The sequence below is a fragment of the Pseudomonas sp. R15(2017) genome (assembly GCF_002112685.1).
Classification (GTDB): domain Bacteria; phylum Pseudomonadota; class Gammaproteobacteria; order Pseudomonadales; family Pseudomonadaceae; genus Aquipseudomonas; species Aquipseudomonas glycinae.
The window spans coordinates 166,614-220,095 of the sequence record NZ_NEII01000003.1; the positions used below are offsets into that span (position 1 = coordinate 166,614).

Here is a 53,482-nt window from a genome sequence, read left to right on the forward strand (position 1 = left end):
GACAAACGCGACGTGCGATTGATGCTGGTGGTTTTTGCGCTCGGTGCCGCACTGTGCGTGGCCGGGTTTATCGGGAATCTGTACGGCAATCTGATCAAGGCCGCAGTCAGTCGTCAGCGTGAGTTCCTCGCTGATGCCAGCGCGGTGCAGTACACGCGCAATCCGCAAAGCATTGTCGGTGCCCTGAAAAAAATCGGCGCCCATAAACAAGGTTCCGTCATCAACTCCCCCCGTGCCGCCGAATTCAGTCATTTGTTCTTCAGCACAGGCGGCTCAGGTTGGCTGAGCCGGATGTTTGCGACCCACCCTGATCTGAGCGTGCGGATTCGTCGGATCGATCCGCAGTGGGACGGGAGTTTTACGACGGCTGCCGCAGCGGGCAAACCGGTGCCTGATCAGATGGCGGCAACGGCGGATTGATTCAGACTCCACGTCCACGGATGGCTAGATGAATTTCTTTGAACAACAGTGCCGGGCCAAACGTCGCTCGGTGCAGCTCGTGATCCTGATGTTTCTCGCCGGACTCGGCTTGATTCTTGTGTCCTTCATGCTACTGATTCTGCCGATCTCGTACGGCAAAACGCTCGAGGATCTGGCGGAAAACTGGCAGTTTTTCGCGATCATTGCAGCGCTGGTAACGGGTGTTGTGTTGCTCGGCGGGCTGGTCAAATACATCGAACTGAAAGGGGGCGGCAAAGTGGTCGCGCGCCGTTTGGGTGGTCGTCTGATCAACCATGACGCGCGGACTCTGGAAGAGCGCCGTTTGGTCAACGTGGTGGAGGAAATGGCCTTGGCGTCCGGCACCGCAGTCCCTCCCGTGTATCTGCTGCCGGATACGGGCATCAATGCATTTGCCGCCGGTTTCACCCCTCAGGATGCAGTGATCGGCGTCACTCAAGGTGCGATAAGCCTGTTGTCACGCGATGAACTGCAAGGCGTGATCGCCCACGAATTCAGCCACATCTATAACGGCGACATGCGCCTGAACACCCAACTGGTCGCGATCGTTCACGGGATCATGGTGATCGGGTTGGCGGGAAACCATCTCTTGCGCGGTCTTGAGGACACACCACACTCATCTGCCAATCGTAAGCAGCCGACCATTCTGGTCAGCATGTTTGGCACTGCGCTGTGCATTGTCGGATTCTCCGGGACGTTCTTCGGCAACCTGATCAAGGCTGCAGTCAGCCGGCAACGCGAATTCCTGGCCGATGCGACCGCCGTGCAATACACCCGCAACCCCGACAGTATTGCCGGGGCACTGAAGAAAATCGGCGGATACAAAATGGGCTCGACCCTCAAGGCCGCCCGTGCCGCCGAGTTCAGCCACCTGTTTTTCGGCCCTGGCACTTCCAGCTCTCTTCTGCTCTCGGGCCATCCGGATCTGCGTGAACGCATTCGCAGGATAGACCCTGACTGGGACGGGACTTTTGTGAACATCGCCGCACCAGCGCAAGACTCGATGGTAGCCAGAACCGTGCAGGCAGCGACGCCAAAACAGCTGCCATAGCACGCCATTGATCTGCATAGCACATCAATCCATGCCAACAATGCAATTAACAAATCGATCCCTGCGCGCCACTATCCGCCCCAATAAGAACCGTGCGCCGCCTCCCCGTCGCGCACGTCATAAAAGCGGTGGAGTACTTTTCTATGACAGCCTCAATCCCACACGGCGGCTCGCGGGCCGGCGCCATTTTCCGGGTGACCTCGGGTAACTTCCTCGAACAGTTCGACTTCTTTCTGTTCGGTTTCTACGCCACGCAGATCGCGGCGGTGTTCTTTCCGGCGAGCAGTGAGTTCGCGTCCCTGATGATGACTTTCGCAGTGTTCGGCGCAGGCTTTTTGATGCGTCCGCTGGGGGCCATCGTGCTCGGCGCGTACATCGATGACGTCGGTCGGCGCAAAGGTTTGATCGTGACGCTGTCGATCATGGCCAGCGGCACGATATTGATTGTGCTGGTGCCCGGATACGAAACCATCGGCCTGTTTGCCCCGGCGCTGGTGTTGATCGGAAGGCTGTTGCAAGGTTTCTCCGCCGGTGCGGAACTGGGCGGAGTTTCGGTGTATCTCTCCGAAATCGCCACGCCCGGTCGCAAAGGCTTTTTCACCGCCTGGCAGTCGGCCAGTCAGCAGGTGGCCATCGTCGTCGCCGCTGCGCTGGGTTATGGCTTGAACCAATGGATGGCGCCGGAAGCGGTCGCCGATTGGGGCTGGCGGATTCCGTTTTTCGTCGGCTGCATGATCGTTCCGTTCATCTTCTTTCTGCGACGCAATCTGGCGGAAACCGAAGAGTTCGCCGCTCGCAAACATCGTCCAAGCATGAAGGAAGTGTTCCGCACCCTCGGTCAGAACTGGGGCGTGGTGCTGGGCGGGATGCTGATGGTTGCCCTGACTACCACTGCGTTCTACCTGATCACCGTGTACGCACCGACCTTCGGCAAAACCGTGCTGCACCTGAGCACATCCGATGCGTTGCTGGTGACGTTGCTGGTGGGCGTTTCCAACTTCTTCTGGCTGCCGATTGGCGGTGCATTGTCCGATCGCGTCGGCCGCCGTCCGGTGCTGATCGCCATGGCGCTGCTGGCGCTGGCCACCACGTATCCAGCGCTGTCGTACCTGGTGCAGGCGCCGAGCTTCAGTCACATGCTGCTGTCGCTGTTGTGGCTGTCGTTTATCTACGGCCTGTACAACGGCGCGATGATTCCCGCGCTGACCGAGATCATGCCGGTGGAAGTGCGAGTGGCCGGTTTCTCCCTGGCCTATAGCCTCGCCACTGCCGTGTTCGGCGGATTCACTCCAGCGATGTCGACCTTCCTGATCCAGTACACCGGCGACAAAGCCGCACCGGGTTACTGGATGAGCATTGGCGCGCTCTGCGCATTGGGCGCGACGCTTTATCTGTATCGCCGGGCCGGCGGTCGTCTGCAACCTGTTACTGCCTGAGAACATCACCATGAAAAAATTGTTTACCGTTTCCGCCCTGCTCGCCGGTCTTGCGTTCAACGTTGCGGCGCAGGCCGAAGAACTGCGGGTCATGACTTCCGGCGGTTTCACCGCCGCCTACAAGATCCTCGGACCAAAATTCGCCGCCGCCACCGGCAACACGCTGGACACCCAACTCGGCCCGTCGATGGGCAAGGCGCCGGAGGCAATCCCCAATCGCCTCGCCCGTGGTGAAAAGGCCGACGTGGTGATCATGGTCGGTTACGCCCTCGATGACTTGATCAAACAAGGCAAGGTCGACCCGGCGTCGCGGGTGGAGCTGGCGGATTCGCGGATCGGCCTGGTGGTGCGCGAGGGCGCGCCGAAACCGGACATCAGCAACGTCGACGCCCTGAAGAAAACCCTGTTGGATGCAAAATCGGTGGCCTACTCCGACAGCGCCAGCGGCGTGTACATCGAGCAGCAATTGTTCAAGAAACTGGGTATCGAAGATCAACTGAAACCGAAGGCGAAGATGATCCCGAAAATCCCGGTGGGTTCGGTGGTCGCGACCGGCGACTATCAACTGGGCTTCCAGCAGGTCAGCGAATTGCTGCCGGTGCCGGGGGTGAGTTTTGTGGCGAAGATTCCGGAGTCGGTGCAGTCGGTGACCCGATTTGCAGCGGGCATTCCAGTGGGTGCGCAGCATCCGCAGGAAGCCAAGGCGTTGCTCGCTTATCTCGCCGCACCCGCCGCCCAGCCTGACGTGCAGGCCACCGGTCTGGATTCGGTCAAGCGCTGACCGTCGGCGGCTGGACTTTCATTTCCACCACCAGCCGCTCCAGTTCCAATGCCGCCGGGGTCAGCGTACGACCCCGGCGTTTGATGATGCCGACGCTGCGCATCACTTGCGGATCGGTCAGCGGCACCCGCGTCAGGATCGGATGATCCGCCGCCGGCATCGCCATCAATGGCACCGCTGCCACCCCCAATCCCGCTTCCACCAGACCGATCATGGTCGTCACATGCCGCGTCTCGCAGATGCTCGGGCGCTGCGGCACCACTTTCGCCAGCGCTTGATCGAGCAAAAAGCGATTGCCCGATGTCTTGTCGAGCGAGATGTAATCCTGCCGGTAGAACTCGTCCCAGGTGACGCTGCTGCGCCCGGCCAGCGGATGATCGCGGCGACAGGCGACTACGTAGCTCTCCTGCACCAGCGGCTCGAAATCCACGCCCGCCTCCTGGGTACCCATGAAACTCAGACCGAAATCCGCCTCGCCGTTGACCACCGCGCTCAGCACATCGTGGGCGCTGGAGTCGAGGACTTTGACTTTGATTCGCGGAAACTGCCGGTGATAACGGGCGACGACGCTCGGCATGAAGTAGTACGCCGCCGACGGCACGCAAGCGACGGTCACGTGGCCCTGCCGATTCGAGGCGACCTCACTGATGCCGAGCAACGCGACGTCCAGATCGTCGAGCAAGCGTTCGACGCTGGGCATGAAACCGCGTCCGGCCTGGGTCAGGCTGACCTTGCGCGTGGTGCGCTCGAACAGCTTCACGCCGAGAGCGTCTTCGAGCTTTTCGATGCGCCGGCTCAGGGCCGGTTGCGACAGGCGCACGGTGTCGGCGGCCTTGCGGAAACTGCCCTGCTCGACCACGGCGCGAAAGGCTTGCAGGTCATTGAGGTCGAAGTTGATGGCCATGAAAGACTCGAAGGAATTGATTCGTTGAGGTTATAAATGTAACCAATTGATGCAAATTATTACAGAAGCACATCTGCTCAAGCGGGGCCGGCGGTAGATCTGCCATCGTTGCAACCTTTATCCTTGTCGCCCCCCCGCCGTACCGCGTTACTGGAGTTCCGCTCATGCCCCATGAAGGCAATCTGTTACAAGCCGCCGTCGTCTTTCTCTTCGCCGCCGTGCTCACCGTTCCCCTGGCCAAGCGCCTGCAACTGGGCGCGGTGCTCGGTTATCTGTTTGCCGGGGTGATCATCGGCCCGTCGGTGCTCGGCCTGATCGGCAATCCGCAAAGTGTCAGCCATATTTCGGAACTGGGCGTGGTGCTGCTGTTGTTCATCATCGGTCTGGAGCTGTCGCCGCGACGTTTGTGGGTGATGCGCAAATCGGTGTTCGGCGTGGGTCTGGCGCAGGTGCTGCTGACCGGTTCGGTGATCGGTGTGCTGGCGTTGTCGGTGTTTGGCCAGCCATTGAACAGCGCGATTGTTCTGGGCCTCGGTCTGGCGCTGTCGTCTACCGCGTTTGGCCTGCAAAGCCTTGCCGAGCGCAAGGAATTGACCAGCCCCCACGGGCGGCTGGCGTTTGCGATTCTGCTGTTCCAGGACATCGCCGCGATCCCGTTGATCGCGCTGGTACCGATGCTCGCGGGGGTCGATCACCACACCAGCACCGCCGACGACGTTCGCCACAGTTTGCAGGTGCTCGGCGGCATCGCGGTGGTGGTGATCGGTGGACGTTATCTGCTGCGTCCGGTGTTCCGCATCGTGGCGAAAACCGGTCTGCCGGAAGTCTCCACCGCCACCGCGTTGCTGGTGGTGATCGGCACCGCATGGCTGATGGACATGGTCGGTGTGTCGATGGCGCTGGGCGCATTTCTCGCCGGGTTGCTGCTGGCGGATTCGGAATATCGCCATGAGCTGGAAGCGCAGATCGAGCCATTCAAGGGCCTGCTGCTGGGGCTGTTTTTCATCAGCGTCGGCATGGGCGCCAACCTCAGTCTGCTGCTCAGCGCGCCGATCACGGTGCTGGGGCTGACGCTGCTGCTGATCGCCCTGAAGTTGCCGTTGCTGTTTGTGGTCGGGCGCCTGGCCGGTGGGTTGAACAAGGTCAGCGCGATTCGCCTCGGCATCGTGCTGGCAGCGGGCGGTGAATTTGCGTTTGTGGTGTTCAAGATCGGCCGCGATCAGGGCCTGTTTGAACCACGTCTGTACGACCTGCTGGTACTGACCATCACCCTGTCGATGGCGGTGACGCCGCTGTTGCTGCTGGTCTGCGCACGACTGGTCAGCCCGAAGGTGCAGCCGGTGGAAGTGCCGGAGAAATTCCGCCAGATCGAGACCGAATCGCCACGGGTGGTGATTGCCGGTATGGGTCGGATGGGTCAGATCGTGGCGCGGATTCTGCGGGCGCAGAACATCAAGTTCGTCGCGCTGGACACCTCGGTGGAAACCATCGAACTGTCGCGCAGTTTTGGTGGCGTACCGGTGTTCTACGGTGACCCGATGCGTCCGGAAATCCTCAGTGCTGCCAAGGTCGGTGAAGCGGAGTACTTCGTGATTGCCACGGATGATCCGGAAACCAACATCAAGACCGCCGAGATCATGCGCAAGCTCTACCCAGACATGAAGATCATCGCCCGGGCGCGTAACCGGCAGCATGTTCATCGGTTGGTGGATGTGGGGGCCGATCCGATTCGGGAAACCTATTACTCCAGTCTGGAAATGAGCCGCCGTACGCTGGTTGGCCTCGGCTTGACCCAGGCCCAGGCCGATGCGCGGATCAAGCGCTTCAAGCACCATGACGAACAGGTACTCGAGGCTCAACACGCGGTGTACGACGACGCGGCCAAAGTGCTGCAGACCGCCCAGGAAGCGCGGGCGGAACTGGCCCGGTTGTTCGAGTCGGATCAACTGGAAGAACAATCGGGCAAGTCCTGAGCCCCCGCACACTGCGCGCGCCGACCGCCTGACCCTGATCGTTCCCACGCTCTGCGTGGGAATGCAGCCCGGGACGCTCCGCGTCCCTTCCAGAGCTGGAACGCGGAGCGTCCCTTGAGGCATTCCCACGCGGAGCGTGGGAACGATCACAAGTCAGGCCATCTCCAGCGCCCGTTTTTCCTGCACAGGCGCCACTTCAAACCGGTCCGCAAGAAACGGCGTGATGTCCAGCGGCAACGGTTCATCGTTGATCAGCTTGTCCAGCAACACACCGGTGATCGCCGACGTCAGTACCCCGGTGCGGAAATGCCCGCAGGCGTTGAGGTAACCGTCGACCCCGGCCATCGGCCCGAGAATCGGCAACTCGTCCGGCGAGCCCGGCCGCAATCCGGCCCAGGTACGCTTGAGGTTGATGTCCGCCAGTTCCGGCAAACAACGCACCGCGCCCTGCACCAGCCCGGCGATTTCCGGCCAGGTGGTGGTGACGTCGAAGCCCTTGTCCTCGGTGGTACTGCCGATCAGGATTTCGCCGTTGTCCTTCTGCGCCATGTAGCAATCGCTGGTGGTCAGGCAACCGTTGAGGATTTTCGGCAGACGTTCGGTCAGCAGGATCTGGCCTTTCACCGGTTTCACCGGAATACGGATGCCCGTGGCCCACTCGCTCAAGTCCGCTGCCCAGGCGCCGGCGGCGTTGATCAGGGTCTTGCAGTGGAACACCCCGGCTTCAGTCGTCTGCACCCCGGTCACCCGCGTGCCGTGATGCAGCACGCCGGTGATGTTGGTGTTGACGTACATGTCCACGCCATTCTGTCGGGCGCCTTCGGTGTAGGCGTCGGCCAGGCGGAACGGGCTGACCTGATGATCGCAGAGGAATTCCAGCGCCCCGCGTGCCTCGTGGCTGACGCTCGGCTCGGACTCGCGCAACGCCGCCTGATCCAGCCAGCGCACTTGATCGGCCAGGTGCGGAATGCAGCCGACGATGTGCTCGGCGTACAACCGGTCCTCATCGTCATAGATCACGAATTTGAGCCCGGTCTTTTCGAACTTGAAATCCATCCCGTGGTTGTCCTTCAGCTCGCGATGCAACGCCGGGTACAGCGCGTTGGACTGCAAGGCGAAATCGAAGAACGACGGCGGCAGAATGTGAGGCGTGCTGGCGTCCACCGCCACCGCCGCGCCTTGGGTTTCGCACTTGCGGTTGGCCGACATCATGCGGAAGAAAATCACCCCGCAGCCCAGCCCCACCGACTCGCCAATCGCCCACAAGCCACCGGCCGAGGCGCGGGTCGCGTTGCCCGGACGCTTGGCGTCGATCAGCGCAACCTTGAGGCCTTTGCGTTTGGACAACTGATAGGCGATGGAGGCGCCGATCACACCGCCGCCAGCGATGACCACGTCATAGAACTTACTCATGGGAAACGGCCTCCGTGCCGAGGGACTGGAACGCGGAAAAAGGGATCGGATCGATCGGGAAACGCGGGCGCAGCCAGCCGACATCCTTGCGTCCGGTGGCCTGACGCAAGCGGTCGCTGCAATAGCCGACGCACATCCGCCCCTGACAGTCGCCCATACTTACGCGGGTGCGCATTTTCAGGCTGGCGATGTCTTGCACGCCCTGCTCCAGCGCCCGGTCGATGTCGGCGCGGGTCGCGTGTTCGCAGCGGCAGATCACCGTGTCGGCGGCTGGCAATGCGGTTTGCCCGACGCCGCGTTCGGTGTAGCGATCCACCGCAGCGCGGAAACGTACGATAGCTTTGAGTTTGCCCAGATAACGGTCGCGACGGACGCGCGCCAGTTCCTCTTCGAGCACACCGCGTTGTAGCAGGATCGAAGTTGCCGCGATCTTGCCGGCGAGCATCGCCGCTTCGCCGCCGCGAATCCCGCCCATGTCACCGGCCAGGTGCACGTGGGGCTCGCTGCTTTGCTGCCAGATGTTGGCGTTGGCACGCAGGTAACCGTCGTCACTGAAGCCGTGATCCAGACCCATTTGCTGACTCAGTTGCGTGCGCGGGATAAAGCCGTAACCGACCGCGAGCGTCTTCGCTTCGAAGCGTTCGACGCGGCTCATGTCCGGCTCCCACGTTGCCGAGTACGGCGCCACGCTGACGCTTTTCAGTTCGCCGTCGCCGTGCGCTTCGACCACGCCCCAGCCGTAGTTCATCGGGATGCCATGCAATTTCAGATAGGCGAGCATGCTCAAGCCATCGAGGAACAGCTGCGGCTTGTTCAGCAGCGCCAGGCTCTCCTTGGCGATCTTGCCGAATGCGCAAGCCTCGTAGACCCCCGCCACACTCACGCCCGACGCGTGCAACTGGGTCGCCACCAGCGGCAACAGCGGCCCGGTGCCGGCGATCACCACCGGCCCCTGCGGTTTGACCACCCCGCTTTTGATCTGCAATTGCAGACCGCCCAGCATGATCACGCCGGGCAGCGTCCAGCCTGGAAACGGCACGCTGCGTTCGTGGCAACCGGCGGCCAGCAGCAACTGCGGGTATTCGATTTCGTGCAGACGCTCGTCGCCGTCCAGCACCACCAGCGAGCGCGTGCCTTCGGCGCCGACCACGCGATGGTTGAGGCGCACGTCGATCAGCCCGGACTGCTCCTGGAAATCACCGTGCAATTTGCCCAACGCCTCGGAATAGCGCGGCCCCAGATAATCCAGCTGCACGCCGTCACGCAGCGGCCCGCGATAGACCACGCCACCCAGGCGCGATGCTTCTTCGAGCAAGGTGCAGCGCACCCCGTGCAGGGCCAGTTCGATGGCCGCCGCCATTCCCGCCGGGCCACCCCCTACGATCACCGGATTCTGGCTCATAGCACCTCCTGCCCGTGAATGCGGTTGACCCGGGTCTCGATCAGCATGCCGTCGCGCACCACGGTCTGGCAGGCACGCCGCTTGTGCCGGCCGTTGATTTTCACCAGGCAGCACTGGCACACGCCCATGCCGCAATAGGCGCCGCTGATCTGGTTGTGATCGTTGCGCGCGACCTGGCGCACGCCGAGGGACTGAATGACGCTGAGCACGGTTTCGCCAATAGCGGCAGTGACCGGCTGGCCGTTGATGTGGACAGTCATATCCGCCTGCGCCAAAGGCTGGATATCGAAGGTTCTTTCTAGGCAGTGCATTGCGATGATCATCCGTGAAAAGTTCAGGTGAGGTTGAAACAGCTCCTTGCTGCACTACACCTCGCCGGCTCGTGGGGGTTATCGCTCTCTATCGGGCCGGCAGGCGGGTTTTGCTCGCGCAGCAGAGTGCGCGCAAGCAATGTAGTCGATCCAGCGGCAAGGGCCTGGAAATTTCACGTTAGGGGATATTGCGTTAACGGATATTGATCCAGGCCATGGAAATGACTGTACGGTTCTGCGCCTTCGGCCCCGCGCAGAAAGCAAAAAGCCGCTTCAACCCGAAGGTGGAAGCGGCCAAGGCATGTGCCTCAAGGAATCAGTGCACGAACAGGGCGATCAGGATGATGATCGGGATTGGAACGCCGAGGAAAAACAGCAGTAGTGAGCGCATGGTGATTCTCCTTGATTAACGGACTGGCGGCAGCGTGGTCGTGGTGTAGGTTTCGACTTCGACGTACTCGACCGCATCCCGGCGGCGACCGCCGAAGGTGGCCGAGAGGCTGGCGAAGAACGCACCGGCCAACAGTGCGATGAACATCCATAGCGAAGTCCAGGCAGCGACTTTGGCGGCGGTGTCGGCGGCTTGTTGCGCTTTCACTTTGGCGTCCGCGATAGCTTTCTGGGTACGGGCGTAGATTTCATCGACCCGACGTTCGGCGTCGGCCTGGGTCAGGTTGGTACGCTGAGCGACCAGTTGCGCGAGGTAGGTACGGTCTTCGGCGCTGAGCTGACCGTTGGCCAGGCTCTGGGCGAAGATCCGGGTCACGGTGCCACGGGCGGCGTCATCGCTGACGGCGGCGGGACGATCGTCGCGGAACAGGCTGTCGACGAAGTAGCCGTACTGGTCACTGTCGGTGTTGCCGGCCGCCGTGCCGGCCGCTTGCGTCATGGCACCGGCAGCGCCGCCGACAACACTCGCACCGGCCTGCACGCCACCGCTGACGATGCTGCTGACCGAGCCGACCACCAGCGTTGCGGTGACCAGAGTCGCTACACACCAGGAGAGAAAGCCATGAGCGGTGTCGCGGAAATACACCTCGTCACCGTGCATGTTGGCCCACTTCACCCTCAAGCGACCGGCGATGTAGCCGCCGAGCCCCGAAGCGATGATTTGCGTGGCCGCCAGCCAGATGATGGTGGAAATGCCCAGGCCCTTGGCGCTGACGCCCTCCCCGGCCCACGGTGAAACGGCGGAGAAGCCCAGACCGAAGCCCAGCAGCACGAGAATCAGCGACAGTGCCGCCGCAGCGGCAGCCCCTGCGAAGATCGCGCCCCAGGACACCCCCGAGACGTTGCTCGACTCTCCTTCGTAGGCAGGATAAAACCCATCAGAGGATCTATTCATTGTTGTAGTGCTCCAGGCATGAAAAATGGTGTTACAACTCGTCATCAGAGAAATTGCAGTGACCGTGCCAGTCGCCAACATTAAATAAATCGTTTGGATTCAATCAGTTAAAAAGTCTGAACTTCCCAGAACCATGCAATTTGCAACAACGGCTCGATAACAGCGGGTTTTATGCATTGGCACAAAAGCCCGGTCGTAGCGTTTATATCCGCTAAAACATGAAAGTTAATTTAAAGCGCCCGCGTAAAATCTTGGCAAAATGCTGCCATTGCGTTTGAACAGACCAGCAGGCCCACCATGACTCGCATCCTCACCATCGAAGACGACGCCGTGACCGCCCGGGAAATTGTCGCCGAATTGAGCAGCCACGGCCTCGACGTGGACTGGGTCGACAACGGCCGTGAAGGCCTGGACCGTGCCGTCAGCGGCAACTACGACCTGATCACCCTCGACCGCATGCTGCCGGAACTCGATGGCCTGGCCATCGTCACCACCCTGCGCACCATGGGCGTGGCGACGCCGATCCTGATGATCAGCGCGCTCTCTGACGTCGACGAGCGTGTGCGTGGCTTGCGCGCCGGCGGCGATGACTACCTGACCAAACCGTTCGCCACCGATGAAATGGCCGCCCGAGTCGAAGTGTTGCTGCGTCGGCAGAACAGCAACGGCGCCCAGCCGACCACGTTGCAGGTGGCGGATCTGCAACTCGATCTGATCAGCCACGAAGCCCGGCGCGCCGAGCAGGTGCTGACATTGTTGCCGACCGAGTACAAATTGCTGGAATTCCTGATGCGCAACAGCGGCCAGATCCTGTCGCGGATGATGATTTTCGAGGAAGTCTGGGGCTATCACTTCGACCCCGGCACCAACCTGATCGACGTGCACATCGGCCGCCTGCGCAAGAAGATCGACCCGCCGGGCAATGTCCCGCTGATCCGCACGGTGCGAGGCTCGGGTTATGTCATTGCCGAACCCGTCTGACGGTTGGCGCTCTTCCAGCAGCCGCTTGCTGGCGCTGTACAGTTCGTTGTTCGTGGCCTGGAGCGCGATCCTCATGGGGGTCATGTACTTCGAGGTCTCCGGTTACCTCGACAACCTGGCCAAGCATTCGCTGATGCAACGCCAGCACCTGTTTTCGCACTTTCGCGGTGATCAGCTGGAAGACGCGCTCGCCGCCAGCATGACCTTCGACATTCGCGGCATCGACGCCTATGGGTTGTTTGACGCTCAGCATCGCTACCTCGGCGGCGCGTTGCAGAAGATTCCTGAAGGCCTGCCGCTGGACGGCAAGATCCACATGCTCAGCGAATGCGCCGACTCCGACGACCCGACCCTGCCCACCGACAGCTGCGACGCGGTCGCCACTCCGACCCGCGACGGCCGCTGGCTGGTGTTGTTGCGTGACAACGGTTCACTGTTCGCGGTGACCAGGATCATTCTGCATGCGTTGTTCTGGGGCGTGTCGCTGACGATTGTGCCGGGGATTATCGGCTGGCACTTGCTGCGTCGCCGGCCGTTGCGGCGGATCCGGGCGATCCAGGCCAGCGCCCAGTCGATTGTCGCCGGCGACCTGACTCACCGTTTGCCGCTGTCCAATCGTCGCGATGAACTGGACATGCTCGCCGCCATCGTCAACGCCATGCTTGATCGCATCGAACGCTTGATGAACGAAGTCAAAGGTGTGTGCGACAACATCGCCCATGACTTGCGCACCCCGCTGACCCGTTTGCGCGCGCAGTTGTATCGCATGCAGCAGCAGGCCGGCGAAGGCTCGCCGGAAGCGGCGCAACTGGATCTGGTGCTGGCCGAGGCCGATACGCTGATGGCGCGGTTTCGCGGTTTATTGAGAATTTCCGAACTGGAGGATCGTCAGCGGCGCTCGGGTTTTGTCGAGCTCGATCCGGTGTTGCTGCTGCAGGAATTGCACGAGTTCTATCTGCCGCTGGCCGAAGACGACGAGCTGCGCTTCGAGCTGAACATGCCGGAAACCCTGCCGATGCTGAACGGTGATCGGGCGTTGCTGTTTGAAGCGCTGGCGAACTTGTTGAGCAACTCGATCAAGTTCACCCCGGCCGGTGGCACGGTGGTGTTGCGCGGGGTCAATGATGCGGGGCATACGCGGATCGAAGTGCACGACTCCGGGCCCGGCATTCCCGAGACCGAGCGGGAGGCGGTGTTCCAGCGTTTCTACCGCGCCGAGGGCGGGCAACTGCAGAATGGTTTTGGTCTGGGGCTGTCGATCGTCGCAGCGATCGTCAACCTGCACGGGTTCAGTCTTGAGGTGGGACGCAGTGATCTGGGCGGGGCGAAGCTGGTGCTGGATTGTCGGCAGAGCCTGATTTCACAATCTTGAGATAGATCGTTCCCACGCTCTGCGTGGGAATGCCTAAAGGGACGCTCCGCGTTCCAGCTCTGGAAGGGACGCGGAGCGTCCCGGGCTGCATTCCCACGCGGAGCGTGGGAACGATCATCAACTTAAGCGGGGTAGTTGGCGCGCAGCGCCTCAAGCCCACCCTGATAGATCCCGCTGAACAGCGCCACCACTTCCTCCTCGCTCACGCCCTTGGCCGTGAAGCGTCCCGACCACGTCACCTTCGCGCCCTGCCCCTGGGCTTCGACCCGAATCGTCGCCAGATAATCGGTGGCTGGAAACGGTGCCTGCTCGATCGAATAACTGTACGTCTTGCCCGCGTTATCGAACGTCTCAAGACGCTCGACCACCACTGCGCCGTCAGCGGTTTGCAAAGTGCGCACACGCCCGCCTTCGCTCAGTTCGCTGTTGGGAATGAACGGCAGCCAGTCCGGCAAGGTGTTGAAGCCGCCAATCAATTGCCAGACCTGATCGGCCGAAGCCGGGATGTCGATCGTTGCTGATGCTGTTGCCATAGATAAAAAGTCTCTCTCGATAAATTCAGATAGTCAGGCTGTCGACCACGCCGCCGTCGACCCGCAACGCGGCGCCGGTGGTGGCCGAGGACAGCGGTGAAGCGATGTAGGTGACCAGGTGCGCGACCTCTTCGACATCCGCCACGCGCTGGATGATCGAGCTCGGACGGGCCCGGCGCACAAAGGCGTCGGCTTCGTCCCGCAGGCTGCGGCCAGACTCGGCGGCAGCATCCTTGAGCATTTCCTCGACACCGTCGGTGAAGGTCGGCCCCGGCAGAATCGCGTTGACCGTAACCCCGGTGCCCGCCAGGCGTTTGGCCAGGCCATGGGACACCGCGAGGTTGGCGCTTTTGGTCACGCCATAGTTGATCATGTCGGCCGGGGTGGCCACGCCGGATTCCGAAGACAGGAAGATCACCCGGCCCCAGCCCTGCTCGACCATCGCCGGCACGTAATGCCGCGACAGGCGCACGCCGGAGATCACGTTGATTTCATAGAAGCGCGTCCACTCATCGTCCGGTGCGTCGAAGAAATCCACGGCGTTGTAGATGCCGAGGTTGTTCACCAGGATGTCGGCTTTCGGTTCGGCGGCGAACAGTTTCTGCGCGCCTTCGGCCGTGCCCAGATCCGCCGTCAGACCGCGCAGTTGCGCGCCCGGCACCTTGTCGCGGATGCTTGCCAGCGCCTGTTCGACCTTGGCCGCGTCGCGACCGATCACCACCACCGTGGCGCCCGCCTCGGCCAGCGACTGGCTGATGCCCAACCCGATGCCCGCCGTGCTGCCGCTGACAATCGCCAGTTTTCCGCTCAGATCGATCTTCATGCTTTCACCTCGTCGATGGGTAATGGTGCACGTTCGGACACCAGTTTCGCTTCACGCATGGCCTGCCAGAAACCGGCCGGAATGACCGCCGACAGCGCCGCCACATCTTCAGCGATGCGCCCCGGTTTGCTCGCGCCGGGAATCACGGCCGCCACGGCCGGATTGGCCAGCGAGAATTGTAGTGCAGCCGCTTTGACATCGACGCCGTGAGCTGCGGCGATGCGTTTGATCTGCTCGACCCTGGCAACGATTTCAGGACTCGCTTTCTGGTATTCGAAGTGCGCACCGCCGGCCAGGATCCCCGAGCTGTAGGGACCGCCGACCACGATTTCTACGTTCTGCGCCCGCGCCGAATCCATCAAACGCTGCAAGGCGCGGTCGTGGTCGAGCAAGGTGTAGCGGCCGGCCAACAGGAAGCCGTCAGGCTGCGCCTCGGTCAGGTCCAGCGTCAACTCGCACGGTTCGACCTTGTTCACGCCCAGGCCCCAGCCCTTGATCACGCCTTCTTCACGCAGACGCGTCAGGACTTTGAAGGCGCCGGTACGGGCCTGATTGAAGTACTCCAGCCATTGATCGCCGTAGAAATCCTGAGCGATATCGTGGACCCAGACGATGTCGAGGCGATCGGTTTTCAGACGTTTGAGGCTGTCTTCGATCGAGCGCGAGGTGGCGTCAGCGCTGTAGTCGTTGACGATCTTGTTCGGGCGGCCGTGTTCGAACACCCCGCTTTTCTCGCCCAGATCCCGCGCGGCGGCGTCTTCGACTTCATCGAGAATCACCCGGCCGACCTTGGTGCTGAGCACATAGTCGTCGCGCTGGTAGCGGGACAGTGCTTCGCCGAGGCGGATTTCCGAGAGGCCCGAACCGTAGAACGGCGCGGTGTCGAAGTAACGCACGCCGGCATCCCATGCCGCGTGCACGGTGGCTTGCGCTTCCTCTTCAGGAATGGCGCGGAACATGTTGCCCAGCGGCGCGGTGCCGAAGCCGAGTTGGCCGGGGAGTTTGTCTTTCAAGCTCATGATGCTGTCCTCATAGTTCGTGGTCGGTGTTGACCGTTGAGCAGATCCTAGATTGCGCCACTCAGACCGTCCAAGACATAATCCGCAGCACTTGAGTCCCTTAAGGTCTGACATGATCGACATCCGCCAATTGCGCTACTTCGTCGCCGTCGCCGAGGAAGAACACGTCGGCCGCGCCGCCGAGCGCCTGCACATTTCCCAGTCGCCCCTGAGCCGGCAGATCGCCCAGCTCGAAGAGCGCCTGGGCCTGACTCTGTTCGAACGCAGCCAGCAACGCATCCGCCTGACCCGCGACGGCCAGACCTTTCTCGCCGAAACCCGCGCCCTGCTGACCCACGCCAATCGTCTGGAATCCCTCGGCAAGCGCCTGGGGCGTGGCGAAGAAGGTGGCTTGTGCATCGGCTACATCGAGAACGCGATGCATGCCGGGGTCTTGCCCAATGCCTTGCGCGTGCTGCGGGTCGACCGGCCGAACGTGCATGTCGCGCTGTACAACCTCAGCTCCGCCGAACAACTCGAAGGCCTGCGTCAGCGTAGTCTCGATATCGCACTGGTCAGCGAACCACCGACGACCGACGATCCGGATCTACTGGGCTTTCAAGTGCTGGACGACCCGATGCTGTTGGCGCTGCCCGAACATCACCCGTTGGCGACGCAGGCTTCGCTGACCCCGGACCATCTGGCCGATCAGGAATGGATTGGCGTGCAACCGCGCCAAGGGGCCGACGATGAGTTCGTCAGCGCCTGCATTCGCGCAGGTTTCACGCCGGATGTGCGGATGCAGGCCACCGAGCCCTTTACCGCGCTGGGGCTGGTCGCCTCGGGCCTGGGCATCGCGATGATCCAGAAAGGCCTGAGCCATAACGCCCCGCCGGGCGTGGTGCTGCGGGAGGTGCCGTGGCTGGCGTTTACCACGCCGTTGTGGGCGGCTTGGCACCGAGTCAATTTACGGCCGTTGGTGGAGACGTTTCGTAAAGTGTTGACCGGGTCCGATATCTCCGGCGCCTGAAAATCCGCTGGCCGTTGATCCTCCATACGCCGTTGCCACCGGCTAAACGCCGGGGATCGTGCCGGGATCTACACTGAACGGAACAGCTGTGAGGTGCCTATGAAAATGTCTGCGCAAATGACCGTGGTCGCCGTGCTCGCCACCCTCGCCTATCTGGGCCTGGCGATGTGGGGCATCGGTGGCGTGGCGGTGTTTTTTTCTCACGGGGCGTTGGTCGTGGTGGCACTGGCCACGCTGGCCATGGTGGTGGCGTCGTTGTTCACGGAAGTGAATCTGAGTACCGGCGAGCGCGAGGACCGGGCCAATCGCTGGGTGATTCCGGCGTTCGCCGTGATTGGATTGGTTAGCGCTTTTCTCCCGGCCTACTGCGACCGCATCGGCTTTTGGACCATCGGCCGCGAAGGCACCCGTTGGCTGGGAGCGTTGCTGTTTATCGTGGGTGGCGGGTTGCGCTTGTGGCCGGTGTTTGTGCTGGGCCATCGGTTCAGCGGGCTGGTGGCGATTCAACCGGGACACCGGCTGGTCACCGAAGGCATTTATCGGCATCTGCGCAACCCCAGTTATCTGGGGCTGGTAATCAATGCGATCGGCTGGGCGCTGGCGTTCCGTTCGGTGGTCGGCCTGTTGCTGGCGGCGCTGACGCTGATTCCGCTGATCGCCCGCATCCACTCCGAAGAGGCCCTGCTGCGCACACAGTTCGGCGCCGAATACGACGCCTATTGCGCCCGCAGCTGGCGCTTGGTGCCCGGGGTTTATTGAAGTTGCAGGCGCAGCTGGCCGTCGCTGCCGATGCTCAGCGCAATGTCGCGGTAACTGGCGATGGTCGCGTGGGCGGTTTCAAGCGGATGCTGGTGAGTCGTGGTGATGATCATCAACGGCGCACCCGCGGCTTCAGCGGCCTGGATGCCGACGGTGGCGTCTTCGAAAATCAGGCAGTCCGCCGGCTCCAGGCCCAGACGTCTGGCCGCCAGACGATAACCGGCCGGATCCGGTTTGCCAGCGGTCACATCTTCAGCGGTCACCATCACCGCCGGCTCCGGAATCCCCGCCGCCGCCATCCGCCGCAACGCCAGATCCCGTGGCGCCGAGGTCACCATGGCCCAGCGATCCGCCGGCAACGACTTGAGAAACGCAGCCGCGCCGGGGATCTCGACGATGCCTTCGACGTCTTCGATTTCCGCCTTGGTGATGAACGCCGCTTGCGCCTCGGCGTCCACGCCCGGCAGGTTCAAACGCGTGATGGTGTCGATGGCGCGCACGCCATGGATGGTCGGCAGGAACGTTTCGACATTCACCCCGTGGCGCACGGCCCAAGCGGACCAGATCCGCTCGGCGGCGGCGATGGAGTTGAGGACGGTGCCGTCCATGTCGAACAGGAACGCGCCGAACGCGCGGTTGAAAACAGCATCGTGAGCAGACAAAAGATCACTTCCTCGCAAGGGGCCGGGCAACGATGCCCGGCAATGTAGCACCTGCAGGATGCTTCAGTGCAGACGCGGCGCCTTGGATTTGAACGCACCGTCAACACAGTCGAGCAACTGGCCGATGGCCCACGGCTTCTTGATGAACGCCACCGGATGCTTCACGCCTGAGGTTTCCGGTGTTTCATAACCGGACATGACCATCACCGGTTTGTCCGGCCAGCGCTCGCCGACCAGATTGGCCAGGTCCGCGCCGTTAAGCGTGCCGGGCATGGTGATGTCGGTGAGCAGCAGCGCCACTTCCGGCGCATGCTCCTCCAGATAGACCGAAGCCGCATCGGCGCTGGTCTGCGGCTCGACCTTGAAACCTTCCTCCTGAAGAATTTCGCACAGAAACTCCAGAATCAACGGATCGTCCTCGACTACCAGAATCAATCCGCCAGGAAGATGCGCGCTCGACGTCGAAATTGGACACATGAACTGGCACTCCCTGAATTGCATGAACGATTTAGCGGCTTGAGTCCGCTGCTTATCAGGTATGAGCAGCACCTTCTACAGAAATTCATTTTTGATACAGGTCTTTTCGATAACACTCGGTTGATGGGCAGTCGCCGGTACGAAATTGCGGTTAAAATGCGCGCCCTTTTGCTGGCCGATCCCGATTGATGAACCCTCAAGCCCTCGCCGTTCTCCATGCCCACCTGCTCACCGCGCTGACGTCGGCACCGGCCGAAACCCGGCGCCTGTTCCATGGGCGCGGGCGTTGCTGGCCGGGACTGGAGCAAGTCACCGTGGACTGGCTGCAAGGCGTGGTGCTGGTGTCGCTGTTCAAGGAGCCCGAGGCTTCACAGCTGGAAGACCTCAAGCGCCTGTTGCTGGAGATCAGCGGTTCAGCGCCATGGCAGCAGTCCGGTGCCCACACCCTGCTGATCCAGCATCGCTACCTGCCGCAGAGCACCGCCGAATGGCTGTTGGGCGAAGAAATCGACGAGATGACCATCGTCGAGGGCGGGCTGAAATACCGCGTGGATCTGGGCCGCAAGCAGAACGCCGGGCTGTTCCTCGACATGCGCTACGGGCGCAAGTGGGTGCGCGAACAAGCGGCGGGCAAACGGGTGCTGAACCTGTTCGCCTACACCTGCGGTTTTTCGGTGGCGGCTATCGAGGGCGGCGCCAGCCATGTGGTCAACCTCGACATGTCCCGCGCTGCGCTGAGCCGGGGCCGCGACAATCACCGGCTGAACGCGCACGACCTGAGCAAGGTAAGTTTTCTCGGCCATGACCTGTTCAAATCCTGGGGCAAAGTGATCAATAGCGGCCCATACGATCTGGTGATCATCGACCCGCCGTCGTTCCAGAAAGGCAGTTTTCTGCTGACCAAGGATTACCAGCGCGTGCTGCGTCGTCTGCCGGAATTGCTGACTGCCCAAGGCAGCGTGCTGGCCTGCATGAACGACCCTTCGTTTGGTTCGGACTTCCTGATCGACGGCGTGACCCAGGAAGCGCCGAGCCTGCGCTTCGAGCAGCGGCTGGAAAACCCGCCGGAGTTTCCGGATATCGACCCTGAGAGTGGTCTGAAGGCGCTAGTCTTCAATTGCACTGAATAACTTCCTCGCCGGTTTCAGCGGAACAGTCCGAGGCCAATTTCGCGCGCCGCCCGCAACTGCATCGCCGGATCGCTCGACTCGGATTCCACCAATAACGCCGAGCTCGTCACCGTCGCCCCGCAGTAATCGAAAACGCCGTGATCGATCTGTGTCTTCATCGCTGCGCCGTAGCCGTGGCGTTCGTAAGTGCGCGCATCTGCCCCGCCCAGCGCAACCAGATGCACGCGCAGTCGGCCGAGCTTCTTCAGCGTCTTATCGCCGTCGAAATCAAAGGCCCAACCGTTGCTGAACACCCGGTCGATCCAGCCTTTGAGCATTGCCGGCATCGACCACCAGAACACCGGATAGACCAGCACCAGCGCATCGGCGCGGTCGATGCGTGCCTGCTCGGCCAGCACGTCCGCCGGTGGCGCGGATTCGCGGTGATGCACCGCCCAGTCGGCCACACCAAAGCGTGGGTCGAATTCTTCGGCGTGCAGGTCGGCGATTTCGAAGGTGTTGGAGGGATCGCTTTCCGACAGGCCTTTGGCGATCTGTTGCGCCAACCCGTGGGTCAGCGAACGTGGATCATCGTGATCAACAACAATCAATGCGTGCATGGGGAAATCTCCGGTTGGTGATTGCTGACCAAGGGCTTATCCTCTCGATAAGCTACACTTAGTAAGTTACCTTCAGTAAGTTACGTTTGGTATATAAGCAATGTCAACCACTGAAATCCCCGAACCCGCACAACCCCGTCGACGCCTCTCCCGGGAAGATCGCCAGCGCCAGTTGCTCGACATGGCCTGGCAGCTGATTCGCGAGGAAGGCACCGATGCCCTGACCCTCGGCTATCTGGCGGAAAAGGCCGGGGTGACCAAACCGGTGGTCTACGACCACTTCACTACCCGCGCCGGATTGCTCGCGGCGCTGTATCAGGATTTCGACCGGCGCCAGACGGCCCTGATGGACGCGGCGCTGGCCAATGCCGAAGCGACTTTGACCGGCACCGCGACGGTGATTGCCACGGCGTATGTCGATTGCGTGCTGACTCAGGGCAACGAGATTCCGGGGGTAATTGCGGCTCTGGCGAGCACGCCGGAACTGGAGAAGATCAAGCGCGAATACGAGGCGATTTTCCTGGAGAAGTGCCGCCGCGTGCTCTCGCCTTTCGCTGACGGCGCAGAGATCGGTCAGGCGGGATTACACGCCATGCTTGGTGCCGCCGAAGCCCTGTCGCAAGCAGCCGCCACCGATGAAATCAGCGCCGAACAGGCCCGTGACGAGCTGTTGGCAACCATCATTGCGATGGTCGAAAGAGCCGCTGCCCGCGCCCTCAAAGCAGGTGACTGACGGTACTTGAGCGCACCACCCCAGCTTCCTACGATGGAGCTACGCAGTCGCTTGGTCCGCCAAGCCGTTGCGTAGGTGCGGGTGCTCTGAACCCCAATCAAGCCCGCACCTGGCTTCATGCGCATCTTGAGCCTCGCGGGCTCTACTTCCTCCCCATCAAAGAGTCTTGAGGCTCTTTTTTTGTCTCTGAAAATCAGCGTTCGGGTTCGCGACGGATTGAGCGCCAAGTGGCCTGGGCCAGCAATTCGCGATACGCCTTCGGACTGCCTTGCACTCGCCCGGACAGCCACGCGCGGCAATAGCTGTCGGCCTGCCCGACGATCAGCGACGGCAACAGTTCGGCCGGGCACTCATTGAGCTCAGTCATGCGCCCGGACTCGGCCAGCCAGGTACGCAGGCCCAGGTTGCGGGTCTTGTTGCGCTCGGCCAGCTCATCCTTGTGCGGGCCACGGGTCACGGCATAGCGCGCGTGATACTGGAACCGCGCCCATTCCGGCTGATTCTCGACCCAATCCACGTAGCTGTAGACCAGCGCCTGCACGCCTTCTTCGGTGGTCGTCGCGTCGGCCAGATAGGCGTCGCGCAGGCGCGCCTGATCCTCCAGCGCGGTGAAGAACAGCGCGGCCACCAGCCCTTCCTTGTTGCCGAAATGGTGGTAGATCGCCCCGACGCTGGTGTCGCACTCGGCACGGATCATTTCGATGGTGGTGGCCTCGATGCCCTGCTCGTTGAACAGGCGCAGGGCTTTGCGAAAGATGTCGCGCTTGAGTTCGGCGCGGCGGCCGGGGTAGCTGCGTTCGAGGAGATCTGCGGTGTCCATGGGCCTTGAAAATCCAAGTTAAGGGCACATCCGTGCCGGTGATCGAAACACGCACAGGTTGACAGATTTCCCGCGAACAGAATACCGTTCCGTTACAGAATAATATTCTGTAACGGAACATGATTCTGTAAATCCCCTAACCGCGAGGCTTCATCCATGAGTCAGTTTCTCAGCATGTTCAACAGTGTCGGTTCCCAGGCGTTCAGCCAGATGGCCTGCCAGGTCGCGCCGTACTTCAGCACCATCAATCCGCTGGTGACCGAGTTACGGGCAGGTTCCGCGCAGGTGCAAGTGCCGTTTCGCCGCGAGATCACCAACCACCTCGGCACCGTGCATGCCATCGCCTTGTGCAATGCCGCCGAACTGGCAGCCGGGATGATGACCGACGTGTCGATTCCCGCCGGCGCGCGCTGGATTCCCAAGGGCATGACTGTCGAATACCTGGCCAAGGCCAAGACCGACGTGACCGCCGTGGCCAATGGTGAAGGGCTGGACTGGCAGACCGAAGGCGACAAGATCGTGCCGGTGGATGTCCACGACGCCGAAGGCAAGAAAGTGTTTACAGCGCGGATCACCATGAACGTGAAACTGTCCTGAAATCACCGGCACAAAAAAGCCCTTGTTGCGCAGATCGCAACAAGGGCTTTTGTCGTTTCAGAGAGAAAGAATCAGTGAACGGTCAGGCGCTGGCGGACAAATTCTTCAGTGCGGCGGGTGACCTGATCCAGATGCCGGTCGCGCTGTTTCTCGGCATCGAGCATTGCCCGCTTGCCGTGTTTTTGCAGCAAGTAGGTGTGGATCTGCTGCACTTCCAGTGAACGGTAGATCGGCGTCGTGTCGATAAAACCGCGCAGCCCGTTGCTGCGGTAATGCCGGGTACTCATCAGCACCTGCGTTTCGAGCTGGCCCAGCACTTCAAAGCCCAGCGCCTCGAAATACGGCACCTTGCCGACGCTGCAGGTCAGCTCGGCATGGGGGTAACGCGCCACCATGTCCGCGATCAACGAACGGGCCACGCCCTGACGCCGATGCCCCTCGCGCACCGCCAGGTAGGCCACGTTGCAAGCCTCCCAATCGCCCTGCACCGGCAGGTACAACAGGAAGCCGACCACCTGCTCCGGATCATCGTCGTCGGTGGCGACCAGCAGTTCCACCTCGGTGCCCTTCTCGCCGTTCAACGCCTCCAGATACAGATGCACCTCGTAGCCCACCGCGTACTGATAGACGTTGTACAGCAGATTGCTCGGGCCCAGCCCGACGGCACTGATGTCGGTGAGATAGTCGACCACCATTTGCAGGATCTGACTGTTGACGCCTTCGGGGCAAGGGGACTTGTAATGGGTGATGCGGGGCATGGCGGGCGGACTCCAACGGTAAAACACAAGTTGCCGGGCGGGTTGAGCGACCGGCGAACCGCGACATCATACCCTGTGCAAGCCTGACAAAAATTTCATCTGCCCGAGAACGGATCTTTCGCCGATTTGGCGTCCAATTTTTCAGCTGCGTTCATTTTCCGACGCAGGCCTTGAGGAGTTGCCATGAACGTTCTGCGTTGCGCGAAAACCATGAAATGCTTGCTCGCTGCCGCGCTGGTGGCGATCACCCTGTCGGGCTGTGTCGTCGAACCGGTTCGCCCGCATCGGCCACCACCGATCGTCGAAGTGGTTCCGGTCATGCCTGCGCAGGGTTATCACTGGGTTGCCGGGCATTACCGCTGGGCCGGCAACCAATGGCGCTGGATGCCAGGGCATTGGCGAGCGTACTGAGGCCAGTCACTGCGCGGGGGCAACGACCTTGAACTTGATGTCGATATCCTTCGATACCACGGTGTCCGCCCACTCCCCCGCGCCGAGGCCGAACTCGTCGCGCTTGAGCACCAGTTCGCCGTCAAAGATGCCGATGCTGCTGTCGGGTTTAAGTTGCACCGGCACCTGCACCGCACGGGTGATGCCTTTGAGGGTCAGGTGACCGTCGACCAGATAACGGTTGGCGCCGGCCGGGCTGAAGCGGGTCGACTGGAACACCGCCACCGGATACTGCCCGGTGTCGAACCACGCCGGTTTCACCAACTCGGTGTTGGCGTCTTCACTGCCGGCGTCGATGCTGGTGAGGTCGATGTGCAGCGTGGTGCGGGCACTGGCGAGGTTGTTGGTGTCGAAATCCAGCGTCGCGTCAAACTTGCCGAAGGTGCCGTACATCTGCGAGCCCATCTGGCTGTAAGTGAAACTGATCTGGCTGGCGGTGGTGTTGACCCGGGTGTACTCCACCGCACCCGCAGCAGGGATGAAGGTCAGGCAAGACGCGGCCGCCAACAACAATCGAATCGACATGCAATGCTCCGGTGCCCGATGGGCCTCGAATGACTTAAGCAAACATCCGTCACTTGCGCCAGCCCCGCCAATGGCGACCCTAAACGCTTCGTCACACCAGCCGCTCGATCTTCTGATGCTTCCAGACCCGTGTGTAATACAGCGTCTGCAACACCAGCATCCCCAGATACGCGATCGGAAACGCCATCCACACACCCTGCAGACCAAACTGCCCGTCCAGCCAGTAGGCCGCCGGCAACTGCACACCGAGCACGCAGATGATCGCCACGCCCACCGGCACCAGTACCGTGCCGCTGGCGCGCATGATGCCGCCGATGATCGCCTGGAAACCGAAGATCAACAGGCTCCACAACATGATGTGCAACAGATGCTCGGCCATCGCCCGGGTCGAATCTTCGGTCAGGAACAACCCCAGCAACCAGTGCGACAACAGGTAACCCGACAGGATCAAGCCACCGGTCAGGCACACGTTGATCCACAGCCCGGTGCGCAGGATCGAGCCCATTCGCTCCAACCGCCCGGCACCGATCGCCTGGGCGCCGAGGATCGACGCGGTGATCGCAATCGACAGCGCCGGGAACTGCACGTAGTTGACGATCTGCGTCACCGCGCCATAGGCCGCTGTCGCCTGCGAGCCATGCTGGTTGACCAGCGCCAGGATCACCAGCTCCGACAGCGACAGCACAATCATCTGCACCCCGGTCGGCAGGCCGATGCGCAATACCTTGCCGAGAATCGCGCCGTCCAGTCGCAGCGCCGCGAAAAACTCGCGATCCGGCGCCAGGGGATGGCCCTTGCGAATCAGGCGCCATGACAGCCACGCCAACGACGTCAGCGTACCGACCAGACCCGCAATTGCCGCGCTCTGAATGCCCAGTTGCGGCAAGCCGATCCAGCCGCGAATGAACGCTGGTGTCAGCGCCAGCCCGACAACGGTCGACAGCAGCAGCGCCAGCATCGGCGACAGCGTATCGCTCACCCCACGCAACAACTGGGTGAACAGCACGTACACCAACACAACCGGCAAGGTCCACATCATCACCCGCGCATAGGCCACCGCATCATCCAGCACATCCGCCGGCGTGCCCAAACCCTGCAAGGCCTGACGCGCAAACACACTGCCCAGCACCGCCGCCACCAGCCCGATCAATACCCCCAGCAGCAAAGTCGCCCCGGCAATCGCCTTGACCATGTGCGACTCACGCGCGCCCCACGCCTGACCGATCAACACCCCTGCCCCGGCGCCCAGGCCGATGACCAGCGCGATGAAGAAAAAGATGATCGGAAACATGCCGGACACCGCCGCCAGCGCCTGCGTGCCGAGCATCTGGCCGATGTAAATGCTGTTGACCGTGCCCGACATCGATTGCAGGAAGTTCGACAGCACCATCGGGGCCAGGAACAGCAGGTAGGTTTTCCAGAGGGCCGAATGGGCGGGGGTTTGCATTGAGGGTCCGTCTCGGGTGGGAGCTGATGACAGAGTCTAAGGTATGCAATGCCGTTCAGGTCGTACCGGTTTGCATTAAAACTTCGTAATCTGCACCTCGACCAATGTGCATAGCCTCCCCATCACGACAGGAAGTGAACCCCTCCCATGCGCCATTCCTCGTTTCTTCTGAGCTGCACCTTATTGACTGTTCTGGCGACGACTGCCCACGCCGCTCCCGCCCCCTCGCCCGAGGTGGTGCAAGGATTGGTGAACACATTGAACGAACGCCTGAACATCGGCGACCTCGTCGCCCTGACCAAATGGGACAGCGGCAAACCGATCCAGGACAGTCCCCGTGAGGCGCAGGTGATCGACAACGCCCGCAAGCTGGCCGCCGAACGCAAGCTCGATCCGGAAGACGTCGCGCAGTTGATCGCCGCACAGATGGAGGCCAACAAACTGGTGCAGTACGGTTTGCTCGCACAGTGGCAGGCAGCCGGTGCCGCGCCAGACACGCCGCGCCCGGATCTGGGCAGGCAGATTCGCCCGCGCCTGGATGAATTGCAAACCCGACTGTTGCAGCAATACGCCGACTTCGCGCCCTACCGCCACGACCCGAACTGCCCGGCGTGGCTGGCCAAGGCTCGCGCCGGTCTGACCCGCGATGCGCTGCATGATCTGGCCCTGACCCGCGCCACCGGAGAACTGTGCATTCGGCCGCTGGCGCCCTAGAACAAGGGTTCCGGCATTCATTGCTGGCGTCGATAGTCACCATCAGCTCAATGAAGTTCTCATAAAAAATCCGCGGCGTAACATCGGCTCCATACCCAACAAACAACACCCCTGGAGCACACGATCATGAAACGCCAAATCCTTCTCGGCATCGCTTTCTCGGTTCTTGCAGTCAACGCTTTTGCAGCCAAACCCGCCCACACCATGATCGCCGAAGGCGGTTCGGATCGGTTGATTGAAAGTCGCTTGGCTGAGGGTGGTTCGGATCGTCTGCTGGAACGCCGCGTTGCCGAAGGTGGCGCTGATCGCCTGCAAGAACGCCGCGTTGCTGAAGGTGGCGCTGATCGTCTGATCGAACGCCGCGTTGCTGAAGGTGGTGCTGATCGTCTGATCGAACGCCGCGTTGCTGAAGGTGGTGCTGATCGTCTGATCGAACGCCGCGTTGCTGAAGGTGGCGCTGATCGCCTGCAAGAACGCCGTGTGGCTGAAGGTGGCGCTGATCGCCTGCAAGAGCGCCGCGTTGCCGAAGGTGGCGCTGATCGTCTGCAAGAACGCCGCGTTGCCGAAGGTGGCTCGGATCGTCTGTTGGAACGCCGCGTAGCGTAACTCCGCTGTTTTACCGCAACACAAAGAAAAGCCCGGCCTGATCAGCCGGGCTTTTTCACGTCCAACCGGTGCTTATTGAACGGTTTTCAGCTTGACCACGTCACCGGAGACCTTGGTGGTGTAGCCGCTCAGGACCCATGCCCAGAACCAGTTTTCCTGAATCTGAGTATTGATCATGGCGTCGCCGCCCTTGGCCTTGATCGCGGCATCCTGTGCACGGACGAAACGGCTGTTCTGGCGGATCGGGATCACGCCGAACAGCATCAGGCCGGTGGCGGTGGCTTCGCTGTGGCCAATCACGGTGTATTGGCTGCTGTCGTAATGTCTGGTGCTCATCGGGGTGCCGGTGCAACCTGCCAGAACCACACCGAACAGTGCGGCGGCGACTACTTTGCTGAGGTATTTCACTGCGAGACTCCATGGGTAAACGCCCGGGATCCGTCTCTCGGGCGGCGCACACTTTATCGAACGAAGTGGCTCATTGATATCAGTCTCGGCAGATTTTCATTAAACGCCTTGCTGGCAGCCCGTCCGCGATGTCGCATACCATGGCGCCACTTCAATAAAAACAGACATTTCTCCATGCTCAAAGCCAGTCTGCGCAGCCACCTGACCCTTTGGTTTGCCGGTTTGTCTCTGCTGACGCTATTGAGCGTGGGCTTTTACGTCGGTGATATCGCCACTGAACAAATGAAACGCGCCAGCGGCAATGCGCTGCTCAGTACCGCGCGGTCGGCGGCGACGCTGCTGGGCGAGCAGTTGCGCGAGCGGCAACTGGAGGTCTATCTGCTCAGCCGGGCGCCGCATCTGGAACGCGGCGATCTGGACAATCCGGCAATTCTCAAATCGATGCAGCTGCGCACCGAGGCCCGCTCCGAGTATGCGTGGATGGGGGTGACCGATGCTCAGGGGCGTGTGCATCAGGCAGTCAACGGTTTGCTGGTCGGTCAGGTCGTGCAACAGCGCCCGTGGTTTCAGGCCGGTCTGCGCGGGGAATACACCGGCGATCCACACGAAGCCGTTTTGTTGGCGAAACTGTTGCCGGGTCTGCCCAACGGCGAGCCATTGCGCTTCATCGACTTCGCCGCGCCCATCCGCAACGCCGATGGCCAGGTGATCGGTGTGCTCGGCGCCCATGCGCACTGGAGCTGGGTCACGCACATCGTCGAATCGGCAGCGATGTCGCACAAGGGGGCGGAGCCGGATATCGAAGCGCTGATCATCGATCACGACGGCAAGGTGCTGTACCCGGAAGCGCTGGTTGGTCAACAAATGCCGGCCAAGGATCAGAAGTCCCCGGGCTGGGTCGTCGGCAACGGGTACCTGACCAGCGAGGTGACTGTGCCGACGCCTACGGGCACCGCGCTGTCGTGGTCGATTGCCGTGCGTCAACCACTGGACACTGCGCTGCAACCGGCGCGACTGCTGTTTTATAAATTGCTGTTGCTGGGGGTTTTCGCCGCCGTGGCATTCGGACTGGTTGCGTATTACCTGGCGCTGTACCTGAGCCGACCCATCGAGCACCTCGCGCGTTCAGCGCAAAAAGTGCAGAACAACCAGCCTGGTGCGTACTTTCCGCTCCGGCATCCCGTGCGGGAAATTGCCCAGCTCGGCCAGTCCATCGATGCCATGACCCAGTCGCTGCTTGCCAAGGAGCGTGAGCTGCAAGAGACCAACGCTTCGCTCGAAGCCACCGTCGCCCAACGCACGGCGGCCCTGACCCTGGCTAACGCCGAGCTGCTGAACCTGGCCACCCACGATGGCTTGACCGGTGTCTACAACCGCCGCCGCTTCGACGAAAAACTCACCGAATACAGCCTGCTGTTCCGTCGTACCGGGCGGCCGTTTGCATTGCTTCTGATTGATGCCGATCACTTCAAGCGCATCAACGACACTCACGGCCATGCGGCCGGCGACGACGTACTGCAGCAATTGGCGCAGCTGATCCAGATCAGCATCCGGAGCACGGATTTCGTCGCCCGTTACGGAGGTGAAGAATTTGCGGTGCTGCTGCCGGAAATCGCCAAGCCCGATACGCCCGATATCGTCGCCGAAAAGATTCGATCAGCAATTGCCGCAGCGACCTTTCCAGCAGTCGGCCCGGTGACGGTCAGCATCGGTGTCGGCCTTGCCGACCCGGCCGACAATGCTCCGACAGCACTGCTCAAACGTGCTGATCAACAGTTGTATCAGGCGAAAGCCGCGGGTCGTAATCGCGTAGCCTGCCAGACGTCACTCACCGAAGTGGCCGGACTCGGCTGACCTGCAATTGAATCAGATGTTGGTCTTCAACCGGGCAATCGCTGCCGGCAGTTCTTCACAGTGAACGGGAACTGCATCGCGCAGCTCCCGCACAGACGCTTCATTGCTGAGAAAAGGTCTGAAGATACGCCAACAAATTATCAATCTTCTCCTCGTCACTCAGCCCCCAGAAGATCATACGCGTGCCTGGCACCACGCCTTTCGGATCTTTCAGATACTTCGTCAGCGTTTCACGATCCCAGGTCAGGCCTGAGTTTTTCATCGCATCGGAATACACGTAATTCGCCGACGTCCCCGCCGGACGGCCGATGATGCCGTTGAGTTCGGGGCCGAATCCCGGGCGGGCAGATTCACCGACTTGATGACAACCGCCGCACAGACGCGGGAAGATTTTTGCGCCGGCCTCAGCGTCACCAGCAGCCAGAACGGGTGTGCTGAGCAGGCCAGCGTTGAGGATCAGGGCGAAAGTCAGTGCAGCGTTTTTCATCAGGGATTTCCAGGTCTTCGGCGGCGCCAAGGGTAATCCTGCGCGGTCACTTGCGCTACAGGTAGGCACCCACGACGTGGCGGACTTTGAGCAAGGCTTGACGCAGGGCAAGCATGTCCACCGATCCCAACGCCAGGCGAATTGCGTGGGGCACATGAGCAGACACGGTGAAGGGTTCTGCGGTGGTGACGGAAACCTGTTCGTGCATCAACTCGACCACGATATGGTCGGCCCGAACATCTTCCGGCAGCGGCAGCCAGAGGAAATACGAAGAGGGATGGCCGACAGTCGGCAGGCCTTCGAGAACCTGCGCGGCCAGAGCTTGCCGGGCCTGGGCGTCACTACGCTTTTGTGCTTCGAGCAGGGTGACGGTACCGTCGTCAAGCCAGCCGCAGGCGATGGCGGTCATTACCCCGGGGGTGTTCCAAGTGGTGGCGCGGATGATCCGCTCCAGTGCTGCCACCCGTTCGACCGGCGCGGCGATGAAGCCGACACGCAAGCCGGTGGCGATGTTTTTTGACAGGCCCGACACGTAGACCGTGCGCTCCGGCGCCAGATCGGCCAACGGCGGTGGTGGGCTATCGACCAGAAAGGCGTAGGCCGCATCTTCGATGATCGTCAGATCATGTCGGCGGGCAATCGCGATCAAACCCTCACGTTGTTCCAAAGGCATCACCCAGCCCAGTGGATTGTGCAGGGTCGGCATGCTGTACACCGCACGCACCGATCGTTGGCGGCAGAGTTTGTCGAGGGCCGTCAAATCGGGGCCCTGCTCATTCACGGGAATCGCCACCACTTCCAGGTGCAGCGCTTCGGCCAGCACTTTGAATCCGGAATAGGTCAAGGCGTCGGCGGCGATCACATCACCGGGCTTGAACAGCGCCATCAACGTGACTGCCAGCCCTTGCTGCGCGCCGTTGACGATCAGCACCTGCTCGGCCTCGACACTCAAGCCCCGGGTTTGCAGGTGCCGCGCCACCGAGGCCCTTTCATGCTGACGACCGGCGTGGGGCTGATAGCGCAGCAGCGCTTCGAGGTCGCCGGACAGCGCCAGCTGTCGCAACGCGGTGCGCAGCAACTCGGCCTGCCCCGGCAATGACGGGTAGTTGAAGTTCAGATCGATCATGCCCACCGCGACGTCTTTCTGGTCGATGCCCTGCCCCGGCAACAACGACGTTTCCCGCACAAACGTGCCGCGCCCGGCTTCGCCGCTGACCAGCCCCATCCCTTCAAGCTCGGCGTACACCCGCGAGGCTGTGACCAGCGCCAGCCCTTCGCTGGCTGCCAATTGCCGGTGAGTCGGCAAACGCGTCCCGGGCAACAGGCGGCCGGCGCGGATGTCAGCCGCAAAGGTGTCGACCAGGGTCTTGTAGCGGGAGCGCGGCATGTAGGGCTGTATCCATGACAATTTTTTGATTGTCTTGATTCTCAGCCCTAGGATCGATTCGACGCAACCCACCTCCGAGCGCCACACCCATGGAACGAACCTCTTACCTCGGCACCCCGGCTCTGGAAAAAACCAGCGGCTGGATCAATGGCTTCATCGGCGTCGTGATCTTCAGCGGCTCGTTGCCCGCCACGCGGCTGGCGGTGCTGGAGTTCGATCCGGTGTTCCTCACCGTCATCCGCGCGACCATCGCCGGCGCCCTGGCGCTGTGCCTGTTGTGGCTGTTTCGCGAGCGACGTCCGGCGCGGGATCAGTGGTTGTCGTTGTTGATTGTGGCGCTGGGCGTGGTCGTGGGTTTCCCGATGTTGACGGCCCTGGCGCTGCAATACGTGACGTCGGCGCATTCGATTGTATTCGTAGGATTGCTGCCACTGGCGACGGCGATTTTCGGCGTGCTGCGTGGCGGCGAACGGCCGCGTCCGGTGTTCTGGATTTTTTCGGTGCTGGGCAGTTCGCTGGTGGTCGGCTTCGCGATTTCGCAAGGCCTGACCGCTTCGCCCACCGGGGATCTGCTGATGCTGGCGGCGATTCTCGCCTGCGGCCTCGGTTACGCCGAAGGCGCCAAACTATCGCGCACCCTCGGCGGCTGGCAGGTGATTTGCTGGGCGCTGGTGCTGTCGTTGCCGGTGATGGCCGTGCTGAGTGTCTGGCTGGCGCCCGCCTCGTTCAGTGGTATCAGCCTGTCGGCGTGGGTGTGCCTGGCTTACGTTTCGCTGTTCAGCATGCTGATCGGTTTCGTGTTCTGGTATCGCGGGCTGGCTCAGGGCGGGATTGCGGCGGTCGGACAGTTGCAGTTGTTGCAGCCATTCTTCGGTCTGGCACTGGCCGCGACGTTGCTGCACGAGCATGTCAGCATGGGCATGCTGGTCGTCACGCTGGGGGTGATCCTGTGCGTGGCCGGGGCAAAGAAATTTGCCAGATAGTCTTCAGCTCGCACCGGCCTTCCATTCACGCGGGCTGAGCCCAGTCTTGCGCCGGAACGCCCGGGCCAGCGCCGAGGGACTTTCATAGCCGACCTCTTCGGCGATCAGGGCGATCGGCCGTCCCTCGCGCAGGCGTTTCTGCGCGAGGCTGATCCGCCAGTTCACCAGATAATCCACCGGCGTCTGCCCCACCACCCGCCGGAAATGTTCGGCAAAACCGGCGCGGGATAGATTGGCCGCGCTTGCCAGTTCGGCGACGCTCCAGGCCTTGGCCGGCTGCTCGTGCATCAGGTTCAAGGCTCGGGAAATCTTCGGATCGGCCAGCCCCGCCATCATGCCGGGCTGCTGGTTGCGACTGCTGATGAGGTGGCGCAGCAGCAGAATCACCAGCAATTCGAACAACCGGTCCATCACCGCTTCTCGCCCGCAATGGCCGTCGAAGGCTTCCTTGAACAGCCACTCCAAGGTGTTGGCCATTTCCGGCAGATCGGCGAGTTTCAGCACCAGGTAATCCGGCAGTGCCGCCGCCAGGGCATTGCCCGAGCCGCCGTCAAACGTCAGCGAAGCGCACACCAGTTGCGTGCCCATGGCTTCGTTGGCAAACAAGCGATGGGCCATGGGGCGAGGGAAAAAGATCAGGGTCGGTTCATTGAGCAAGAGTTCAGGATCGTTTCCCGGTTTGAGCAACAGCTCTCCCGCCTGGAGCAAATGCACATGCCCGCACACCTGATCGCCGCCGTAGGCGCTCACCCCACAAAACGTGCCACTGTGAAAGGTACCGGCATTGACACCGAAATGGCTGAGCAACGTGGAAAGGCGATCCATGGCTGATTCTCGCAAGGGCAGGTTTGGACGATCTGTCGCATATCCTCGACGATTTGCACCCAAAGCACCAGCCGCGCTCCGTAGCATTCACTCCATCCCCGGCGCACTTCGCACCGGACTTTCGGAGAATCACCATGAGCCGCATTGCCCCTCTCAGCCTCGAAACCGCCACCGACGCCACTCGCCCAGTGCTTGAAGGCGTGCAGAAAAAAATCGGCTTCCTGCCGAACCTGTTCAAGACCCTGGCCGTCGCACCTGTCGCGCTGGATGCCTACGTGCAAATCTCGGCAACCCTGGGCAAGACATCCCTGAGTGCCAAGGAAAAAGAAGCGGTGTACCTGGCCACCTCGCAAGTCAACGGTTGCGACTATTGCCTGGCGGCGCACACTCTGTTCGCCAGCAAGGCCGGGCTGGCAGCAGAAGAAATCGTCGAAGCGCGTCACGGTCGGCTGAATGCTTTCGCCACCCTGGCCCATCAACTGACCGAAACCCGTGGTCATCTGAGCGATGAGCAGATTGCCGCCGCCCGCGCCGCCGGCATCGACGACAAGAAAATCATCGAAGTGATCGCCATCGTCGCCGCGCAAACCCTCACCAACTACCTGAACAACGCGGCACTGACCGACATCGATTTCCCCGCCATCGAAAATCCAGCGTAATGCAAAAAACTGTGGGAGCGAGCTTGCTCGCGATGGCAGTGGATCAGTCAGCATCTTTGTCGATTGATACTCCGCCATCGCGAGCAAGCTCGCTCCCACATTGAATTTTGTACTGCGTCGGACGCGTCAGTCGTGATCGACCCCGGCGCGTTTCAGCAATTTCTTGCAGCGTTCGGACAGGTGAAACACCTGCAACTGCTTGCCCGCCTTGGCGTAGCGTTCGCGCAGGGTTTTCAGCGCGGCGATGGCCGAGTAATCGACAAAGCTCAGGTGCCGGCAATCCAGCGTCACCCGTTGCGGATCGCTGGACGGGTCGAATTGATTGAGGAACGGCGTGGTCGAGGCAAAAAACAGCGTGCCGTGCAGGCGATAGAGTTTGCTGCCGTCCGCTTCCAGATGCTCATCGGCGTAGAGCTCGCGCGCCTGCTGCCAGGCAAAATTCAGCGCGGCGATGATGATCCCGCACAGCACGGCCGTGGCCAGATCGGTAAACACCGTGATGGTCGTTACCGCGATGATCACCAGCACATCGTTGAGCGGCACTTTGTTCAGCACCCGCAACGAAGCCCAGGCAAACGTCTGTTGCGACACCACGAACATCACCCCCACCAGCGCCGCCAGCGGAATGCGCTCGATCAGCGGCGACAGAAACAGAATGAACAGCAGGATCAACACACCCGCCACCACGCCGGACAACCGTCCTCGCCCGCCGGAACTCAGATTGATCACGGTCTGGCCGATCATCGCGCAACCGCCCATGCCGCCGAATGCACCGGAGACCACGTTTGCCGCGCCCAGCGCCACGCATTCACGGTCCGGGTAGCCACGGGTTTCGGTGATTTCGTCGGTAAGGTTGAGGGTCAGCAGGGTTTCCAGCAGGCCGACCAGCGCCATCAGAATCGCGTAGGGGGCGATGATGCGCAGGGTGTCGAGATTCCAAGGGATGTCCGGTAGCGCAAACTTCGGCAGACCGCCGGCGATGTGCGCCATGTCGCCGAGGGTGCGGGTTGGCAGGCCGAACAGGTAAACCAGCAAACCGACGCCGAGGATCGCCACCAGTGCCGGCGGCACCGCGCGGGTCAGGCGCGGCAGGATGTAGACGATGGCCATGGTCAGCAGCACCAGCCCGGTCATCAGGTACAACGGCGTGCCGCTGAGCCACTGCTCGCCGCTCTTGAAATGCTCCAGTTGCGCCAGCGCAATGATGATCGCCAGGCCGTTGACGAACCCGAGCATCACCGGGTGCGGCACCATGCGCACCAGTTTGCCCAGTCGCAACAGCCCGAACGCCATCATGATCAAGCCGCCGAGCAACACCGTCGCCAACAGATATTGCACGCCGTGCTGCACCACCAGCGCGACGATCACCACCGCCATCGAACCCGCCGCCCCGGAGACCATGCCCGGCCGGCCACCGAACAGCGCGGTCAGCGTGCAAATGATGAAGGCGCCGTACAGGCCCATCAGCGGGTTGAGGTGGGCCACCAGCGCAAACGCAATGCATTCGGGCAACAGGGCAAACGAGGTGGTGAGTCCGGCCAGGACATCGGCGCGCAGACGAATCGGTTTCATGGCTTACCTGACAGAGCGGCCGACGGGCGCGGCCGCATGCATTGGCGCAAAAGAGCGCCGCGGAAAAAGAGGGTTGCGGATGTTACGCAAATGCACCGGCGTGGGCCAGTGATCGCTGACAGGAACGGGTTGGCGCTCTATGCTTGCACGCTTCATCGAGCAACGGGTTTGAACATGTCACCGCTATCCACTCGCGAAGTCTGCCAGCGCTTGCGCGATGCGGCGTTGGAGGTTTACGCGTTACAGCGTATTGCGCAGGAATACCGGCCTGGACAGATCTCGGTCGAGATCGACGGCTGGCGGCTGTTGCTCGACTTTGACGGTCAGCGCCTGCACCACTGTCTGCAATGTCGGAGCCCGGAAGATCGGGTGTGGCGACTCGACACGACTCAGCGTTTCGGCACCGACCCGGTCAGCCTGCTCAGCACCTGGGAGCTGGCGCAGATCGAGCGATTGCTGGCTCAGGTCGGCTGACCGGATCAGCCCTGCCGCAAGTCCAGCAGGTAGGTGTAATAGCCAGTGTCACGTATCCAACCGAGTGATTCGTACAATCCCTGGGCGGTGACATTGTCGGTGGCGGTTTCCAGCACCAGTCCCTTGGCGCCGGTTTCGACGGCGAAGTCGCGGGCGGTATTCATCAGCAATCGTCCGACTCCACGACCTCGGGCGGCCGGCGTGGTGAACAGATCGCTGAGCAACCACGTGCGATGGGCATCAATCGAGGAAAACGTCGGATACAGCTGGACGAATCCGAGCGCCTCACCGCTTTCATCCTCAACCAGAAAAATCGCCGATTCATTGCCGGCCATCCGCTCGGCAATAAAGGCTCGCGATTGCTCGAGGTTCGACGGCTGGCCATAAAAGCCGCGATAGGCGTCGAACAGCTTCGCCGCCGCGTCGAGGCGAGTCGTCGTGGCGCGCAGGGCCTGAAGGGTCATTGTGATTTTCCTGAGGTTACCGAAATTGAAACCAGCATAGCGCTGAGGAGCGAGTTCGCTGGCTTACTCGCTATATAGTTTTGTATATTACGAACCCGAAATGGCCAGACCTCCATGCCGTCCATGAGCAGCATCCGCGAACGCAACCAGCAACTGATCCTGGCCGCCGCCAGTGAAGAATTCGCCGCCAACGGCTTCGACGCGACCCAGACCCGCGACATCGCCGCCCGCGCCGGTGTGCCCAAGGCCAATCTTTATTACTACTTCCAGAGCAAGGAAAACCTCTACGGCAGAGTGCTGCTCGGCTTTGTCGAACCGTTGCTGGAAGCTTCGGCGGTGCTGCGCGAAAGCGATGACCCGCTGATCGGCATGCGCGCCTACATTGCCGCGCGCATCCGCATCGCCCGTGAGCATCCGGCGATCGCCAAGGTTTTCAGTGGTGAGTTGCTGCTCGGCGGCCGTCAGTTGCCCGACGAATGCCGCGACCTGCTGCATTGCGAAGCCCGGCGTAATGTCGAGTGCCTGCGCAGCTGGATCGACCGCGGGCTGCTGGCGCCGGTCGATCCAGAGCATTTGATGCTGTTCATCTGGTCGGCGACGCGCACCTACACCAACATCGGCTGGCAAATGGGGCGCATCACCGGGCGGGAGGTGCCGCAGGATGAGGATTATGCGGTGGCGGCGGAGACGATTACGCGGCTGGTGCTGGAGGGGGTCGTGGCTCCACGGAAGGGGGAAATCCGTGACGTGCTGTTTGCGACCTGAAGCGTCAGGGCATGAAATCCAGCGGAAGCGTGCGGTCGCCTTCCATCCGCTCGTACCATGCCTGGAACTGAGCAGGCAGGCGCTTTTTCCATTCCGGTACATTGGTGTAGTAACGGGCTCGCGTATGGCCCTCTTTTTCAGGCACCAACATCAGCACCCAGAAACGGTTACTGGCCGCACGCATCAGAATGGCCGCGTTCATATTGCCCAGCCCACGTACCCACATCTCGATGACCTCTGCATCAGGCACATCAACCGCCGGGTCGCCGACGGTCATCGTACTCGTACGGTCCACCAGTTTCTGATAATCACCCTTGAGCAGTTTATGCATCGCCTGATCCTCTTGCTGCGTACGAGCAAGTCCAAGGCTCAACAGGTTGTAATTCATCGATAGTGGTTTTTCAGACGCCACATAACGACCTGAATAAAAGACACCCATACCGGCACCGCAATCAACGTCATCGCCATTCTGTGTGACGTCCAGTACACCATTGATCGCTCGAAAAACAAGCGTGCAACTACCTTCTTCGAAACGGGCTTCACCACCGTTCAACACAGCAATACCTTCCAATTCACCAGAGTTGGCGCCCTCCTGTGCTGAAATCCCAAAGCGGATGTGTGTGGAGTCTTGACGCTTGATGATCACTTCGGATGCCGAGTTCACCCCGTGAGGAATCAACTGCCATGTGGCATCCCATGAGAACGTTCTGGTCGCATATTTCAGCTCAGTCAGGCGCATCAGATATTCACGATGCAAGCACGCCGGTTCAGCGCCACAAAGGCTGCGGTTCTTCAACCATGCTCTTTGATCAGCCTTGAGCGCTTGCGGGTCAGCCACCTGCGCCAACGCTGTCCGCCAGAGCGCCCCGAGTTTTTCATCGAGACTCGAGGTATACGGATCCGCACAAACGGCTTTTTCAACCGGACTGGAAGCTCCAGCACAGTCAAAACTGGCAGCGTGGGAGGTGGTAGCAAATACGAGAGACGTCAGCAGCAAGGCGTGACGGAGATTGAAAGCGAGCATCGACAGATTCCATTCCTGAGGCGGCGGCAGTATGCCGGGCCTGGGCTATTGATGCTCTGATTTTTCACCGGTTGCTGGCGGACAACCGGGCTCTTGTGCAAGAACGACTCAGAATCTGATTTCAGCCGCCGGCTTCACATCGATCCGCGCTACAGAACCGGTCAGTTGCGCCCAGTCCTTGTTGTGTTCGGCGATGATGTCTTCGGCGCTCATGTTGCCGTTGTCGACCGTCGTGTGGGCGTCGGCCGCCAGCTCCACGTCGTAGCCCAGCTGGTGGGCCTGACGCACGGTGGCGTTGACGCAGTAATCGGTTTGCATGCCGCAGATCACCAGGCGGTCGAAGTCTTCCCGGGGAATCAGTTTCTGCAGGTTGGTCTGGTAGAACGAGTCGTTGGCGGTCTTGTCGACGCGCAGATCGCCGGGCGCGGTGTTCAGGCCTTCAGCCAATTGCCAGCCTTCGGCACCGTGAGCGAACGGGCTGTCCTTTTCGTTGTGCTGAATCAGCACCACTGGCACACCTGATTGACGCGCGCGGGCGCTGAGGCCGTTGATGGTATCGATCACCCGTTTGATGTCGTGGCACTCGTATTCGCCTGTGCACAGGGCGCGCTGGACATCGATGATCAGCAATGCGGTGGTCATGGTGAGCCTTCCTTGATCGGTCCTTGAGACAGGGGCGGACGTGTGCCCGCCCCCTTTTTACTCCGCTCAGTAACCCAATGACAACCCGGTGTTGCGCCGTGGGTCGTTGGCACCGTAAAAGCGGTTCTTGCCGACCGGTTTGCCACCCAGCGATGGTGCGCCGACCAGAATCGCGGCGATGTGGTTGGCGTCTTGCGGGCCCGCGAACTTGTGGCCCCAGCTCTCGAGAATCTTCTTCGTGTCGGGGCTGGCGGCGAAGTCTTCGAGGTTGGTTTCCTCCGGCATCCACTGCTGGTGGAAACGCGGCGCGTCGACCGCTTCCTGAAGTCCCATACCGTAGTCGATGACGTTGAGCATGGTCAGCAACGTCGCGGTAATGATGCGACTGCCGCCCGGCGTACCGACCACCATCACCACTTTGCCGTCCTTGGTGACAATTGTCGGGCTCATCGAGGACAGCGGCGCCTTGCCCGGAGCAATGGCGTTGGCCTCGCCCTGCACCAGGCCGTACATGTTCGGCACGCCGACCTTGGAGGTGAAGTCGTCCATTTCATCGTTGAGGATCACTCCGGTCTTGCTCGCCATCACGCCGGCGCCGAACCAGTCGTTGAGGGTGTAGGTGACCGAGACCGCGTTGCCCCATTTGTCGACGATCGAGTAGTGCGTGGTGTTGCTGCCTTCATGGGGCGCGACGCCGGGCTTGAGTTCCGCCGACACGCCGGCCTTCTGCGGCTGGATCGCGTCACGCAGTTTGGTCGCGTAGTTCTTGTCCAGCAGGTGTTCGATCGGGTTTTTCACGAAATCCGGGTCGCCCAGATAACTGTTGCGATCCACGTATGCGTGGCGCATCGCCTCGATCTGGTAATGCATGCCCTGGGCCGAATGGAAGCCCAGATCCTTCATCGGATAGCCTTCGAGAATGTTCATGATCTGGCAGATCACGACGCCGCCGGAGCTTGGCGGCGGTGCCGATACCACGTGATAACCGCGATAGTCGCACTCCACCGGGGCCAATTCGCGGGTCTTGTACTTGTCGAGGTCGGCCTGGGTGATGATGCCCTTGTTGGCCTGACTGGACGTGACGATAGCATCGGCCACCCAGCCTTTGTAGAAGCCGTCGGCGCCTTTTTCGGAAATGGTGCGCAAGGTTTTACCCAGATCCTTCTGCACCAGTTTCTGCCCGACCTGCATCGGCTCGCCGTTGCTCAAAAAGATCGCACCGGAATCCTTGATGTCCTTCTTGAACACGTCGGTGGCGTATTCCAGCAGCTCAACGTCGCCCTGCTCCAGCGCAAAACCGTCTTCGGCCAGTTTGATGGCCGGGGCAATCATTTCCTTGCGCGGTTTGGTGCCGTACTTGCTCAGCGCCAGCTCCATGCCGGACACGGTGCCCGGAACGCCCACCGCGAGGTGGCCACGGGTACTCAGGTCCGGAATGACGTTGCCGTCCTTGTCGAGATACATGTTGGCCGTCGCGGCCAGCGGGGCTTTTTCGCGGAAATCGAGGAAGGTCTTGCGTCCGTCCGCCAGTTGAATGGTCATGAAACCACCACCACCGAGGTTGCCCGCCGCCGGGTAAACCACCGCCAGTGCATAACCCACGGCGACCGCCGCATCCACCGCGTTGCCGCCACTTTTCAATACGTCGACGCCCACGTGAGTGGCCAGGTGCTGGGCGGTGACCACCATGCCGTTTTCGGCGGCGACCGGAGCAACCGAGGCGGCGTGAGCCATCAGGCAACTGAGCGCCAATGAGGTCGCCATCAGCGATTTGGCAAAAGGTTCGTACTTCATGAGTCGGTCTCTTCTTTTTATAAGGTAGGAAAGCGCTTCAAGAGCATCAGCCAGTATGGTCGTGATTGCGGTTTGCGCCTCCCCGATCCGGCAGTATGCTGGGCGCAGTTTTCACCCCCGTCCCGGAGTTCTACCCATGACCTACACGTTCATCACCCTGCCCTCGCCCGTCGGCGAGTTGAAGCTGGTCGCGAACGGCTCACGTCTGGCCGCCATCCTCTGGGAAAACGACAAACCGAACCGGGTGCGCCTCGGGCCAATGAGCGAGGCACCGGACAACCCGGTATTGATGAAAGCCGCGCGACAGCTGGAAGAATATTTTGCAGGAACGCGAAACGCGTTCGATCTGGAGCTGGACTTTGCCGGCACCGAATTCCAGAAAAAGGTCTGGGCCGCGTTGCTGACCATTCCGTTTGGCGAAACCCGGACCTACAGCCAGATCGCCGAACAGATCGGCCACCCGAGCGCGGTGCGTGCCGTTGGCGCGGCGAACGGGCGCAATCCGATCTCGATCATTGCACCGTGCCATCGAGTCATCGGCGCCTCAGGAAAACTGACCGGGTTTGCCGGAGGCCTGGAAGCCAAGGAGCGCTTGCTGACTCTGGAGGGTGGCCAGTGGTCGGACATCGGTAAAACCGGCGATCTGTTTTAACCGCCGAACAGGTTATTCATCGCCGCGTACTGCAGCAGCATGATGGTCTTGGCATCGCAGATTTCACCCCGCTGGAACGCCGCCAGCGCGTCGTCGAAACGCCACTCCAGCACTTCAAGTTCTTCTGTTTCCTCTTCCAGACCGCCCCCTTCACTGACCTTTGACGAGGCATCGTACTCGGCGATGAAAAAGTGCAGTTTCTCAGTCACCGAGCCGGGGCTCATGTAGGCCTCGAACACCTTCTTCACGTCATGCACGCGATAACCGGTTTCCTCCTCCGCCTCGTCGCGGATGCGCTGCTCCGGCGCCGCGCCCTCAAGCAATCCCGCCGCCACTTCGATCAGCAATCCGTCGTGACCGTTGACGAATACCGGCAGGCGGAACTGCCGGGTCAGCACCACGGTGCGTTGCTCGCGGTTGAACAGCAGAATTGCCGCACCATTGCCACGGTCGTAGACCTCGCGCGTCTGACGCTGCCAGTCACCGTTGTTACGGTGATAGTCGAAGGTGATTTTCTTGAGCAGATACCAGTCGTGGGACAACACCTGGGTATCGACGATGTTGACCCGCTCGGCTGTGTTGGACATGACGCCTGATCCTTTTTTGTCATCGGAAGATGGCCATGGTAGGTGAAATAATGCGAACCGCCGACGAAAAAAGCCCGGCAGCGCTACCGGGCTTTTCCTTCACTGACTACTGATGAGCGACGTTCACCGTTGCGGCATCAGTGCCCTGCGCCGCAGACGGCGCCCCGTGAATCAGTGGTCCATAACGCCGACTGAATTCCCAGTTGTACGGCACGCGATCCTTGCTGGTGCCGTTGTCCCAGTTCACCGACCAGGTCATCAGGCCCTTGATCGGATGCCCTTTGACCGCCAGGCGTTTCATCGCGTTGCCGACCACGGTTTTGTCGATCACGTAACCGGTGGCAGCAGCATCGACGTTGGACGGCAGGCCGATGACGAACTTGTCCGCCGGGATCTTCGTAAAACCGCGAGTGCCGGTGACCAGGCTCTCGGTCAGGTAATAGAGGAAGTCCTCTTTCATCGCGTCGTTGTTCTGAGCGATCCACGCCCCGTTGCCGTTATTGGCCTCCGGCACCCAGACCCCGTCGCCACCCTGGTTGTAGAACTGCGGAGCGATGAAGTCGTAATAGCCTTCCAGCGCCTGCAGATAACCGACGTATTTGCCGGAGGTGGTCAGGTACGGGAACTCCGGCGCCATGCTGATGATGAAATGCTTGCCCTGGCCGGCGTAGTGATCCTTGACCAGTTTCAGCGCGGCCGGCAGGACGGTCTTGTTGGCAGCGAAATCAATCGCGCTCTGCTCAAGATCGATGTCCAGGCCATCAAAACCGTAGGTTTCCACCAGACGGATGATTTCATTGGCCAGCGGTTGCTCCTGACCGGCGCGCAATTCGATGTGCGCATCGGCACCGCCCAGTGAAATCAGCACGGCCCGTCCCTGACTGTTGAGCACGCCGACCTGACGGCGAAACTCGGCATCGGAGACGTTGAACGGCTTGAAGGTCGGAATCCCGCTGCCCGTCATGAAGGCCACCGCAACCACGTTGTATTCCTTGGGCACGTTTTCCAGGGTGATGTTGGCGAACTGGCCGCGCTGGTAACCATCGCTCGGGCCGGCCGGCCAGTTGTGCCAGAAGCCCATGAGGATCTTCTTGCCGGCAAGGCTCGGCATCAGCGACGCGGCGTCGCTGGCCTGGCTTTTCAATAGGGTAAAGTCGATGTTTGACATGTTCTAATCCTTCAGAACGTGTGAGTTTGACGTTGCGGGCTTATTTGAAGTCCATATCGAAGGCCTGATAGAAGGCGTTGCCGGTGTTGGCGACGATCCACATCAGGACGATGACGTGATGCCCGTGCTTGTTGTCCGGCAGTTTCACCGCGTGATTGACCTTGGCTTTCAATTCCGCCGCATGACTGTAGTACGGCACTTGCAGATAGAAATCCTCGGCGAACGGTTGAGCCTCCAGTTGCGCTCGGGTGATGCGTTGTTTCGGGTCCCAGCCATCCTTGGTGATCAGCCAGCGGTAACCGCGGGTGGTGTGCGGGGCGGTGTACTCCCACTTGACCTCAAGGGTCTGGCCAGGCGTGACATTGAGCAGCGGCCAGGAGAACGGACGCCCGAGCTTCTTGCTCATTTCTTCTGCGGTGAAGTTCACGCAGTCACGTGCGTCGTTTTTGCCGCCGCTGAGAATATAGCCGTCAGCCGGCGGCACGACGCTCGGATTGTCGCTTTCGAACGGCGCGGGGAACGGGCCGGCTGCCAGCGCCGGAAAGTTCTTGCCACCTTCCATTTCGTTGACCTGCCAGCCACCGAGCAATCCTTGCTCGATGGCCACCGCACCGCGGCTTGCAGGGGAGATGACGCGACCGTGTCGCAGTTGGGTTTGAGCTTGTGGTTGGTTCATGTTTTTCACTCCGTTGATTTAAGAACTCTCCTGTCCGAGGAGAGGCCTTCAAGCTAACGGAGGGGGATTTTTTGTCCATCGGCGGTTTTGTCGCAGTCTGCCTTGGCGAAACTCGAAAAACGCCGAAAACACTGTATATAAACACAGTGCATTACGACGACGCTCACCCAACGAAGGGCAAAAGGACTACACCGCGTTATTACAAAAACCCGCATTTACCGGTTCAGGGAAGCTGTGCCTCGAACTCCTTTTGATACTGCCCGGCGAGCTGTACCTTTTGCTTGTCGTCGAGCAATTTGCCGGCCATCTGGAAGAATTTCTGCTCTTCTTCCTGCAAGTGGTGATGGACCTTCTCCGAAAGCTTTTTCGCCGTGGCCAACCAGGCCGGGCTGGACATCTCGGTCTCGTCGAGCTCTTCCATCATTTCGTCCATTTCATGGTGCTCGGCGATGGCATGCCGACTGAGGTCGATACCGTTGTCGTACTCCATCAGCGGAATATAGAAATGGCGCTCTTCAGCCGTTTCATGGGCTTGCAGCTCAGCCTTCAACTGCTTGTAGGCCTCGACCCTTTCCGGGGTGTCACCGCTGGTCTTGATCAACGATTTCGCATAGGTCCGCTGACGATCGTGGCTTTCACGCAGGGCTTCGAAAATGTTCATGGAATCTCCCAGGCAAACGCGTTCCGGATGGACGCCCTGAAGGGCTAGACCGCGGCGCAGGAGCAACGGTTCCAAGCGATTGCTTCAACCGACGGTGGCGCGATAGGCTGCCGATTCATTACTACAAGGAAGACAACATGACGTTGCGGATCGAGCTGTCACAGGACCCCACCGAAGAACAGCGCGCGGCCATCCTGGCGCCGCTGCGTGCCCATAACATCGCCAAAGCCGGACCTTCGCTGTACGAACCGGTCGCGCTATTGGTACGCGACGACAACGACGCGATCCTCGGTGGCCTCTATGGGCACACGTTCTATCGGTGGCTGTTTATCGAGTTACTGGCGGTGCCGGAAGAAGGCCGGGGACAGGGCATCGGCTCGAAGCTGATGAACATGGTCGAGGAATTCGCCCGGGGAAAAGACTGCGTGGGGATCTGGCTCGATACCTTTGATTTTCAGGCGCCCGGGTTCTACAAAAAACTGGGGTATACCGAGTGTGGCGAGATTGTGGATTATCCGCTGGGGCACAAGCGGCATTTTTTCCAGAAGCGTTTGATTGATTGAATTCAGCGACCCTCGCCCGCAGGCTGGCGAGGGTCGCGCATGCTTCAATGCATTCAACCGCCCGTTACAAACAGGTCGCCAACGCCGCCAAGCGGCGCTTGGCCACAAAATCATCCTTCTGCGCGTAGTAATTCAGCACGGTGCCGGACGCATCCGTGCTCAAGTCGACGAACGACTCCGCCGAGCGCGTGTAGACCGTCGAACCGCCCTTCTTGCCCGGTTGCAGATACGCCGCCGCGTCCACGCCGAACACCGCCTCGTCCTGCCAGGCGAACTGAACGCATCGGGCCACGTCTTTTTCGGGCTTCTCCGAGCTCAGGGTCTTGTAAGGGGTTTGCGTGCGGGCGTCTTCCATCGCCGAGCCCGCGCAACCGGCCAGCAGGGTTGCCGCCAGTGCCACCATCAGCATTCGCATTGCATTCGCTCATTCGGAAAAAAGCGGACTGTATCACCGCGACGCCAAAAAACGTTCTGCTTTACTGCATTTAGAGCGCGACACATGCCGGCCGCTGCGGCACATTAACGTTCATCAGCCTTACAAGGAAAGCCCATGGCGCCTACTGACCAGCGACACGAACAGGCCCTGAAACTATTTCTCGATGCACGCCCCGAACTGCGCGAAGCCCTCGATCACCTCAACCCGCTCTTGGCCCAGGCCAAGGGCGAAACGCAGGCGCAGTACCGCGAAGAACGCCTGCACGAAGCCTTCGAAGCCGAGGCCGAAGGCCAAGGATTGTTTGCCTGGGAACTGACCTTGCAACTGACTGCCGCGACGCCCGAGGAATATCAGGCGCAACGCCTGGAAGTTCATCGCGAAGTGGCGGAAATGGCCGGCATGGACTGGCTGGAATACTGCGATCTGTATGGCATAGAACCATAACCCCTGCTCAAGGACGCTTTATCGATGCTGCCTTCGACTTCGACCCACCGCGCCAGCCCCGGACATCTTCACATACAGAAATGGCGCGGCCGTGTGGGCCTGGCGCTGGTTGCCAGCCTGTCGGTACTGGCCGGCATGACCGACGCTATCGGCTTCATGGCCAGCGGCGATTTCGTTTCCTTCATGAGCGGCAACACCACGCGGCTGGCGGTGGCGATCAGCGATGGCGACAGCGGACTGACAATAAGGCTGATCCTGCTCGTCGCGACGTTCATTGTCGGTAATGCCCTCGGGGTTGTAGTCAGCCGACTGGGTGGACGGCGGGCGCTGCCCCTGTTGTTGTCCATCGCCGCTCTGCTCTGTTTGGCAGCCTGGCCCTTTGACACGCAACTGCCGGCCCTGCTGGCAGCGATTGTTGCGATGGGTATGCTCAACGCAGCGGTGGAGGAAGTGAACGGTCTGCCGGTCGGGCTGACGTACGTCACCGGCGCCCTGTCCCGATTCGGCCGTGGATTGGGCCGCTGGGTGCTCGGCGAACGGCGAAGCGGCTGGCGGGTGCAAATGGTGCCGTGGAGCGGGATGCTGGTCGGCGCCATTCTGGGGGCGGTGCTGGAGCATCATCTGGGACTTCGGGCGATGCTGGTCAGCGGTCTGTTCGCTGGCGTTCTGGGGCTGCTGACCCTGAAAATTCCGCGGCGCTGGCAGTTGGGCTACATGCCGCGCTGACAGACACCTGATCGCATCAGGACGGACACGGGAAACATCGACTTCGCCGCCCCGCCGAGAAAGCTTTATCATGGCCGCAGTTTTGCTGATCGAGTCCGTCATGAAGTTCGCCATTGCGCTGTTTTCCGCCGCCCATGCGCCCTCCTCGCGCCGCGCCCTGCTATTCGCCCAAGCCGCACTGGCCGGCGGACATGAGATTGTCCGGCTGTTTTTCTATCAGGACGGCGTCCACAACGCGTCCGACGCGGTGGTCACACCGCAGGACGAACTGAACCTGCCCAAGCAGTGGCGATCTTTCATCACCGAACAAAACCTCGACGGCGTGGTGTGCATCGCCGCGGCCCTGCGCCGTGGCGTGTTGAATACCGAGGAAGCCGGGCGTTATCAGCGTGATGCCGTGGCCGTCAGCGCGCCGTGGGAATTGTCCGGCCTCGGCCAGTTGCATGACGCGGTGCAGGATGCCGACCGCCTGATCTGTTTCGGAGGCGCCTGACATGGCCAAATCCCTTTTGATCATCAGCCGCCAATCGCCGTGGTCCGGCCCCGGCGCCCGCGAAGCGCTGGACATCGTACTCGCCGGCGGCGCCTTCGATCTGCCGATCGGTCTGCTGTTTCTCGATGACGGTGTGTTGCAACTGGCGGCCGGGCAAAACGCCAAGGCACTGCAGCAGAAAGACCTGAGCGCCAACCTGCAAGCGCTGCCGATGTTCGGCGTCGAAGAGCTGTTCTACTGCGCCGACAGCGCCAGTGCGCGCGGCCTCGGCGATCGCTCACTGGACGAGGCGCAGCCTTTGGCCGCCGAGCAAATCACCGCCCTCATTGACCGTTACGACCAGGTGATCACCCTCTGATGTCGACTTTGCATGTATTGTCCCACTCCCCGTTCGGTGACGAACGCCTGACCAGTTGCCTGCGCCTGCTGGGTGCCAGCGATGCGCTGTTGCTGTCGGGCGATGCCGCTTATGCGCTGCAACCTGGCACTGCGCCGTTCAGTGCGCTGGAATCTCGTCAGGTGAAATTGTTCGTGCTGGCCGAAGACGCGCAAGCCCGTGCCGTGCAGGTTCCGGACTGGGCCGAAGCCATCGATTACCCCGCCTTCGTCGAGTTGTCGATCCACCACGACAAGGTCAACTCCTGGCTATGAATGCGCTGACCGTCGGCACCCGCGCCATCGAACTGGACAAGGACGGCTTCCTGGTCGACCTCAACGACTGGTCGGCCGAAGTCGCCAGCGCCCTCGCCGCTGCCGAAGACATCGAGCTGAGCCCGGAACATTGGGAAATCCTCGAACTGCTGCGCAGCTTCTATGCCGAATTCCAGTTGTCTCCGGCCACCCGGCCGCTGATCAAGTACACCGCGCTCAAGCTCGGCGCGGAGAAAGGCAACAGCCTGCACCTGAACCGACTGTTCAAAGGCACCCCTGCCAAACTCGCCGCGAAACTGGCGGGCCTGCCCAAACCGACGAATTGCCTATGACCGACTATCCAGCGCTGCCCCTCGAAACGCCCGCCGAACATCCGTTCGCCCAGTTCGTGCGCATCCTCGGCAAGGGCAAGCGCGGCGCCCGCGACCTGACCCGCGAGGAAGCGCGGGAAGCCATGGGCATGGTGCTCGACGAAGCGGTCGAAGAAACCCAGCTCGGCGCCTTCCTGATGCTACTGCGGCACAAGGAAGAAAGCGCCGAGGAAATGGCCGGGTTCACCGAGGCCCTGCGCGAGCGCTTGCAGGCGCCAGCACTGAACGTCGATCTGGACTGGCCGACCTATGCCGGCAAGAAGCGTCACCTGCCATGGTATCTGCTGGTCGCCAAGTGCCTGGCACAGAACGGCGTGCGTATCTTCATGCACGGCGGCGGCGCCCACACCGCCGGGCGTTTGTATTCCGAACAATTGCTCGGTCAGCTGAAAATCCCACTGTGTCGCAACTGGCAACAGGTCGGCGCGGCGCTGGATAACGGTGGACTGGCGTTCATGCCGCTGGTGGACTGGGCGCCGCAGCTGCAACGGATGATCGACCTGCGCAACACCCTCGGTCTGCGCTCGCCGATTCATTCGCTGGCGCGGATTCTCAATCCGCTGGGTGCGCGTTGCGGTCTGCAGAGTATTTTCCATCCCGGTTATCAAGCGGTGCATCGCGATGCCAGCGGGCTGCTTGGCGACACCGCAATCGTGATCAAGGGCGACGGCGGCGAAATCGAGATCAATCCGGATGCCGACAGCCACTTGTACGGCACCACTGGCGGCGAGAGCTGGGACGAGGAATGGCCGCAGCTGTCGGCGCAGCGTCACGTCAAACCTTCTTCGCTGGATATCGAGCATTTGAAGGCCGTCTGGCGTGGGGATGTGATCGACAGTTACCCGCAAATGGCGCTGATTTCGACCATGGCGTTGGCACTGCGTGGCCTCGGTCAGAGCCGTGAGCAGGCTTTCGAAACTGCCGAGCAATACTGGGCCGCGCGGGATAAATCGATTTAACCGATCATAAACGCCCGATCTTTGCGCTTTTTGTTCGAACTCATCGGAATAGACTCGGCTCCAACGATTACTGGTTTCTGGAGTCTTGATCATGGGTTTACTCGTCGACGGCCGCTGGCAGGACAAGTGGTACGAAAGCAGCAAGGACGGCGCGTTCCAGCGCGAACAGGCGCAGCGCCGTAACTGGGTCACTCGCAACGGCGAGCCGGGCCCGAGCGGTGAAGGCGGTTTCGCCGCCGAAGCCGGGCGTTATCACCTTTATGTCTCTCTCGCCTGTCCATGGGCTCATCGCACGCTGATCCTGCGCAAGCTCAAGGGCCTGGAAAGTCTGATCGACGTTTCCGTCGTCAGCTGGCTGATGCTGGAAAACGGCTGGACCTTCGATCAGAACCTCGGTTCGACCGGCGACAAACTCGACCACTTCGATTTCATGCACCAGCGCTACACCGCTGACACCGCCGACTACACCGGTCGCGTCACCGTGCCGGTGCTGTGGGACAAGAAGCTCAAGCGCATCGTCAGCAATGAATCGGCGGAGATCATCCGCATGTTCAACAGCGCCTTCGATGACTTGACCGGCAACGATCTGGACTTCTATCCGGCACCATTACGCGGCGAAATCGATGCGCTGAACGAGCGGATCTACCCCGCCGTGAACAACGGCGTGTACCGCGCCGGGTTTGCCACCTCGCAGAACGCCTATGAAGAAGCGTTCGATGATGTGTTTGCCGAACTGGATCATCTGGAGCAGGTGCTCGACGCCAACCGGTATCTGACGGGCGAATACCTCACCGAGGCGGACGTGCGGTTGTTCACCACGCTGATCCGTTTCGACGCGGTGTACCACGGGCACTTCAAATGCAATCTGCGGCGGATCAGCGATTATCCGAACCTGTCGAACTGGCTGCGTGAGATGTACCAATGGCCGGGCGTTGCCGAGACCGTGGATTTCCAGCACATCAAGCATCACTACTACGGCAGCCACAAGACCATCAACCCGACCGGGGTTGTGCCGAAGGGGCCGAAGCAGGATTTCACTGTTGCCCATGACCGGGACCGGTTGGGCGGGAAAGGAGTCTGGCGCAGAGGTTGAAAGCAGGATTGTTCCCACAGCGTGGGAACAATCCCTTCAGAGTCGTCAGATTTGACCCTGAGCGCCCTCGAACCACGCCAGTTTCTCGCGCAGTTGCACCACTTCGCCGACGATCACCAGCGTCGGCGCATGCACTTCATGCTCCGCCACCAGACGCGGCAGGTCGGCCAGCGTGCCGGTGAAGACCCGCTGATTGACCGTGGTGCCCTGCTGGATCAGCGCTGCCGGGGTATCGGCGGCGCGACCATGCTTGATCAACTGCTCGCAGATGATCGGCAATCCCACCAGGCCCATGTAGAACACCAAGGTCTGCGCCGGCGCGACAAGGTCCGCCCACAACAGGTCGGTGGAACCGTCCTTCAAGTGCCCGGTGACGAAACGCACCGACTGCGCATAATCGCGATGGGTCAGCGGAATCCCGGCATACGCCGCGCAACCGCTGGCCGCCGTGATGCCCGGCACCACCTGGAACGGGATGCCATGGGCCGCCAGTTCCTCGATCTCTTCGCCGCCACGGCCGAAAATGAACGGATCCCCGCCCTTCAACCGCACCACACGCTTGCCGGCCTTGGCCAGATCCACCAGTTGCTGGTTGATCTGATCCTGCGGCACGGCGTGATCGGCGCGACGCTTGCCGACGTAGACCCGCTCGGCATCGCGACGGCACAGTTCAAGAATCGCCGGAGCGACCAAGCGGTCGTACAGCACCACATCGGCTTGCTGCATCAGGCGCAAGGCGCGGAAGGTCAGCAGATCCGGATCGCCCGGTCCTGCGCCCACCAGATACACCTCACCGGTCGTGACCATGGCTTCGCCGTCAATCTTGGCTTGCAGCAAACGTTCGGCTTCGGCGCCCTGTCCTGCCAGTTGGCGATCAGCAATCGGCCCCTGGAACACGTCTTCCCAAAAACCGCGACGTTGCTGCACATCGGGAAACAGGCCTTTGACCTGATCGCGAAACCGCGCGGCCAGACCGGCCAGATGGCCGTAGGTCGAGGGAATCCAGGTTTCGATCTTGGCGCGAATCAGTCGGGCCAGCACCGGCGCATCGCCGCCACTGGAGACCGCGATGATCAGCGGTGAACGATCGACAATCGCCGGGAAAATCACGCTGCACAGCGCCGGCGCATCGACCACATTGACCGGCACGCAGCGCCGATGGGCATCGGCGGAGACTTGCGCGTTCAAGGCTTCGTCATCGGTGGCGGCAATGATCAGCCCGCAACCGTCCAGATCCGTTTCGGTGTAGCCACGCAGCAGGCATTCGCCACCGCTGGCGGCAACCAGTTCGCGCAGTTGCGCTTCGATTTCAGGTGCGACCACCCGCAGCAGCGCACCGGCATCGGCCAGCAGGCGGGACTTGCGCAAGGCAATCTCCCCCCCACCGACAACCAACACACGACTGCCGCGCAGGTTGTGAAACAGCGGCAGATATTTCATTTAACCGATGACCTCAAGGCCACCCATGTACGGCTTCAGCACGTCCGGCACACGGATCGAACCGTCGGCCTGCTGATAGTTTTCCAGCACGGCCACCAAGGTACGACCGACCGCCAGACCGGAACCGTTCAGGGTGTGCACCAGCTCAGGCTTGCCGGTTTCCGGGTTGCGGAAACGCGCCTGCATACGGCGGGCCTGGAAGTCGCCGCAGTTGGAGCACGACGAGATTTCACGGTATTTGTCCTGGCTCGGGATCCACACTTCCAGGTCGTACGTCTTGACCGCGCTGAAGCCCATGTCGCCGGTGCACAGCGCCAGGGTGCGGTAAGGCAGACCCAGCAGTTGCAGAACTTTCTCGGCGTTGGCGGTCAGGCTTTCCAGCGCTTCCATCGACTTCGACGGCTCGACGATCTGCACCATCTCGACCTTGTCGAACTGGTGCTGACGGATCATGCCGCGAGTGTCACGACCCGACGCGCCGGCTTCGCTGCGGAAGCACGGAGTGTGAGCGACGAACTTGATCGGCAGCTGTTTCGAATCGACGATTTCACCGGCCACGATGTTGGTCAGCGACACTTCGGCGGTCGGGATCAGGTACAGATCGGCTTCGCCTTCGCGAGCGATCTTGAACAGGTCCTCTTCGAACTTCGGCAATTGGCCGGTGCCTTGCAGCGCCGGAGCCTGAACCAGATAAGGCGTGTAGGCCTCTTCGTAGCCGTGCTCGGTGACGTGCAGGTTGATCATGAACTGCGCCAGTGCGCGGTGCAGGCGGGCAATCGGGCCGCGCAGCAGGGCGAAACGTGCGCCCGACAGCTTGGCGGCAGTTTCGAAGTCGAGCCAGCCGAATTTCTCGCCCAGGGCCACGTGGTCCTGTACCGGGAAATCGAAAGCGGTCGGGGTGCCCCAGCGACGGACTTCGACGTTGCCGTCTTCGTCTTCACCGACCGGAACCGATTCGTGCGGCAGGTTCGGGATACCCAGCAGGATCGAATCCAGTTCGGTCTGGATCGCGTCCAGCTCGACTTTACCGGCGCTCAGTTCGCCCGCCATGCGCTCGACGTCCGCCATCAGCGGCGCGATGTCTTCGCCGCGCTGCTTGGCCTGACCGATGGATTTGGAACGCGCGTTACGCTCAGCCTGCAGTGCTTCGGTGCGGGTCTGGACGGTCTTGCGCTGTTCTTCCAGCGCTTCGATGCGCGCGACATCCAGGGCAAAGCCACGGGAAGCCAGGCGGTCCGCTACGTCCTGAAGGTTGCTACGTAACAGTTTGGAATCGAGCATGTCGGTTTCTCGTTATCAAAGTTTGGTCAGGGACAGGCCGGCCCAGGTCGCGAGCAGCCCGCCGAATACGCTGATGGCCGCATAGCCCAGGGCCAGCGGCACTTGCCCGCTTTCCAGCAGGCGCACCGTATCCAGTGAAAAGGATGAAAAAGTCGTCAGCCCCCCGAGGAAGCCGACCATCAACCCGGCACGCACCTCAATCGGTATTTCCGGGCGTATCAAAAACAGGCCGTACAGCACGCCAATCAGCAGACAGCCCACGATATTAACGGCCAGCGTCGCGGTATAGAAGTGCCGCGGCCAATTGGCGTTGACCCAATTGCCGGTGGCGAAGCGCAACAAGGTGCCGGCAATCCCGCCGACGGAGACTGCAACGATCAGTGGAACCACTATTTTCTCCGCTGCCGGGGGCTTAATCGATCAAGTTGGGCGAGGTGGTTGAGCTTTTCGCCGATCTTCAACTCCAGGCCACGGGGCACCGGCTGGTAGAACGGAATCGGGTCGAGTTCTTCCGGGAAATAGTCTTCGCCGGCCGCGTAGGCGTCTGGCTCGTCGTGGGCATAACGGTATTCGTCGCCATAACCCAATTGCTTCATCAATTTGGTCGGCGCATTGCGCAGGTGCAGCGGCACTTCCAGCGAGCCATGTTCGGCGGCGGCGCGCAGCGCGGTCTTGAAGCCCATGTACACCGCGTTGCTTTTCGGCGCACAGGCCAGATAAGTGATGGCCTGAGCCACTGCCAACTCACCTTCCGGGCTGCCGAGACGTTCCTGCACTTCCCACGCGGCGAGGCACAGACTCAAGGCACGAGGATCGGCGTTGCCGATGTCTTCGCTGGCCATGCGCACCACGCG

63 protein-coding genes and 1 pseudogene (2 of these 64 only partly in view) are annotated in these 53,482 nt (G+C 61.3%); 31 read left to right on the plus strand and 33 right to left on the minus strand.

The window, feature by feature from the left end; translation table 11 throughout:
* The 4 genes from CAF77_RS07660 to CAF77_RS07675 form a co-directional block, all read left to right on the plus strand.
* Positions 1-420, plus strand: the final stretch of a protein-coding gene (locus tag CAF77_RS07660) for a M48 family metallopeptidase (protein WP_064380583.1). It extends 627 nt beyond the left edge of the window; 420 of the gene's 1,047 nt are visible here — the last part of the coding sequence; its start codon lies beyond the left edge, outside the window; its stop codon occupies positions 418-420.
* Positions 421-448: 28 nt separating this feature from the next.
* The gene (locus tag CAF77_RS07665; RefSeq protein WP_085654268.1) at positions 449-1,510 is read left to right on the plus strand and encodes a M48 family metallopeptidase; all 1,062 of its coding nucleotides are present in this window, start codon (positions 449-451) and stop codon (positions 1,508-1,510) included.
* Between the two features lie 143 nt (positions 1,511-1,653).
* On the plus strand, positions 1,654-2,946 hold the full coding sequence (locus CAF77_RS07670) for an MFS transporter (protein WP_064380585.1): 1,293 nt from the start codon (positions 1,654-1,656) through the stop codon (positions 2,944-2,946).
* 10 nt (positions 2,947-2,956) lie between these two features.
* Entirely contained in the window at positions 2,957-3,727 is a 771-nt protein-coding gene (locus CAF77_RS07675) for a substrate-binding domain-containing protein (protein WP_039767271.1), read from the plus strand.
* On the opposite strand, the gene CAF77_RS07680 is transcribed toward CAF77_RS07675, so the two are convergent.
* Positions 3,717-4,631 carry a LysR family transcriptional regulator gene (locus CAF77_RS07680; RefSeq protein ID WP_011334875.1) on the minus strand — a complete coding sequence of 305 codons (915 nt, stop codon included), beginning with the start codon at positions 4,629-4,631 and terminating at the stop codon, positions 3,717-3,719. The genes CAF77_RS07675 and CAF77_RS07680 overlap by 11 nt on opposite strands.
* A gap of 164 nt (positions 4,632-4,795) precedes the next feature.
* Between CAF77_RS07680 and CAF77_RS07685 the strand changes: the two genes are divergently transcribed.
* Positions 4,796-6,604, plus strand: coding sequence for a monovalent cation:proton antiporter-2 (CPA2) family protein (locus CAF77_RS07685; protein ID WP_085654269.1), 1,809 nt, complete (start codon positions 4,796-4,798; stop codon positions 6,602-6,604).
* Positions 6,605-6,757: 153 nt separating this feature from the next.
* Here the strand turns inward: CAF77_RS07685 and hcnC are convergent, their stop codons facing one another.
* From hcnC to hcnA, 3 genes are read right to left on the minus strand one after another with little or no spacing between them, the layout of a single operon-like run.
* Positions 6,758-8,017, minus strand: coding sequence for a cyanide-forming glycine dehydrogenase subunit HcnC (gene hcnC, locus CAF77_RS07690; RefSeq protein WP_085654270.1), 1,260 nt, complete (start codon positions 8,015-8,017; stop codon positions 6,758-6,760).
* Entirely contained in the window at positions 8,010-9,419 is a 1,410-nt protein-coding gene (gene hcnB / locus CAF77_RS07695) for a cyanide-forming glycine dehydrogenase subunit HcnB (protein ID WP_064380590.1), read from the minus strand. The genes hcnC and hcnB overlap by 8 nt, the downstream gene beginning before the upstream one ends.
* The gene (gene hcnA, locus CAF77_RS07700; protein ID WP_064384070.1) at positions 9,416-9,730 is read right to left on the minus strand and encodes a cyanide-forming glycine dehydrogenase subunit HcnA; all 315 of its coding nucleotides are present in this window, start codon (positions 9,728-9,730) and stop codon (positions 9,416-9,418) included. Before hcnA ends, hcnB begins: the two co-directional genes overlap by 4 nt.
* A 215-nt stretch (positions 9,731-9,945) precedes the next feature.
* On the opposite strand from hcnA, the gene CAF77_RS07705 reads away from it, so the two are divergent.
* Complete coding sequence (locus CAF77_RS07705; RefSeq protein WP_064380593.1) at positions 9,946-10,140, plus strand: hypothetical protein; 195 nt, start codon at positions 9,946-9,948, stop codon at positions 10,138-10,140.
* Here the strand turns inward: CAF77_RS07705 and CAF77_RS07710 are convergent.
* Entirely contained in the window at positions 10,137-11,075 is a 939-nt protein-coding gene (locus CAF77_RS07710) for a hypothetical protein (protein WP_064380595.1), read from the minus strand. The genes CAF77_RS07705 and CAF77_RS07710 overlap by 4 nt on opposite strands.
* A 297-nt stretch (positions 11,076-11,372) precedes the next feature.
* Here CAF77_RS07710 and CAF77_RS07715 point away from each other — a divergent pair, with 297 nt between their 5' ends.
* Both CAF77_RS07715 and CAF77_RS07720 read left to right on the plus strand, forming a co-directional pair.
* A complete protein-coding gene (locus CAF77_RS07715) occupies positions 11,373-12,056 on the plus strand; it encodes a response regulator transcription factor (RefSeq protein WP_007952956.1) in 684 nt (227 codons plus the stop codon).
* On the plus strand, positions 12,034-13,428 hold the full coding sequence (locus CAF77_RS07720) for a HAMP domain-containing sensor histidine kinase (RefSeq protein ID WP_064380598.1): 1,395 nt from the start codon (positions 12,034-12,036) through the stop codon (positions 13,426-13,428). Before CAF77_RS07715 ends, CAF77_RS07720 begins: the two co-directional genes overlap by 23 nt.
* Before the next feature lie 122 nt (positions 13,429-13,550).
* Here the strand turns inward: CAF77_RS07720 and CAF77_RS07725 are convergent, their stop codons facing one another.
* The 3 genes from CAF77_RS07725 to CAF77_RS07735 are packed head-to-tail and all read right to left on the minus strand — an operon-like array spanning position 13,551 to position 15,803.
* Positions 13,551-13,961: an SRPBCC family protein gene (locus CAF77_RS07725; protein ID WP_085654271.1), complete on the minus strand. Its 411-nt coding sequence runs from the start codon at positions 13,959-13,961 to the stop codon at positions 13,551-13,553.
* Positions 13,962-13,986: 25 nt separating this feature from the next.
* Positions 13,987-14,784, minus strand: a complete 798-nt coding sequence (locus CAF77_RS07730; RefSeq protein ID WP_007952959.1) for an SDR family NAD(P)-dependent oxidoreductase — start codon at positions 14,782-14,784, stop codon at positions 13,987-13,989.
* The gene (locus CAF77_RS07735) at positions 14,781-15,803 is read right to left on the minus strand and encodes an aldo/keto reductase (RefSeq protein WP_085654272.1); all 1,023 of its coding nucleotides are present in this window, start codon (positions 15,801-15,803) and stop codon (positions 14,781-14,783) included. The genes CAF77_RS07730 and CAF77_RS07735 overlap by 4 nt, the downstream gene beginning before the upstream one ends.
* A gap of 112 nt (positions 15,804-15,915) precedes the next feature.
* Between CAF77_RS07735 and CAF77_RS07740 the strand changes: the two genes are divergently transcribed.
* Complete coding sequence (locus CAF77_RS07740) at positions 15,916-16,812, plus strand: LysR substrate-binding domain-containing protein (RefSeq protein WP_064380605.1); 897 nt, start codon at positions 15,916-15,918, stop codon at positions 16,810-16,812.
* 99 nt (positions 16,813-16,911) lie between these two features.
* A complete protein-coding gene (locus CAF77_RS07745) occupies positions 16,912-17,571 on the plus strand; it encodes an isoprenylcysteine carboxylmethyltransferase family protein (protein WP_085654273.1) in 660 nt (219 codons plus the stop codon).
* On the opposite strand, the gene CAF77_RS07750 is transcribed toward CAF77_RS07745, so the two are convergent.
* Positions 17,565-18,233, minus strand: a complete 669-nt coding sequence (locus CAF77_RS07750; RefSeq protein WP_085654274.1) for an HAD family hydrolase — start codon at positions 18,231-18,233, stop codon at positions 17,565-17,567. The genes CAF77_RS07745 and CAF77_RS07750 overlap by 7 nt on opposite strands.
* Before the next feature lie 63 nt (positions 18,234-18,296).
* On the minus strand, positions 18,297-18,710 hold the full coding sequence (locus CAF77_RS07755; protein ID WP_011334891.1) for a response regulator: 414 nt from the start codon (positions 18,708-18,710) through the stop codon (positions 18,297-18,299).
* Between the two features lie 188 nt (positions 18,711-18,898).
* On the opposite strand from CAF77_RS07755, the gene CAF77_RS07760 reads away from it, so the two are divergent.
* A complete protein-coding gene (locus CAF77_RS07760; RefSeq protein WP_085654275.1) occupies positions 18,899-19,840 on the plus strand; it encodes a class I SAM-dependent methyltransferase in 942 nt (313 codons plus the stop codon).
* A 14-nt stretch (positions 19,841-19,854) separates the two neighbouring features.
* Here the strand turns inward: CAF77_RS07760 and CAF77_RS07765 are convergent, their stop codons facing one another.
* Complete coding sequence (locus tag CAF77_RS07765) at positions 19,855-20,439, minus strand: NAD(P)H-dependent oxidoreductase (RefSeq protein ID WP_085654276.1); 585 nt, start codon at positions 20,437-20,439, stop codon at positions 19,855-19,857.
* A gap of 100 nt (positions 20,440-20,539) precedes the next feature.
* Here CAF77_RS07765 and CAF77_RS07770 point away from each other — a divergent pair, with 100 nt between their 5' ends.
* Positions 20,540-21,172, plus strand: a complete 633-nt coding sequence (locus CAF77_RS07770) for a TetR/AcrR family transcriptional regulator (RefSeq protein ID WP_085654277.1) — start codon at positions 20,540-20,542, stop codon at positions 21,170-21,172.
* 193 nt (positions 21,173-21,365) lie between these two features.
* Here CAF77_RS07770 and CAF77_RS07775 read toward each other — a convergent pair whose 3' ends face one another.
* Positions 21,366-21,992, minus strand: a complete 627-nt coding sequence (locus CAF77_RS07775) for a TetR/AcrR family transcriptional regulator (RefSeq protein ID WP_085654278.1) — start codon at positions 21,990-21,992, stop codon at positions 21,366-21,368.
* Positions 21,993-22,148: 156 nt separating this feature from the next.
* Between CAF77_RS07775 and CAF77_RS07780 the strand changes: the two genes are divergently transcribed.
* Positions 22,149-22,589 carry a hotdog fold domain-containing protein gene (locus CAF77_RS07780; protein WP_011334899.1) on the plus strand — a complete coding sequence of 147 codons (441 nt, stop codon included), beginning with the start codon at positions 22,149-22,151 and terminating at the stop codon, positions 22,587-22,589.
* A 71-nt stretch (positions 22,590-22,660) separates the two neighbouring features.
* Here the strand turns inward: CAF77_RS07780 and CAF77_RS07785 are convergent, their stop codons facing one another.
* Positions 22,661-23,347, minus strand: coding sequence for a GNAT family N-acetyltransferase (locus CAF77_RS07785; protein ID WP_011334900.1), 687 nt, complete (start codon positions 23,345-23,347; stop codon positions 22,661-22,663).
* 183 nt (positions 23,348-23,530) lie between these two features.
* Here CAF77_RS07785 and CAF77_RS07790 point away from each other — a divergent pair, with 183 nt between their 5' ends.
* Positions 23,531-23,758 carry a YXWGXW repeat-containing protein gene (locus CAF77_RS07790; protein WP_064380622.1) on the plus strand — a complete coding sequence of 76 codons (228 nt, stop codon included), beginning with the start codon at positions 23,531-23,533 and terminating at the stop codon, positions 23,756-23,758.
* A 6-nt stretch (positions 23,759-23,764) separates the two neighbouring features.
* Here CAF77_RS07790 and CAF77_RS07795 read toward each other — a convergent pair whose 3' ends face one another.
* Positions 23,765-24,322: a YceI family protein gene (locus CAF77_RS07795; protein ID WP_064380624.1), complete on the minus strand. Its 558-nt coding sequence runs from the start codon at positions 24,320-24,322 to the stop codon at positions 23,765-23,767.
* A gap of 91 nt (positions 24,323-24,413) precedes the next feature.
* Positions 24,414-25,769 carry an MATE family efflux transporter gene (locus CAF77_RS07800; RefSeq protein WP_064380626.1) on the minus strand — a complete coding sequence of 452 codons (1,356 nt, stop codon included), beginning with the start codon at positions 25,767-25,769 and terminating at the stop codon, positions 24,414-24,416.
* A gap of 147 nt (positions 25,770-25,916) precedes the next feature.
* Between CAF77_RS07800 and CAF77_RS07805 the strand changes: the two genes are divergently transcribed.
* Both CAF77_RS07805 and CAF77_RS29485 read left to right on the plus strand, forming a co-directional pair.
* The gene (locus CAF77_RS07805; RefSeq protein WP_064380628.1) at positions 25,917-26,483 is read left to right on the plus strand and encodes a chorismate mutase; all 567 of its coding nucleotides are present in this window, start codon (positions 25,917-25,919) and stop codon (positions 26,481-26,483) included.
* A 126-nt stretch (positions 26,484-26,609) separates the two neighbouring features.
* Entirely contained in the window at positions 26,610-27,089 is a 480-nt protein-coding gene (locus CAF77_RS29485; protein ID WP_085654279.1) for a phage infection protein, read from the plus strand.
* Between the two features lie 72 nt (positions 27,090-27,161).
* Here the strand turns inward: CAF77_RS29485 and CAF77_RS07815 are convergent, their stop codons facing one another.
* Complete coding sequence (locus tag CAF77_RS07815; protein ID WP_085654280.1) at positions 27,162-27,497, minus strand: hypothetical protein; 336 nt, start codon at positions 27,495-27,497, stop codon at positions 27,162-27,164.
* A 174-nt stretch (positions 27,498-27,671) separates the two neighbouring features.
* Here CAF77_RS07815 and CAF77_RS07820 point away from each other — a divergent pair, with 174 nt between their 5' ends.
* Positions 27,672-29,351, plus strand: coding sequence for a diguanylate cyclase (locus tag CAF77_RS07820; RefSeq protein ID WP_085654281.1), 1,680 nt, complete (start codon positions 27,672-27,674; stop codon positions 29,349-29,351).
* 100 nt (positions 29,352-29,451) lie between these two features.
* Here CAF77_RS07820 and CAF77_RS07825 read toward each other — a convergent pair whose 3' ends face one another.
* Together CAF77_RS07825 and CAF77_RS07830 are read right to left on the minus strand one after the other, a co-directional pair.
* Entirely contained in the window at positions 29,452-29,838 is a 387-nt protein-coding gene (locus CAF77_RS07825; protein ID WP_064384071.1) for a cytochrome c family protein, read from the minus strand.
* Between the two features lie 55 nt (positions 29,839-29,893).
* On the minus strand, positions 29,894-31,225 hold the full coding sequence (locus CAF77_RS07830) for a PLP-dependent aminotransferase family protein (RefSeq protein WP_085654282.1): 1,332 nt from the start codon (positions 31,223-31,225) through the stop codon (positions 29,894-29,896).
* 89 nt (positions 31,226-31,314) lie between these two features.
* On the opposite strand from CAF77_RS07830, the gene CAF77_RS07835 reads away from it, so the two are divergent.
* Positions 31,315-32,208, plus strand: a complete 894-nt coding sequence (locus tag CAF77_RS07835) for a DMT family transporter (RefSeq protein ID WP_085654283.1) — start codon at positions 31,315-31,317, stop codon at positions 32,206-32,208.
* Positions 32,209-32,211: 3 nt separating this feature from the next.
* On the opposite strand, the gene CAF77_RS07840 is transcribed toward CAF77_RS07835, so the two are convergent.
* Positions 32,212-33,033, minus strand: a complete 822-nt coding sequence (locus tag CAF77_RS07840; RefSeq protein ID WP_064380638.1) for an AraC family transcriptional regulator — start codon at positions 33,031-33,033, stop codon at positions 32,212-32,214.
* A gap of 134 nt (positions 33,034-33,167) precedes the next feature.
* Here CAF77_RS07840 and CAF77_RS07845 point away from each other — a divergent pair, with 134 nt between their 5' ends.
* Entirely contained in the window at positions 33,168-33,692 is a 525-nt protein-coding gene (locus CAF77_RS07845) for a carboxymuconolactone decarboxylase family protein (RefSeq protein WP_064380639.1), read from the plus strand.
* A gap of 126 nt (positions 33,693-33,818) precedes the next feature.
* On the opposite strand, the gene CAF77_RS07850 is transcribed toward CAF77_RS07845, so the two are convergent.
* Positions 33,819-35,264, minus strand: a complete 1,446-nt coding sequence (locus tag CAF77_RS07850) for a SulP family inorganic anion transporter (protein WP_064380641.1) — start codon at positions 35,262-35,264, stop codon at positions 33,819-33,821.
* Positions 35,265-35,438: 174 nt separating this feature from the next.
* Here CAF77_RS07850 and CAF77_RS07855 point away from each other — a divergent pair, with 174 nt between their 5' ends.
* Positions 35,439-35,738: a hypothetical protein gene (locus CAF77_RS07855; RefSeq protein WP_064384072.1), complete on the plus strand. Its 300-nt coding sequence runs from the start codon at positions 35,439-35,441 to the stop codon at positions 35,736-35,738.
* Positions 35,739-35,743: 5 nt separating this feature from the next.
* Here CAF77_RS07855 and CAF77_RS07860 read toward each other — a convergent pair whose 3' ends face one another.
* A complete protein-coding gene (locus CAF77_RS07860; protein ID WP_064380643.1) occupies positions 35,744-36,202 on the minus strand; it encodes a GNAT family N-acetyltransferase in 459 nt (152 codons plus the stop codon).
* A gap of 123 nt (positions 36,203-36,325) precedes the next feature.
* Between CAF77_RS07860 and CAF77_RS07865 the strand changes: the two genes are divergently transcribed.
* Positions 36,326-36,967: a TetR/AcrR family transcriptional regulator gene (locus tag CAF77_RS07865; protein WP_064384073.1), complete on the plus strand. Its 642-nt coding sequence runs from the start codon at positions 36,326-36,328 to the stop codon at positions 36,965-36,967.
* 4 nt (positions 36,968-36,971) lie between these two features.
* Here CAF77_RS07865 and CAF77_RS07870 read toward each other — a convergent pair whose 3' ends face one another.
* From CAF77_RS07870 to ggt, 3 genes are all read right to left on the minus strand, one after another.
* Positions 36,972-37,991 (minus strand): lysozyme inhibitor LprI family protein, encoded by a 1,020-nt coding sequence (locus CAF77_RS07870; RefSeq protein WP_064380645.1) that lies wholly within the window; start codon positions 37,989-37,991, stop codon positions 36,972-36,974.
* Between the two features lie 108 nt (positions 37,992-38,099).
* On the minus strand, positions 38,100-38,633 hold the full coding sequence (locus CAF77_RS07875) for a cysteine hydrolase family protein (RefSeq protein ID WP_064380647.1): 534 nt from the start codon (positions 38,631-38,633) through the stop codon (positions 38,100-38,102).
* A 66-nt stretch (positions 38,634-38,699) separates the two neighbouring features.
* On the minus strand, positions 38,700-40,427 hold the full coding sequence (gene ggt, locus CAF77_RS07880) for a gamma-glutamyltransferase (protein ID WP_064380649.1): 1,728 nt from the start codon (positions 40,425-40,427) through the stop codon (positions 38,700-38,702).
* Between the two features lie 136 nt (positions 40,428-40,563).
* Between ggt and CAF77_RS07885 the strand changes: the two genes are divergently transcribed.
* Entirely contained in the window at positions 40,564-41,079 is a 516-nt protein-coding gene (locus CAF77_RS07885; protein WP_064380651.1) for a methylated-DNA--[protein]-cysteine S-methyltransferase, read from the plus strand.
* Here CAF77_RS07885 and CAF77_RS07890 read toward each other — a convergent pair.
* The 4 genes and pseudogenes from CAF77_RS07890 to CAF77_RS07905 form a co-directional block, all read right to left on the minus strand.
* Positions 41,076-41,666: an NUDIX domain-containing protein gene (locus CAF77_RS07890; protein WP_064380653.1), complete on the minus strand. Its 591-nt coding sequence runs from the start codon at positions 41,664-41,666 to the stop codon at positions 41,076-41,078. The two genes, CAF77_RS07885 and CAF77_RS07890, sit on opposite strands and share 4 nt — an antisense overlap.
* A gap of 142 nt (positions 41,667-41,808) precedes the next feature.
* Positions 41,809-42,834: pseudogene (locus CAF77_RS07895) on the minus strand (chitinase); the annotation flags it as partial.
* A 40-nt stretch (positions 42,835-42,874) separates the two neighbouring features.
* On the minus strand, positions 42,875-43,510 hold the full coding sequence (locus CAF77_RS07900; protein ID WP_085654284.1) for a lytic polysaccharide monooxygenase auxiliary activity family 9 protein: 636 nt from the start codon (positions 43,508-43,510) through the stop codon (positions 42,875-42,877).
* Positions 43,511-43,733: 223 nt separating this feature from the next.
* Positions 43,734-44,171: a hemerythrin domain-containing protein gene (locus tag CAF77_RS07905; protein WP_011334931.1), complete on the minus strand. Its 438-nt coding sequence runs from the start codon at positions 44,169-44,171 to the stop codon at positions 43,734-43,736.
* A gap of 137 nt (positions 44,172-44,308) precedes the next feature.
* On the opposite strand from CAF77_RS07905, the gene CAF77_RS07910 reads away from it, so the two are divergent.
* Positions 44,309-44,734 carry a GNAT family N-acetyltransferase gene (locus tag CAF77_RS07910; protein ID WP_085654285.1) on the plus strand — a complete coding sequence of 142 codons (426 nt, stop codon included), beginning with the start codon at positions 44,309-44,311 and terminating at the stop codon, positions 44,732-44,734.
* 64 nt (positions 44,735-44,798) lie between these two features.
* On the opposite strand, the gene CAF77_RS07915 is transcribed toward CAF77_RS07910, so the two are convergent.
* Positions 44,799-45,149, minus strand: coding sequence for a hypothetical protein (locus CAF77_RS07915; RefSeq protein WP_064380660.1), 351 nt, complete (start codon positions 45,147-45,149; stop codon positions 44,799-44,801).
* Positions 45,150-45,284: 135 nt separating this feature from the next.
* On the opposite strand from CAF77_RS07915, the gene CAF77_RS07920 reads away from it, so the two are divergent.
* The 8 genes from CAF77_RS07920 to CAF77_RS07955 all read left to right on the plus strand — a co-directional run bounded on the left by CAF77_RS07920 (position 45,285) and on the right by CAF77_RS07955 (position 49,907).
* Positions 45,285-45,614 carry a DUF6388 family protein gene (locus CAF77_RS07920; protein ID WP_085654286.1) on the plus strand — a complete coding sequence of 110 codons (330 nt, stop codon included), beginning with the start codon at positions 45,285-45,287 and terminating at the stop codon, positions 45,612-45,614.
* 24 nt (positions 45,615-45,638) lie between these two features.
* A complete protein-coding gene (locus tag CAF77_RS07925) occupies positions 45,639-46,340 on the plus strand; it encodes a YoaK family protein (RefSeq protein WP_064380664.1) in 702 nt (233 codons plus the stop codon).
* Between the two features lie 100 nt (positions 46,341-46,440).
* Positions 46,441-46,833, plus strand: coding sequence for a sulfurtransferase complex subunit TusD (tusD, locus tag CAF77_RS07930; protein ID WP_064384074.1), 393 nt, complete (start codon positions 46,441-46,443; stop codon positions 46,831-46,833).
* Position 46,834: 1 nt separating this feature from the next.
* Complete coding sequence (gene tusC, locus CAF77_RS07935; RefSeq protein ID WP_007958208.1) at positions 46,835-47,191, plus strand: sulfurtransferase complex subunit TusC; 357 nt, start codon at positions 46,835-46,837, stop codon at positions 47,189-47,191.
* Positions 47,191-47,484, plus strand: coding sequence for a sulfurtransferase complex subunit TusB (tusB, locus tag CAF77_RS07940; protein ID WP_064380666.1), 294 nt, complete (start codon positions 47,191-47,193; stop codon positions 47,482-47,484). The genes tusC and tusB overlap by 1 nt, the downstream gene beginning before the upstream one ends.
* On the plus strand, positions 47,481-47,816 hold the full coding sequence (locus CAF77_RS07945; RefSeq protein ID WP_064380667.1) for a TusE/DsrC/DsvC family sulfur relay protein: 336 nt from the start codon (positions 47,481-47,483) through the stop codon (positions 47,814-47,816). Before tusB ends, CAF77_RS07945 begins: the two co-directional genes overlap by 4 nt.
* Positions 47,813-48,814: a glycosyl transferase family protein gene (locus CAF77_RS07950; protein ID WP_064380669.1), complete on the plus strand. Its 1,002-nt coding sequence runs from the start codon at positions 47,813-47,815 to the stop codon at positions 48,812-48,814. Before CAF77_RS07945 ends, CAF77_RS07950 begins: the two co-directional genes overlap by 4 nt.
* A gap of 91 nt (positions 48,815-48,905) precedes the next feature.
* Positions 48,906-49,907 (plus strand): glutathione S-transferase family protein, encoded by a 1,002-nt coding sequence (locus CAF77_RS07955; RefSeq protein ID WP_064380671.1) that lies wholly within the window; start codon positions 48,906-48,908, stop codon positions 49,905-49,907.
* Positions 49,908-49,952: 45 nt separating this feature from the next.
* On the opposite strand, the gene cysG is transcribed toward CAF77_RS07955, so the two are convergent.
* The 4 genes in view from cysG to CAF77_RS07975 are tightly spaced (at most 15 nt apart) and all read right to left on the minus strand, a layout consistent with a single transcriptional unit that may run on beyond the window.
* Positions 49,953-51,347: a siroheme synthase CysG gene (gene cysG / locus CAF77_RS07960; RefSeq protein WP_064380673.1), complete on the minus strand. Its 1,395-nt coding sequence runs from the start codon at positions 51,345-51,347 to the stop codon at positions 49,953-49,955.
* Positions 51,348-52,628, minus strand: coding sequence for a serine--tRNA ligase (serS, locus tag CAF77_RS07965; protein ID WP_064380676.1), 1,281 nt, complete (start codon positions 52,626-52,628; stop codon positions 51,348-51,350).
* A 15-nt stretch (positions 52,629-52,643) separates the two neighbouring features.
* Entirely contained in the window at positions 52,644-53,018 is a 375-nt protein-coding gene (crcB, locus tag CAF77_RS07970) for a fluoride efflux transporter CrcB (protein ID WP_064380678.1), read from the minus strand.
* Positions 53,018-53,482: the end of a replication-associated recombination protein A gene (locus CAF77_RS07975; protein ID WP_007958186.1), read on the minus strand. 858 nt of this gene lie beyond the right edge of the window; 465 of the gene's 1,323 nt are visible here — the last part of the coding sequence; the start codon falls outside the window, past its right edge; the stop codon is at positions 53,018-53,020. Before CAF77_RS07975 ends, crcB begins: the two co-directional genes overlap by 1 nt.

Bases quoted from the DNA above. Each gene is read 5' to 3' on its own strand.
- serS (WP_064380676.1), bottom strand. From the start codon at position 52,628: ATGCTCGATTCCAAACTGTTACGTAGCAACCTTCAGGACGTAGCGGAC.
- CAF77_RS07920 (WP_085654286.1), top strand. From the start codon at position 45,285: ATGGCGCCTACTGACCAGCGACACGAACAGGCCCTGAAACTATTTCTC.
- CAF77_RS07830 (WP_085654282.1), bottom strand. From the start codon at position 31,225: ATGCCGCGCTCCCGCTACAAGACCCTGGTCGACACCTTTGCGGCTGAC.
- CAF77_RS07855 (WP_064384072.1), top strand. From the start codon at position 35,439: ATGTCACCGCTATCCACTCGCGAAGTCTGCCAGCGCTTGCGCGATGCG.
- hcnB (WP_064380590.1), bottom strand. From the start codon at position 9,419: ATGAGCCAGAATCCGGTGATCGTAGGGGGTGGCCCGGCGGGAATGGCG.
- CAF77_RS07670 (WP_064380585.1), top strand. From the start codon at position 1,654: ATGACAGCCTCAATCCCACACGGCGGCTCGCGGGCCGGCGCCATTTTC.
- tusD (WP_064384074.1), top strand. From the start codon at position 46,441: ATGAAGTTCGCCATTGCGCTGTTTTCCGCCGCCCATGCGCCCTCCTCG.
- CAF77_RS07915 (WP_064380660.1), bottom strand. From the start codon at position 45,149: ATGCGAATGCTGATGGTGGCACTGGCGGCAACCCTGCTGGCCGGTTGC.
- tusB (WP_064380666.1), top strand. From the start codon at position 47,191: ATGTCGACTTTGCATGTATTGTCCCACTCCCCGTTCGGTGACGAACGC.
- CAF77_RS07710 (WP_064380595.1), bottom strand. From the start codon at position 11,075: ATGAATAGATCCTCTGATGGGTTTTATCCTGCCTACGAAGGAGAGTCG.
- CAF77_RS07780 (WP_011334899.1), top strand. From the start codon at position 22,149: ATGAGTCAGTTTCTCAGCATGTTCAACAGTGTCGGTTCCCAGGCGTTC.
- CAF77_RS07925 (WP_064380664.1), top strand. From the start codon at position 45,639: ATGCTGCCTTCGACTTCGACCCACCGCGCCAGCCCCGGACATCTTCAC.
- CAF77_RS07795 (WP_064380624.1), bottom strand. From the start codon at position 24,322: ATGTCGATTCGATTGTTGTTGGCGGCCGCGTCTTGCCTGACCTTCATC.
- CAF77_RS29485 (WP_085654279.1), top strand. From the start codon at position 26,610: ATGAAACGCCAAATCCTTCTCGGCATCGCTTTCTCGGTTCTTGCAGTC.
- CAF77_RS07725 (WP_085654271.1), bottom strand. From the start codon at position 13,961: ATGGCAACAGCATCAGCAACGATCGACATCCCGGCTTCGGCCGATCAG.
- CAF77_RS07770 (WP_085654277.1), top strand. From the start codon at position 20,540: ATGTCAACCACTGAAATCCCCGAACCCGCACAACCCCGTCGACGCCTC.
- CAF77_RS07705 (WP_064380593.1), top strand. From the start codon at position 9,946: ATGGAAATGACTGTACGGTTCTGCGCCTTCGGCCCCGCGCAGAAAGCA.
- CAF77_RS07835 (WP_085654283.1), top strand. From the start codon at position 31,315: ATGGAACGAACCTCTTACCTCGGCACCCCGGCTCTGGAAAAAACCAGC.
- CAF77_RS07680 (WP_011334875.1), bottom strand. From the start codon at position 4,631: ATGGCCATCAACTTCGACCTCAATGACCTGCAAGCCTTTCGCGCCGTG.
- tusC (WP_007958208.1), top strand. From the start codon at position 46,835: ATGGCCAAATCCCTTTTGATCATCAGCCGCCAATCGCCGTGGTCCGGC.
- CAF77_RS07905 (WP_011334931.1), bottom strand. From the start codon at position 44,171: ATGAACATTTTCGAAGCCCTGCGTGAAAGCCACGATCGTCAGCGGACC.
- CAF77_RS07720 (WP_064380598.1), top strand. From the start codon at position 12,034: ATGTCATTGCCGAACCCGTCTGACGGTTGGCGCTCTTCCAGCAGCCGC.
- CAF77_RS07665 (WP_085654268.1), top strand. From the start codon at position 449: ATGAATTTCTTTGAACAACAGTGCCGGGCCAAACGTCGCTCGGTGCAG.
- CAF77_RS07950 (WP_064380669.1), top strand. From the start codon at position 47,813: ATGACCGACTATCCAGCGCTGCCCCTCGAAACGCCCGCCGAACATCCG.
- CAF77_RS07885 (WP_064380651.1), top strand. From the start codon at position 40,564: ATGACCTACACGTTCATCACCCTGCCCTCGCCCGTCGGCGAGTTGAAG.
- CAF77_RS07850 (WP_064380641.1), bottom strand. From the start codon at position 35,264: ATGAAACCGATTCGTCTGCGCGCCGATGTCCTGGCCGGACTCACCACC.
- hcnC (WP_085654270.1), bottom strand. From the start codon at position 8,017: ATGAGTAAGTTCTATGACGTGGTCATCGCTGGCGGCGGTGTGATCGGC.
- CAF77_RS07820 (WP_085654281.1), top strand. From the start codon at position 27,672: ATGCTCAAAGCCAGTCTGCGCAGCCACCTGACCCTTTGGTTTGCCGGT.
- CAF77_RS07865 (WP_064384073.1), top strand. From the start codon at position 36,326: ATGAGCAGCATCCGCGAACGCAACCAGCAACTGATCCTGGCCGCCGCC.
- CAF77_RS07740 (WP_064380605.1), top strand. From the start codon at position 15,916: ATGATCGACATCCGCCAATTGCGCTACTTCGTCGCCGTCGCCGAGGAA.
- CAF77_RS07775 (WP_085654278.1), bottom strand. From the start codon at position 21,992: ATGGACACCGCAGATCTCCTCGAACGCAGCTACCCCGGCCGCCGCGCC.
- CAF77_RS07790 (WP_064380622.1), top strand. From the start codon at position 23,531: ATGAACGTTCTGCGTTGCGCGAAAACCATGAAATGCTTGCTCGCTGCC.
- hcnA (WP_064384070.1), bottom strand. From the start codon at position 9,730: ATGCACTGCCTAGAAAGAACCTTCGATATCCAGCCTTTGGCGCAGGCG.
- CAF77_RS07860 (WP_064380643.1), bottom strand. From the start codon at position 36,202: ATGACCCTTCAGGCCCTGCGCGCCACGACGACTCGCCTCGACGCGGCG.
- CAF77_RS07745 (WP_085654273.1), top strand. From the start codon at position 16,912: ATGAAAATGTCTGCGCAAATGACCGTGGTCGCCGTGCTCGCCACCCTC.
- CAF77_RS07845 (WP_064380639.1), top strand. From the start codon at position 33,168: ATGAGCCGCATTGCCCCTCTCAGCCTCGAAACCGCCACCGACGCCACT.
- CAF77_RS07675 (WP_039767271.1), top strand. From the start codon at position 2,957: ATGAAAAAATTGTTTACCGTTTCCGCCCTGCTCGCCGGTCTTGCGTTC.
- CAF77_RS07900 (WP_085654284.1), bottom strand. From the start codon at position 43,510: ATGAACCAACCACAAGCTCAAACCCAACTGCGACACGGTCGCGTCATC.
- CAF77_RS07735 (WP_085654272.1), bottom strand. From the start codon at position 15,803: ATGAGCTTGAAAGACAAACTCCCCGGCCAACTCGGCTTCGGCACCGCG.
- cysG (WP_064380673.1), bottom strand. From the start codon at position 51,347: ATGAAATATCTGCCGCTGTTTCACAACCTGCGCGGCAGTCGTGTGTTG.
- CAF77_RS07800 (WP_064380626.1), bottom strand. From the start codon at position 25,769: ATGCAAACCCCCGCCCATTCGGCCCTCTGGAAAACCTACCTGCTGTTC.
- CAF77_RS07805 (WP_064380628.1), top strand. From the start codon at position 25,917: ATGCGCCATTCCTCGTTTCTTCTGAGCTGCACCTTATTGACTGTTCTG.
- CAF77_RS07785 (WP_011334900.1), bottom strand. From the start codon at position 23,347: ATGCCCCGCATCACCCATTACAAGTCCCCTTGCCCCGAAGGCGTCAAC.
- CAF77_RS07765 (WP_085654276.1), bottom strand. From the start codon at position 20,439: ATGCACGCATTGATTGTTGTTGATCACGATGATCCACGTTCGCTGACC.
- CAF77_RS07825 (WP_064384071.1), bottom strand. From the start codon at position 29,838: ATGAAAAACGCTGCACTGACTTTCGCCCTGATCCTCAACGCTGGCCTG.
- CAF77_RS07870 (WP_064380645.1), bottom strand. From the start codon at position 37,991: ATGCTCGCTTTCAATCTCCGTCACGCCTTGCTGCTGACGTCTCTCGTA.
- CAF77_RS07715 (WP_007952956.1), top strand. From the start codon at position 11,373: ATGACTCGCATCCTCACCATCGAAGACGACGCCGTGACCGCCCGGGAA.
- CAF77_RS07755 (WP_011334891.1), bottom strand. From the start codon at position 18,710: ATGTGTCCAATTTCGACGTCGAGCGCGCATCTTCCTGGCGGATTGATT.
- CAF77_RS07910 (WP_085654285.1), top strand. From the start codon at position 44,309: ATGACGTTGCGGATCGAGCTGTCACAGGACCCCACCGAAGAACAGCGC.
- CAF77_RS07875 (WP_064380647.1), bottom strand. From the start codon at position 38,633: ATGACCACCGCATTGCTGATCATCGATGTCCAGCGCGCCCTGTGCACA.
- CAF77_RS07760 (WP_085654275.1), top strand. From the start codon at position 18,899: ATGAACCCTCAAGCCCTCGCCGTTCTCCATGCCCACCTGCTCACCGCG.
- CAF77_RS07890 (WP_064380653.1), bottom strand. From the start codon at position 41,666: ATGTCCAACACAGCCGAGCGGGTCAACATCGTCGATACCCAGGTGTTG.
- CAF77_RS07840 (WP_064380638.1), bottom strand. From the start codon at position 33,033: ATGGATCGCCTTTCCACGTTGCTCAGCCATTTCGGTGTCAATGCCGGT.
- CAF77_RS07945 (WP_064380667.1), top strand. From the start codon at position 47,481: ATGAATGCGCTGACCGTCGGCACCCGCGCCATCGAACTGGACAAGGAC.
- CAF77_RS07955 (WP_064380671.1), top strand. From the start codon at position 48,906: ATGGGTTTACTCGTCGACGGCCGCTGGCAGGACAAGTGGTACGAAAGC.
- CAF77_RS07730 (WP_007952959.1), bottom strand. From the start codon at position 14,784: ATGAAGATCGATCTGAGCGGAAAACTGGCGATTGTCAGCGGCAGCACG.
- ggt (WP_064380649.1), bottom strand. From the start codon at position 40,427: ATGAAGTACGAACCTTTTGCCAAATCGCTGATGGCGACCTCATTGGCG.
- CAF77_RS07685 (WP_085654269.1), top strand. From the start codon at position 4,796: ATGCCCCATGAAGGCAATCTGTTACAAGCCGCCGTCGTCTTTCTCTTC.